Here is a 56,673-nt window from a genome sequence, read left to right as displayed (position 1 = left end):
ATGACAGGCCGGCCGTGAGGCTTTGTTTCTTCCTCTAAGCTCAAATTTTTCGCGACCGCTAAAATCCGATTATCGTTCGTTTTTTCAATAAAAATTTCTTGAAGCTCATGGAAAGAGCGATGATTCAGCTCGATGCGCAGCGTCCCTTTTGACTCTAGCGTAATTTTTTCATGCAGTTTCCCTTTCGATCTCAAACCGTCGATTAAACGTGAGACGCGCCGGGCGTTTTGCCCAACCTCGTCCATATATCTCTTTTTCGAGTCTACTTCTTCTAACACAACGGCCGGAATGACGACTTCGTTGTCTTCAAATGAAAAGATTGAATTCGGATCCTGTAATAACACATTTGTGTCTAATACATAAATTTTACTCAGGTCCTTCGCCTCCTGATCGGGGTTTCATTCATCCTTGTCTTTCCCAAAACGATTGTTAAAATATATGTTTTCATGAATAAAGTTAGAAGGTTAATTCAACAATAAAATAAATCATGCAGTTTGTGAAGGAGGGAATTTAGATGCGACTATTTTTAACATTATTCATGATTCAAACGATCATTCTGTTAGGCGCTTGCCAGCAGCAGGAAAAGCCAGAAGCGCTGGACAAGCAAGATGGACGCCAGCACTTAGTACGGGTGTCAGACTCATCCAAGAAAAAGACAAATCAAGCCCGCCCATCTACAGATGTTGCGCAGCATCTTGTCAATGTGACAGAGCATGTAGCAGATGTCAATGATGCAACGGCAATTGTCATCGGCCGCTATGCTGTTGTTGGTATTGATGTAAAAGATGATTTAGATAGAAGCAAAGTAGAAACCATTAAATATTCAGTTGCAAAAGCGCTGAGAAATGACCCTGAAGGTGCAAATGCTGTTGTGGTTGCTGATCCAGATACAGTCAGCCGTTTAAAAGAAATGGGCAAAGAAATCCAAGCAGGCCGTCCGGTAAGCGGTATTATGGACGAACTGGCTGCCATTGTCGGCCGCGTGATGCCAGAGATGCCGAGAAATGAGATCGAGCGTAACGAAAAAGACCCGACAAATGATCCGAATAATCAGCTCAAAGAACAGGATCAAAAACAGTTAGAAAAAAATCAAAACGACCAATCAAACCATCATATGAATCAGAAGAAATAATGAGAACGGCTTATATCTCCTGTGATATAAGCCTTTTTCTACGCTGATTTTAAGTAGCTGGAAAACATGCTATAATAAATGCAATAAAGTGAGGTGAAAATGATGAGAGTGAAGTGCTCATTATGTGAAAAGCTTGAAACCATTGATGATGATACACTTGTTGCTAAACGGTTAAGAAACCGGCCAATTCATACATATATGTGCGATGACTGCCAAGAACGCATTAAAATAAAGACTGAAGCTCGCATCAAAACTGGCAGATTCTCTCTTTATCAGGATCCTGCGACGAAAGAGAAAAAGAAGAAAAAAGGAAAGAAAGAACAAAAGACATAAAAAAAGACCTGACACATGTTCAGGTCTTTTTTTACGTATTAACTGTTCCTTCTTTTTTCGCACGATGCAGCCGTATTTTATAAATAATCAAAATGGCAGCTGCCACAACCAGTCCTTCCGCTACTGGAAGGAAGATACCTAGAAATGTGAGAAACGTGCAGCCAAAAATCAAAAACAAATAAATCACGAGCGCTTTTAAAATCGGTAAACGTCTTGCAAAGCCGAGCTTAAAAACAATAATCGCTAAAACAAGGATGGTGCCATATAGGAGCCACATCCCTGTTTGCGGATTTTCATCGACACGAAACAGCATCGCGAAAAAGGATAGATTTTCACTTACTTCCTGATCATTCAAAAAGATTCCCTCCCCTTATCTTTCAGGGTTCTATCTTTTTAATTCTTCATGGAACTAAGATAATCCTGCTAGCTTTTTCTTCTTCGCTGCTTTCTCACGTTCGTTTTTGTCTAAAATTTTCTTTCTAAGACGAATTGATTCAGGTGTAACCTCACAGTATTCGTCTTCATTCAAGTACTCAAGAGATTCCTCAAGTGACATAATACGAGGTTTTTTCATGCTAACCGTTTGATCTTTCGTCGCTGAACGTACGTTTGTTTGTTGTTTCATACGGCTTACGTTTACAACAAGGTCATTCTCACGATTATGCTCCCCAACAATCATCCCTTGGTATACTTCAGTACCCGGCTCAACGAAGATCACACCGCGCTCTTCAACACCTTGGATTCCGTAAGCAGTCGCTTTACCTGTTTCCATTGAAACAAGTACACCTTGACGGCGTCCGCCAACTTGACCAGACTGCATTGGCTGGTAGCTGTCAAACGTATGGTTCAAAATACCAAAACCACGAGTTAATGAAAGAAATTCAGTTGTATAACCAATTAAACCACGTGATGGCACTGTAAAGATCAGGCGAACTTGACCGTTACCATTATTGATCATGTCAATCATTTCACCTTTTCTTGCACCCATTGATTCCATAACAGAGCCAGTATGCTCTTCTGGTACATCAATTTGAACGCGCTCTACAGGCTCACATCGAACACCATCAACTTCTTTTACAATAACTTCTGGCTTCGATACTTGTAATTCAAAACCTTCACGTCTCATATTCTCAATGAGAATGGATAAGTGAAGCTCTCCGCGTCCAGAAACAACCCAAGCATCAGGTGAATCAGTTGGATCCACACGAAGACTGACGTCTGTTTGAAGCTGCTGCTCTAAACGCTCTTCAATTTTACGTGATGTCACGTATTTTCCTTCACGGCCTGCAAATGGGCTGTTGTTTACAACAAACGTCATTTGAAGTGTCGGCTCATCAATACGAAGGATTGGAAGTGCTTCTTGGTGTTCTACCGGACAAACCGTTTCACCTACGTTGATGTCTTCCATTCCAGATACAGCGACAAGATCTCCCGCTTTCGCTTCGTTGATTTCCACTCGTTTTAACCCTTGGAAACCAAAGATCTTTGTTACTCGGAATTGTTTCACAGTGCCGTCGACTTTCATCAAGGCTACCTGCTGTCCTACTTGCATTGTTCCTCTGAATACACGGCCGATTCCAATTCTGCCAACATAATCATTGTAATCAAGTAGTGCCACTTGGAATTGAAGCGGCTCTTCATGGTTATCAACTGGGCAAGGAATATGGTTCACAATGGCTTCAAACAAAGATTCCATGTTTTCATCTTGCTTGCTCGCATCGTTACTTGCTGTACCATTGATTGCTGATGCATAGACAACTGGGAATTCAAGCTGTTCTTCTGTTGCATCCAATTCAATGAACAAGTCGATCACTTCATCAACTACTTCAGCCGGACGAGCAAAGTCGCGGTCAATTTTATTGACGACAACGATTGGTGTTAAGTTTTGCTCAAGTGCTTTTTTCAGCACAAAGCGTGTTTGAGGCATACAGCCTTCATAAGCATCCACAACGAGGAGTACACCATCTACCATTTTCATGATACGCTCAACTTCACCACCGAAATCGGCGTGTCCTGGTGTATCTAAAATATTAATGCGTGTATCTTTATAATGGATCGCAGTATTTTTAGCTAAAATCGTAATACCGCGCTCTCGCTCTAAATCATTTGAATCCATGGCTCTCTCAGCGATATTTTCATTCGCACGGAAAGTACCAGCTTGATGGAGCAATTGGTCAACAAGCGTCGTTTTACCATGGTCAACGTGGGCAATAATTGCGATGTTGCGAAGGTCTTTTCGAAGTTTCACATTTTCATCTCCTAAAATAATTAGATAACTTTCATATTATATCACAATCCCCTTTAAATGCCGATCGTTTTTCTGTAAACTTATATTAACTCTAAAAAAAGGGATGGAGACAAATGAAACAAATCAAATGGCTTCTATTATTATGTGCATTACTTGCAGTTGTCAGTATGGCGTTTATTGGGGTATCTCTTGCAGAAAAAAACATACTGGGCATATGTTTTAGTATCGTGTTCGCCATGATTTTCATGGGTACAGGATTTACATTAAAAAGAAAATTAAACGTGCAATCATAAAATTAGTTAAAAGCCTTTTACATTCTATATGTAGAAGGCTTTTTATTTTGAGTAAAAACAAGACAAATCACCTATGAAAGCTTCATTCATCAGACGGAACGTATCTTGAAGAGTTGACAAAAGTAAGCAATCTGAACCCCTCCATTTTTCGACAAGAACTTTTATAGTTCTCCAAAATCAAACAGAAAGTTACATTTTTCCTATTCTTCCACAAAGTTTCTCATGGTATGCTTTTCTTGCAACAAAATTTAACAGAAAAGGGAGAGAAAAGAAGCATGAAGAAGTTTTTGAGCAAATCGCTCAGCTCTGTTGTATTTTTCGCTTTAGCTATCATTCTTACTTTCACAACAGTAGCTCCTGGGCAAGCAAGCGCTGCAACTTTCAAAGGAATTCCTTTTGAACAGCAGCAAATCATTAAAGAATTATTGGAGAAAAACGAGCGTGTCATCAACATTCTCATCAATTCATTTGTTGAGGAAGACAACAGCTACACATTTGATGTGAAAAAAGCTGTTGAGCTCGGACTAACTGAAGAAGAAGCGGCGACTGCTGAGAAATTCTTAGATCGCGCAGCTGTTCTTACAATCGTTTTCAGTGAAAGCATCACTAAAAACGAAAAAGGGAAATTGGTTTTTGATGCAGCAAAAGCTGTTGAACTTGGTCTTACAAAAGAAGAAGCGGCTAAATTTGAAAAGCTTTTCAAATCAGTGATCAGAATTGCTGATCTTGCTGGTGATGCCCTTGTTCTAGACAAAAAAGGAAACGTTGTGATTGATTCAAAAATCGCAAAAGGTCTTGGATTCAGCTCTACTGAATTACTTGTTTTCAACCAAATGCTTAAGAAAATTCCTCAAGAGCAATTGAAAACGTTCTATGATGCAGTTCAAATTGCGAAAGAAAAATTAAGCTAATCTCAGAAAAACTCCCACCTGGTTCATCCAGATGGGGGTTTTTTATTTCAGCCAATAAAGCGTATAGACTTCCGCCTTACAGTTTCAGGAAAAACAAAAAATCACTTCATTCTCATGAAGTGATGTCGTTTATTTTTTATTTCCGCTTTCTTTTATGTAATCATGCAAGATTTTTTCACAAATGGATCGATTTCCAGCCACTATGCTGTTTTTGTCTAGGAACGTAAGACGTTCTCCGTGAATATTTGAGTAAACGGCCCCTACTTCATCAAGCAGCACGCAGCCCGCTGCATAATCCCACGGTGCAAGCCTTAAGGTGACATATGCGTCACTTCTGCCGCTTGCAATATAAGCAAGCTCAAGGGCAGCTGATCCAATCGTTCGTGTCCCTCTCACGTCACGCACTAGACGGGCAAATGGTTTGGCGTCAAAATAAGGACTTTCAATCGCCCATGTCGGATTAATACCCACAATGGCTTTTTCAATCTCCACATCTTTTAATGGAGGGAGCAGGATATCGTTCATATAGGCTCCTTCTCCTTTAATGGCATGGTAGAGCTCGTCATGAATGACGTCATAAATAAGACCGATTTTCCCCACACCATTTTCAAATATCCCGATTGAAATGGCAAAGTTGCGCTTTTGATGGACAAAGTTCATTGTGCCATCAATCGGATCAATGATCCACACAATTCCATCGAGTGAGGTGACCTCTTCCCCTTGTCCCTCTTCTCCTAAAATGTGATGATCTGAAAATGCCGACTGTATTTTTTCAATAAAAAAACGTTCTGTTTCTTTATCGATATTCGTGACTAGATCATTTGGATTTGATTTTGTTTCAATTGATAGACCTTCCTGCATGGACGCTTTAATACGGCTCCCTGCTTCTTTTACCCAGAGCTTTGCAAGACGGTCAATTTCCACCCAGTTTGTCATCAGATTGTAAACCTCTTTTCTATGTAGGACCTATTTGTAATAGCATACTGATATTATGTACGTAAAAGCAAGAAAAAAGCAGCTTCATACAAAAACGAACCGATGAATTGGTTCGTTTTTACCTCACCCTGTTTTACCCTTGAAGCTGCTCCCATTCTTTTCTTAGGCGCTCAAGCTTTCGTTTGCTGCGTTCGATTTGGATGTCATCTTTTTGTTCGATGGCTTCATGAAGCGTAGAAAGCTCATAATCAACCTCTAATCTCCACACAGCGATGCGATTTTTCTTCTCCTGTCTATAGCCCTGCTTCACGATTTGCTTCATTGGTCAACGCCCCTTCCAGAGAATGATTCATTCCTTGTCAGTTTTCATTGATAAAAAATTCAATCGATAAGAGAAATTGTTCTTGCTTATATCGTATGAAGCGATCGCATAACCGCAACGACATTCTGAAAATTGTGTCTTTACCTATTAATGATGTACCACATAATGAAAGGTTTTAAACGCTGCACCACGCCCTTTACAATCTTTTATCTGACGGTGCATCTTTTTTTGAGCTTGACCCAAGCTATGATAAAATATGATCAGCGAAAAGATACAGGAGGCATAACATGAGTGAAATGCGTTTTAGAGATGAAGATTTTGAAACATTCACAGTTGATGGTTTAGATGAACGAATGACTGTATTAAAAGAAAGAGTACGTCCAAAGCTTGAGGCACTTGGCGAACATTTTGCACCACTTCTTTCTTCTATTACAGGAGACGAAATGTTTGTACACGTCGCAAAGCATGCTAGAAGATCTGTCAACCCGCCAAATGATACATGGGTTGCTTTTGCAAACAGTAAGCGCGGATATAAAAAACTCCCTCATTTTCAAATTGGGCTTTGGAAAACACATGTCTTTGTCTGGTTTGCGCTCATTTATGAATCTCCAGTGAAAGGTGAGTACGGCCAGCTGTTTGAAAAAGAGCTAGACACCATCCAGCAGAAAATACCGCAAGATTTTGTTTGGTCTAAAGATCATATGAAACCAGATGTCATGCGGCACAGCGAACTAGATTCCGAACAGCTGAAAACGCTTTTTGAACGTGTTCAAACAGTCAAGAAAGCCGAGCTTCTATGCGGCATCCAGCTGCCTAGAGAGGAAGTCGTTCAAATGAATAATGAAGAATTCCTATCGAAAATCGAAAATGCCTTCCGCACGCTGACGTATCTATACCGCTTCACACAGAAAGAATCTGTATAAAAAAACGAGCCCTTATAGGCTCGTTTTTTACATGCGTATAACGGCTGTCTCTTCTGCCTCTCTTGCGGTTTTCACTGCACGATAAGGGGAATACCCGCTTCCCTTTTCAAAAGCCGCACAATGCGTTTTTTCCTCTGCTTTTGATGGCACAACCTCTTTAAATCGTTTATAAGCATCTAATAACTCCTGCTTCGCAATTCCTTTTTCATAGGCTTTTTCAACAGCCTGAAAAAATGAAATGACCGCAATTTTTTCCTCTGTCGTCCAGTCGACATCCATTGGATATTGATATTCCATTTACTTGTCCCTCACTTTAACACTCATTTCTCATTTGAACTTTTATTATAGCATCTGTTTGATCAGAAACCGATTGATTTTATGCTTTACATTCCGATCAGTTCATAATATAATTCTTTTGTTTTATGCAATGAAATCTGCTGTAATTGGCACAATAATAGCAGGTATTTCGATGAAGGTGGGAAAGCAATTGTCACAACATGATACACCCTTATATACTGGACTAAAAAAACACGCAGCAACGAATCCAGTCCAATTTCACATTCCAGGCCATAAAAAAGGAGCCGGAATGGATCCTGAATTTAGAGCATTCATTGGCGACAATGCATTAAGCATTGACCTCATTAATATAGAACCTCTCGATGATTTACATTCACCTCGAGGGATGATAAAAGAAGCACAGGAGCTTGCTGCTGAAGCCTTCGGTGCTGATCATACGTTTTTCTCCATTCAAGGAACAAGCGGGGCCATCATGACAATGGTGATGACGGTATGCGGACCTGGAGATAAAATTATCGTTCCGCGTAATGTCCATAAATCAATTATGTCCGCGATTGTATTTTCTGGCGCAGTTCCTGTTTTTATTCACCCAGAAATAGACAAAGAGCTTGGCATCTCTCACGGGATTACACCTGAATCAGCCAAAAAGGCGCTCACTGAGCATCCAGATGCGAAAGGTTTGCTTGTCATTAATCCAACGTATTTTGGTATTTCAGCAGACTTAAAATCAATCGTAGACATTGCCCATTCATTTGATGTGCCTGTCCTTGTCGATGAAGCACACGGTGTGCATATACATTTTCATGATGAGCTTCCCCTCTCTGCCATGCAGGCAGGTGCCGACATGGCAGCAACAAGTGTCCATAAACTTGGCGGCTCTCTTACGCAGAGCTCTATTTTAAATATGAAGGAAGGGCTTGTTTCAAAAGACCGCGTGCAATCGATTTTGAGTATGCTGACGACAACGTCCACTTCTTATTTGCTCTTAGCGTCACTTGATGTCGCTCGAAAACGATTAGCCACTGAAGGTAAGGCACTAGCTGATGAAGCCATTCGTTTGGCTGAATCAGCGAGAGACCGTTTGAATCAAATTGACGGCATTACCTGCATTGGCAAGGAAGTACTCGGTTCAGCTTCCACTTACGATTATGACCCAACGAAATTAATTATCTCTATTAAAGACCTTGGGTTAAACGGACATGATGTCGAAAAGTGGCTGAGAGAAAGTTACCGAATTGAAGTAGAGCTCTCTGACCTGTACAACATTTTATGTATCGTCACCCCTGGCGATTCAGATGAGACAATTGATACGCTCGTGACGGCGATGCAGGAAATTGCCGCAGCCTCTACTCGTGAGGGCGGCAAACAAGCGGTAACGGAAGTGCTGCTGCCTGAGATTCCATCGCTTGCTATGACGCCGCGTGACGCCTTTTACGCTACAACGGAAGTCGTTCCGTTTAAGGAAGCAGTCGGCCGCATTATCGCAGAGTTTGTGATGGTGTATCCGCCAGGTATTCCGATTTTTATACCAGGTGAAATTATCACAGAAGAAAATATATCGTATATCTTTAAAAATATTGAAATTGGTCTCCCTGTCCAAGGACCTGAAGATTCAACGCTTGAAATGATCCGTGTGATTAAGGAACAAAAACCAATTTTATAAAAAAGAAACATGCAGCCCCAAATGGAGCTGCATGCTTTTTTATTTATTCAGAGGCTTCATCACAGCAATGACAGTGACCGCACGTTCCGTATAGCGTTGTCACTTTTTCATTTTCAAACTGATCAATGGTTTCATTGCAATCTTGACAAATAATTGTACCCACGTACATTCCCCTTTTCTTCATTCATAGTTTGAAAGCGTTTGATCTATTTCTTATTTCTATAATATGATGTCATATTTAAGTTGTCAACGGTTAATTGTATGACACATTTAATCATTTTTTATAAATATGTGCTTTTTTCTCATCATATTGAGGGAACGTTTCAATTGTATTTTGCTTCATATCAATTCTGTAACAATTGAGTAACAATCGAAAATTGTCAAAAGGGACATGATACACTAGAGTGACTAACAGGGAACAAGCTCCTAAAAATGTTGGGACAACCCCAAATGATTTTGAGGTGAATAGATTGAATTTTATGAGGACACTTCTCATTATATTCCCCATGCTCTTTGTACTTAGTTCATGCTCATTTGCGTATATCATACCGAATCAGACCGACCAAGTCCGTCATATTCAAAAACCGAGAATTCTCTTTTTTACTGATGCAGAAAACCTTGATAAAGAAAGCCCATATTATGATGCAGTCCTCGAATTAAAAAATGAATACCCTAAGGAAATGTCAAAAATGATTGTGAAAGAAGATCGTAAAGGCTGGAAAAATGAAGTGGACGAATTACCGGCTATTTTACTTGTCAATGATGAAAAAGTGATCGTGAAGGTGGAAGGAAATGTCCGCAGTAAACAGGAGATCTTATCGCCTTTATGTCATGCTTTAGACCGCGTCAATACAAACTAATGATATTTACCTTACACTTATATATATCCATATGAAAAAACCCCTCATCTCATGAGGGGTTTTTCATATGGTGTTCAGAGCAGCAAAAAAACCCTCTCCATCAAGGAGAGGGCTTCATAGGTTTCATTATTTTACGATGTGGATTGGGCTTCCGATTGCTACTTCAGCCGTTTCCATTGTAATTTCACCTAATGTTGGGTGAGCGTGAATTGTCATAGCGATATCTTCAGCAGTCACTCCAGCTTCGATTGCAAGGCTAAGCTCTGAAATCATATCAGAAGCGCCAACACCTGCGATTTGAGCACCGATCACTAGACCATCCTCTTTACGAGTGATCATTTTCATGAAGCCATCAGTTGCATCAAGAGAAAGTGCACGTCCGTTCGCTGCGAATGGGAATTTCGCTGCAACGATTTCGATACCTTCTGCTTTTGCTTCTGCTTCAGTGTATCCAACAGTTGCAAGTTCTGGCTCAGAGAATACAACAGCAGGAATACCAAGGTAATCAATTTCAGCTGGCTCTCCAGCGATTGCTTCAGCTGCAATTTTACCTTCGTAAGAAGCTTTGTGAGCAAGTGGTGGTCCATCAACGATGTCACCAATTGCATAGATGTTAGATACGCTTGTACGGCATTGTTTGTCTGTTTTGACAACTCCGCGGTCAGTCAATTCAACACCAACTTGCTCAAGACCAAGCTCATCAGTGTTTGGACGACGACCAACAGTCACAAGTACGTAATCAGCATCAACTGTTTTTTCTTCGCCTTTTACTTCGAACGTAACAGTGACACCATCAGATTTTTCTTCAACGCCTTTTGCAAGAGCGTTTGTATGGATTTCAACGTTTCCTTTTTTCTTCAGGTTGCGTTTAACCAATGAGCTCATTTGCTTCTCGAAACCTGGAAGGATTTCGTCTCCACCTTCAAGGATCACAACTTCTGTTCCAAAGTTTGCATAAGCAGTACCAAGCTCAGTACCGATGTATCCACCACCGATGACAACTAACTTTTTAGGTACTTCTTTAAGCGCTAAAGCACCAGTTGAGTTGATCACGCGGTCTGTGTATTTAAAAGTAGGCAATTCAATTGGACGAGATCCAGTTGCAAGAATTGCATTTTTGAACGTATAAGTCTGTGCTGAATTATCATCCATTACACGTACAGAGTTGCTGTCTACGAAATAAGCTTCACCTTTGACGATGTCTACTTTATTTCCTTTAAGAAGACCTTGAACTCCACCTGTTAACTTATTAACAACAGAAGCTTTCCACTCTTGAACTTTTGTGAAATCAACTGTTACGTTTTCAGCTTTGATACCCATGTCTTCAGAATGCTTAGCATTTTCGAAACGATGGCCAGCATTGATTAATGCTTTTGAAGGGATACAGCCAACGTTTAGACATACACCGCCAAGTGTTCCTTTTTCAACGATTGTTACTTTTTGTCCAAGCTGTGCAGCACGAATAGCAGCTACATATCCACCAGGACCTGCACCGATGACAAGAGTATCTGTTTCGATTGGGAAATCTCCTACTACCATGACATTACGCCTCCATTAAAATTAATTGTGGATCATTCAATAAACGCTTGATGTGGTTAAGGGCATTTTGCGCAGTAGCTCCGTCAATCATACGGTGGTCAAAGCTTAGGGAAAGAGCTAAGACTGGAGCTGCAACGATTTCGCCATCACGAACAACCGCTTTTTCAGCGATACGTCCAATACCAAGGATCGCTACTTCTGGGTGGTTGATGACTGGAGTAAACCATTGTCCACCAGCAGAACCGATGTTTGTGATTGTGCAAGATGCACCTTTCATTTCAGCTGGAGCCAATTTACCATCACGTGCTTTTGTTGCAAGCTCATTGATTTCGTTAGAAACTTCGAAAATCGCTTTGCGATCTGCATTTTTCACAACTGGAACTAGCAAGCCTTTTTCAGTGTCAGCTGCAATTCCGATGTTGTAGTAATGCTTTTGAACAACTTCATCCGTTTTATCATCGATAGAAGTGTTAAGTACTGGGTACTTTTTCAAAGCAGAAGTTAGAGCTTTTACAACGTAAGGCAAGTAAGTTAACTTGATTCCTTGATCAGCTGCAACTTGTTTGAATTGTTTACGATGTGCAACAAGGTTTGTTACATCAACTTCATCCATTAATGTTACGTGAGGAGCTGTATGCTTAGAGTTCACCATTGCTTTTGCGATTGCTTTGCGGATTCCGCTCATTTTCTCGCGAGTTTCTGGGAATTCTCCTTCAAGAACTGGAGCTGCTGCCGCTTTAGGAGCTGCTGCTTCTTTCGCACTTTCAGCTGCTTGAGGTGCTGCTTCTTGAGCTGCAGAACCACCATTAACGAAGCTGTCGATATCTTCTTTTAACACACGGCCGTTTTTACCAGAACCTGCAACTTTGTAAATTTCAACGCCTTTTTCGCGAGCATATTTACGTACAGATGGCATAGCGATCACGCGTTTGTTTGGATCAGCGTCTACTTGCTCTTGTGCGCCTGCACCAGTTGCTGCTGCCGCTTCTTCTTGTGCTACTTCTTTCTTCTCTGGCTCGTTACCAGCTTCAGCAGTACCTTGTACTTGAGCTTCAGTTTTTGCTTCGCCTTCTTCTTCGCTGCCTTTAAATTGAAGATTTTCGTAACCAGGTGCATCAAACGTAATGATTGTTTGTCCTACAGTTGCAACTGTTCCCTCTTCAACTTTTAATTCTAATACTTTTCCTTTAACAGGTGAAGGAATTTCTACAACTGCTTTATCATTTTGTACCTCTGCTAAAACGTCATCTTCATTGATTTCGTCGTTTGGTTTAACAAACCACTTAACGATCTCACCTTCGTGGATACCTTCTCCGATGTCCGGAAGTTTAAATTCAAATGCCACTGTTTTTCGCCTCCTAGATTTTGTTGAACCCTTGTTGTGTATATTTACACGGTCATGTAATTGATAAAGGGGAAGAGAAATAAATTCTTTTCCCCTCTGTCATTTAATTAAAATTCAAGAACTTTCTTCGCTGTTTCAAGTACATCTTTATGGTTTGGAAGCCATACGCTCTCAGCTTGAGAGAAAGCAAATACAGTATCAGGTGCAGCGACACGAAGTACTGGTGCTTCCAAGCTAAGGATCGCTCTGTCATTGATTTCAGCTACTACGTTTGCAGCAATACCAGCTTGTTTTTGTGCTTCTTGAACAACGATCGCACGGCCTGTTTTTTCAACAGAAGCGATGATTGTTTCAATATCAAGCGGGCTTACTGTACGAAGGTCGATAACCTCAGCAGAAACGCCTTCTTTTTCTAGCTCTTCAGCAGCTTTTAGTGATTCGTGAACCATTGCACCGTAAGTGATGATTGAAAGGTCAGAACCTTCACGTTTCACGTCAGCTTTACCGATTTCAATTGTGTACTCTTCTTCAGGAACTTCCTGACGGAAAGAACGATAAAGTTTCATATGCTCAAGGAACACTACAGGATCGTTGTCACGAATTGCAGAAATTAAAAGTCCTTTTGCATCGTAAGGTGTTGAAGGAATAACAACCTTGATACCAGGCTGTTGTGCGATAAGTCCTTCTAAGCTGTCAGCGTGAAGCTCAGGTGTGTGAACTCCCCCGCCGAATGGAGAACGGATTGTCACTGGGGAATGCCAGCGTCCGCCAGAACGGTAACGCATACGAGCCATTTGTCCAGAAACAGAATCTAATACTTCGTAAACGAATCCGAAGAATTGAATTTCCATTACCGGGCGGAATTCTTGTAGTCCAAGGCCAATAGCAAGACCGCCAATACCAGATTCAGCAAGTGGAGTATCGAATACACGATCCTCACCAAACTCTTTTTGCAATCCTTCAGTCGCACGGAATACGCCGCCGTTTTTACCAACGTCTTCTCCGAAAACGAGAACGTTTTCGTCATTTTTCAGTTCTGTGCGTAACGCATCAGTGATCGCTTGAATCATTGTCATTTGCGCCATGGCTTACTTCGACTCCTTCTGTTTGTAAATTTCAAGCTGTTCAACTAAGTTGAATGGTTTTACATCGTACATGTTTTCAATCAAGTCAGTGACTTTTTGCTTAGGCTGTTCGTCAGCTTCTTTGATCGCTTGTTTGATTTGTTCTTTTGCATCTTCGATCACTTTATTCTCTTCTTCTTCAGACCATAGGCCTTTGTTTTCCAAGAATTTGCGGTAGCGTACCAATGGATCTTTTTGCTCCCACTCGTTTTCATCTTCTTTTGTACGATATCTTGTTGGATCGTCACCAGCCATTGTATGTGGGCCGTAACGGAATGTAAGAGTTTCGATTAATGTTGGACCTTCACCATTTACAGCGCGCTCACGAGCTTCAGCAGTTGCTGCATAAACAGCTAATGCATCCATCCCGTCAACTTGTACGCCTACGATACCAGCTGCAGCTGCTTTTTGTGCAATTGTTTGTGCAGCAGACTGCTTTTCAACAGGTGTAGAGATCGCATATCTGTTGTTTTGGACAACAAAAATCGCTGGCGCTTTGTAAGCCCCTGCAAAGTTAATACCTTCGTAGAAATCACCTTGTGAAGCTCCACCGTCACCAGTGTAAGTGATTGCAACAGCTTTTTTACCGCGCTTTTTCAAACCAAGAGCTACACCAGCAGCTTGAATGATTTGAGCACCGATAATGATTTGCGGTGAAAGTGCATTCACATCTTCAGGCATTTGGTTACCAACAAAGTGTCCGCGAGAGAACAAGAATGCTTTTGTTAGCGGAAGACCATGCCAGATTAATTGTGGTACATCACGATATCCTGGAAGAATGAAATCTTCTTTCTCAAGTGCAAAGTGAGTTGCAAGCTGAGAAGCCTCTTGTCCAGCTGTTGGCGCATAGAAGCCAAGACGTCCTTGACGGTTCAATGAAATTGAACGTTGATCTAATACTCGTGTAAACACCATACGGCGCATTAATTCTTTTAATTGGTCATCTGAAAGATCCGGCATTGCCGCTTCGTTTACGACTTCGCCTTTTTCGTTTAAAATTTGAAACGTTTCAAACTGCTTTTTGATGGCATCAAATTGCTTTTTGCTATCAACAATTGCTTTTTTTGTTTTTGCAGCCATTCTAAAGTCACCTCTTCCTTTCTTTTAACAGTCCATTTGTCGTGAATCCATTTATACATACAGATATAGGATAACCCAAAATACTCATATGACTCCTGTATATAATAGCCACTAAGATCGTTGTCGAAACATTGGTTGATCACTCGTTTTTGAGTCCTTATAACTGTATTAACGATAGTTCACAAAAAACTAATACAACTTCTGTTAACAAGGAATAGTTTACAACAAGAAAAATAGTCCGTCAATTGATTTAACGGCTTTATTTAAATAAATGTATTCGCTTTACTTTTTATGGTGAACTGTATCAATCTGTTTAACAAACAACCTAATCTGTACTAGTATAGAGTGTACTGCTGTACTACAATAGAAAATGTTTGTTTTTGTCGAAAAATAAAAAAAGAGCTGTTTTTTCAGCTCTTTTTCGATCCTTGATCTGTTGCTTTATACAAAGCCTTTTTATGATCATTCAATTGATCTGTATATCGATTGAACTTCTTACTTTCTTTTCTGACTTTGCTATATGAACGATTCACGGTCTTCAGCTTTGACTTCAGCTCTTCATATCCTAGATCCTTTTTCTTTAAAGATTGATACAAAAGCTGATCTTGTTTCAGCGCCTTTTGATACTCCTTGTAAAGCTGATCATATGACGCATATCGTTTCTCGATTGATTTGACCGTTTGATCTGCTTTCTCTTTTAACTCCGCATCTTGCAATCGTGCAGCAGATTCCTTTACTGTTTTCAATTCTTTTTTCGATTCATCCATACTGACTTTTTCTGTTTTTAAATGTTCTTCTCTTTGTGCTGCCGATGCTAACGCCTGATCAGAAAGGCTTGCCACTGTTTTTGTATGGTCCTTTGTTGTTTGAATCATTTTTTTATACAGCTTCTGCTCTTTTTCCTCATAGCTTTGCAGTGTACCTTGCTCTTTTTCGAAGGATGCTTCTTTTTCACTCATTTTCTTCATCGCGTCCTGCATATCATTGAACGGACTTTGACCTCCGCACCCTGTCAGCAAAAGGGTACATATCCCCGCTAAAGCAGCACCTGCTTTCATGCTTTTTTTCATCTGTCTCATGACAAGGTCCCCCTTTACGTCTCCACATACCACTATAATTTTTATAGACGTTTGTGACAAGGAAAGAGGTCAGTCAGATGAGGCGGAGAAGATTTTTTTCAAGCAATAGGCGCATGACTATACAAATAGTGCATTCATACATAGTTTATATTACACGCTTCGCCTTCACTTATGAGAGGCCAAGTGTATTTCCAAAGGAGGTCAAAAGTATGTCTAATTATAGTCATGGAAGTATGTATGGTGGATACGGCGGTTACGGGTATGGATTCGGTGGCGGATATGGCGGCGGCTGTTGTTACCCAAGTTATGGCGGTGGATACGGATACGGCGGCGGACGTACATTCGCTTTAATCGTTGTGCTTTTCATCCTATTAATTATCGTTGGCGCAGCATTCTTAGGCGGCGGCGGTGGCTGCTGCTAAGGCTGTTTAAGCCTCTGACCGGTCTCACAGGACCGGTCTTCTTTATTTCATTGCATATGTTGTGTATCATTTTATATACTTTACATACAAAGGAAATAGGAGTGAAGTTTTGTGATTACCATGGATGATATCGTAAGGGACGGACATCCCGTCTTAAGACAAACAGCTGAATCGGTCGAGCTCCCGCCGACAGAAGAGGAAAAACAGCAATTAGCTGACATGATCGAATTCGTCAAAAACAGTCAGGATGCTGACATTGCTGAAAAATACGGACTAAGACCCGGCGTTGGATTGGCAGCTCCGCAAATCAATATTAGTAAACGCATGATCGCTGTTCACTGTGAGGATGAAGACGGAGAAGAATACAGCTATGCTCTGTTCAACCCGCGTATTGTCAGTCATTCAGTCAAAAGAGCTTATTTAGCGACTGGTGAAGGCTGCTTATCAGTTGATGAAGCCATCCCTGGATTTGTTCCTCGATATCAAAAAATCAGGGTCAAGGCCACTACGCTTGAAGGAGAGGACATTGATATCCGTCTAAAAGGGTTCCCTGCCATTGTCTTTCAGCACGAAATTGACCATTTAAATGGCATTATGTTTTATGATCATATTCAAAAGGATCAGCCATTCGCTGAGCCAGAAAACTCTGTTGCGATCGGCAGATCATGACATAAAAAGAAGACCCGTCGTTCTAAGGGTCTTCTTTTTTATTCTTCAATGAGGCCAAGCTGGGTCACTGCATGGAATATGCCGTCCTCATCTACTGGCTTTGTCACAAAATCAGCCAATGCTTTCAGTTCACTCACAGCATTTCCCATCGCCACGCCTGTTCCAGCAAACGAAATCATTTCTCTATCGTTCAGTCCGTCTCCAAAGGCAATGGTATCCTTTTGATCGTAAGGAAGTCTTTCGATGACTCGTTTGATTCCTTCAGCTTTTGATCCGCCTTTTGGCAGAACGTCTGTTGACAGCTCATGCCATCTGACAAGGTCAATTTCTTCGCGGAATGCCTTATACTCCACTTCCTCTTCTGCCTTACAAAATAACAGCATTTGAAAAATGTCGTTTTCTTTAAAGAAAGATACATCGTGCTCAGGATGCTCTGTTTTCAAAGTACCGATTCCTTCATGGATAAACGGATGATTCGGCACAGACGCCTTCATCGTTTCTTCTCCCATAAAAACGAGCGGATGATCATGACGATCCGCTGTCTCATAAATCCGCTCCATCAGCTCCTGCTTCAGCGGATTGCCGTAAATAACGTCTCCCTCATACATGACATACTGACCGTTATAAGCAATGAATGAGTCAAGCCCTAATTCTTCTAAAATGGGCCGGATCAGAAAAGGAGAACGCCCAGATGCAATAAAGAGATGATGACCTTTTTCTTTTAATAAATGAACCGCTCGCTTCGTTGACTCAGGTATATTTTTATCATGGTCATATAAAGTACCGTCGATATCAAAGAAGATGACTTTTTTATTCATATCTCGCCCTCCTGCTCTTCGTTATGTATACACACTCCCTTTCATCATACAGAAAGATTTCAGCTTTCGAAACCAATTCCTTTTGAAAGCGCCTATTTCCCACATATAACCATGTAACATTCAATAGAAACATCATATAATACAAGTATATAGAGAGACCGGAACACACTGGTTAAGCTTACTTCAACCCGAAAGGAGGCGGCATGTGATGCTTCGTCGTCTGCGTAAGAAAATTCGAAGACAATGGAAGGACATGCTTCGCAAAAAATCAATTGCTTAAAAGGATCTTCCGCACATTTGCCGAAGGTCCTTTTTTCTCAGAGACTTTTCTTATGCGCGTTTTTTTAATATAATAGAATAAGCGAGTGTAACATACGGTATTTAAGGAGAGATTTGGATGATATATAAGGTATTTTTTCAGGCAAGTACTACTGAGGTACCTGTAAGAGAACACACAGATTCACTATACGTTGAAGCGGTTTCTGAAAGAGACGTACGCGATAAGTTGAAAAAACATAACTACAACATTGAATTCATTCAGCCTGTAGACGGTGCTTTTTTAGACTATGAACGAGAAAGTGAAAATTTTAAAGTATTGGAGCTATGAGAGGAATGAAATTTGTTAAAAACGATCAGGCGGCAGTTTTTGCGCTCGGCGGTTTAGGCGAGATCGGTAAAAACACGTATGGCGTTCAATTTCAAGATGAAATCATTTTAATTGATGCAGGCATTAAGTTTCCTGAAGACGAGCTTCTTGGAATTGACTACGTCATCCCTGACTATACGTACTTAGTTAAAAACGAAGATAAAATCAAAGGTCTTTTCATCACTCATGGACATGAAGACCACATCGGCGGTATCCCTTACCTTCTCAAGCAAGTGAATATTCCAGTTTACGGCGGCAAACTCGCAATCGGCCTACTTCGTAATAAATTGGAAGAGCACGGTCTCTTGAGACAAACAAAACTTCATATTTTTGAAGAAGAAGATACCATTAAATTTAGAAAAACAGCTGTGTCTTTCTTTAGAACGACACACAGTATTCCAGATTCTTATGGAATTGTCGTCAAGACACCTCCTGGTAACATCGTACATACAGGTGATTTCAAATTTGACTTTACTCCTGTTGGCGAGCCTGCCAATTTAACCAAAATGGCTGAGATCGGAAAAGAAGGCGTTCTTTGTCTTTTATCTGATAGTACAAACAGTGAAATCCCAGAATTTACGATGTCTGAAAGACGCGTAGGTGAAAGCATTGATGACATCTTTAGAAAAGTCGATGGACGTATCATCTTTGCCACGTTTGCTTCAAACATTCACAGACTTCAGCAAGTGATTGAGTCTGCTGTTGCCAACGGCAGAAAAGTCGCTGTATTTGGACGCAGTATGGAGTCTGCTATTGATATTGGACAAGATCTTGGCTATATTAAATGTCCAAAAAACACGTTTATTGAACATAATGAAATCAACCGCCTTCCAGCAAACAAAGTGACCATTCTTTGTACTGGAAGCCAGGGTGAACCGATGGCAGCTCTTTCTCGTATTGCGAACGGTACTCACCGCCAGATTTCCATTAACCCTGGAGACACTGTTGTCTTCTCATCTTCACCGATCCCAGGTAACAATATTAGTGTAAGCCGCACCATTAACCAGCTTTATCGTGCAGGTGCTGAGGTCATTCATGGCTCCCTTAATAATATTCATACATCTGGTCACGGCGGACAAGAAGAACAAAAACTCATGCTCCGTTTAATTAAACCAAAATTCTTTATGCCGATTCACGGTGAATACCGCATGCAAAAAACGCATATCAAACTTGCGAATGATTGCGGCATCCCTGAGGAAAACTGCTTTATCATGGATAACGGTGAAGTTCTTGCACTGAAAGGTGACGAAGCAAGTGTCGCTGGCAAAATCCCATCAGGCAACGTGTATATCGACGGAAGCGGTATTGGCGATATCGGAAACATCGTTTTAAGAGACCGCCGCATTCTTTCTGAAGAGGGCCTTGTTATTGTGGTCGTCAGCATGGACATGAAAGAATTCAAAATCTCTGCTGGTCCTGATTTGATCTCAAGAGGTTTTGTCTACATGAGAGAATCTGGAGACCTGATCAACGATGCACAGGATTTAATTTCGAAGCATCTTGAAAAAGTAATGGAACGTAAGACAACTCAGTGGTCTGAAATTAAGAACGAAATTACTGACACCCTTGCACCTTTCCTTTATGAAAAAACAAGACGCCGTCCAATGATCTTACCGATTATTATGGAAGTGTAATCACAAAAAGAGACACAAGCCGCTTGGCTGTGTCTCTTTTTTTCACCGTTCATTGAAAAAACCGCATATATACATATGCGGTTTCTCTCTTTTTATGATTGAATTGGGAGATGCTGAAAGCTTCTGACATCAAACAAACCTTTTGTCGTCATTTTCACATCAGGAATGACTGGGAGTGCCAAGAAGGACAGCGTCAAAAACGGATTAAAGTCTAAAATAAAACCTGTTTCTTTTAACGCTTCATGGAGTGCATGAAGGCTTTCATTTACAAGATGTGCCGGCTGATCTGAAAGTAAACCAGAGATCGGTAATGGCAGTGTATGAAGAGTCTGGCCCTCTTTGACAACAGTCAAACCGCCGCCTGCTTCTTTTAACGCGTCAATGGCTTTCACGATATCAGCATCATTTGTGCCAACCGCAATTAAATTGTGAGAATCATGTGCAACCGTTGTTGCAATTGCGCCCTTTTCTAATCCAAAGCCGCTGACAATCCCTATCCCCATTTCAGATAAGCCTTGATGGCGTTCGACAAGCACCATTTTTAATAGATCTCTTTCTGTATCACTAGTGAATTGTCCGTTCGTTTCTGAAGGAGAGATTTGTTCTAATTTTGTTTCTAGCTGATTTGGAATAATGCGGATGACATTCATCTTTTGATGAGCTGTGATAGACAGAGCCAGATCTTGCTCTTGAACGTCTATAGCATGAACAGATTGTAATAAGGCTGGACTCGGTGCAATTTTTTCGACACCTGGCTTGTACTCTCCATGCTGCGCCACTAATTCTCCAGCAATAAATACGCTGGTAATGTCTACTTGATGAAGATCAGAGACGAGCATAAAATCAGCATCAAAGCCTGGCGCAATGGCTCCCTTTGTTTTGAGGCCAAAACACTCTGCTGCGTTTAAACTTCCCATTTGATACGCTAAAAATGGGTCTAACCCTTCTTTTATAGACATACGTACTTGTTCATCAATACTTCCTTCAGCCATTAAATCATCTAAATGTTTATCATCGGTACAAAAGAAAAAGCGTCTCGCATTCTTTTCATTCACAGCTGGTAAAACGCTTTTCACGTTTTTGGCAACAGAGCCTTCTCTCAGCATGACATACATGCCTCGTTTTACACGTTCAAGGGCTTCTTCGGCTGTTGTCACCTCGTGATCTGTTTGGACATTCGCTGTGCGGTAAACGTTTATTAATCGGTCTGTTAAGCCTGCTAGATGGCCATCAATCAATTTATTCTCGTTTTGAGCATCAAGCAGCTTTTGAAGCATATCTTCTTCTGCCTGCTCCACACCGACGTAATCCATCACCTCAGCAAGACCAAGAACCTCTTTCTCTTGATACAAAGGCTTTAAATCTTTCGCTTTTAAAACAGCACCTGATCGTTCAAAACTGACTGCCGGTACGCAGGATGGCAGCATGAAATAAATATTTAAGGCAGCTTTTCTCGCTTCTTCCAGCATAAAACGGATGCCTGTGATCCCTGACACATTGGCAATTTCATGCGGGTCTGTTACGACAGTTGTCACACCGCGCGGGACGACAGCTTTGGAGAATTCAGCAGGGGTAACCATAGAGGACTCGATATGAACGTGGCCATCAATAAAACCAGGTACAAGCATTTGACCTGCTGCATCCAGCTCCTGTTCTCCCTCGTACTCTCCAATCCCTACTATTTGTCCATTTTCAACAGCGACATCAGCGTCTATCCATTCCTGGTTAAACACGTCCATAACTTTCGCATGTTTAATCACTAGGGCTGCTTTTTTTCTCTTTGCAGCTACCTCAATTTGATGTCTGAAAAGCTCCTTATCCAACGACACTGCCTCCTCCAAGTAAACAATATAATGTTTCTTATCGTAAACGAATCTGTTTGCCCAGTCAATGACATTTAGAGAAAATCACCCAGATAAAAAGACTGATTTTTATTTCTGAATAGTGATAATTGCATGAAAAATATGATGAATGACTTTAGCTGTTTATGCAGAACAAAACAGCCCTTTTAATGTCTTCTTCCCTCTTCACTGTCCACCTCATGTGTACACAATCATATTAAAAAACACCCCACCTAGGAGTGTTTAATAATCGTTCTGCATTTCTCGTTTTTCAAAACGTCCGATATCGGCAACTGCCCCAATGACAATCAGAATATCTTCTTTTTGAATCATTTCATCTGCGAGCGGTGAAACAATCACTTCTTTTCCACGCTTAATCGCCACAATATTAATGCCATATCTCGCTCTAATATCGAGATCTAAAAGAGAATGCCCTGCAAGCCTGCTGTTGGCAACGATTTCAATGAGGCTGTACTCATCTGACAGCTCAAGATAATCTAATACGTTATTGGAGATGATTTTATGTGCAATTCGTCTGCCCATGTCCCGCTCTGGATGAACGATGCGATCAGCTCCAATTTTATTTAACACCTTTTCGTGGTAATCGTTTTGCGCTTTTACTGTGACCATTTTAACGCCAAGCTCTTTCAGCATAATCGTCGTTAAAATACTGGCCTGAATGTTTTCACCAATCGCAACGATGACATGATCAAAATTGCGAATGCCGAGATTTTTTAAAACAGATTCGTCCGTCGAATCACCAATGACCGCATGTGAGGCAATTTTCGCGTATTCGTTCACTCGATCTTCATTCATATCCATGGCCATGACTTCAAGTCCTTCTTCGCTCAGCGCCTTACAAATACTTCCGCCAAAGCGTCCAAGACCAATGACTGCATATTCCTTTTTCATGTTCAGACTCCTTTTATCTCACTTACCATGCATTTTACTACGGTTTGATTAATGAATCCATATGCGAGCGAATTTTTTTGCGGAATGCTTCACTTAAGTAAAGATCTGCTCCTTTTTCAATTTCACTGCGGTAATGACCTGGCGGAGCAATTTCTTCGCTCTTTTGAAGAACAAGAAAGGTTAAACAGTCTTCATATATTTGATCACCTATTTTGACATCGACAAAAGCTGGACGATATGTGCCCTCATAGACGCCTTCTCGTTTGTACAAATATCGAATGGCATCAAAAGGAACCTCATATAAAACACCCTCTGTTTCTCCGCCGTCTTCTACCATATCGGCTCTTGATCCATCAGGCCTTACCAATGTAAATCTAGTTGTAAAGCCGTTCAGAGCACCGCCGCCGATGATTTGTTTAAAATAATGATCAACTTCCGCCAGTTTAAATCTTGCATCATCCATACAGGAACCATAGGCAAAATAATAGAAGGATGCCGGCTGCTGCTGCCACATTCTATATTCCTTCCAGCAGCCGCTCTCGATCTCCTTCAGCGATGATGCTTTCTGCTTTGGTAAAGTGTATGTAACAGCCGCCACCGGCCCTTTGTCTGTCATGACATCGACCACCTGCTTGTCATACCCTTCCTCAAGCAAATCTATCTTATTCAGCGTGCTTGCGGTTACCTCGTACAATTCTCCATATACTGTGCTTTTCTCTTTTAGAACGCACGCAGGGTATCCTTGACCTGTATCATAGATTCTGCCGCTGATCCAAGCAGATTTAGCTAATGGCCTGCTTTCTTTCATATACGTCTCGTGGTGCTCTTCATGCTGCAGAAGCGTCCCATATACAAATAAAGCTTTCTCCTTCATGAAATCACGTCCTCTCGCCTTGCTGGTGTCTGCTTTTTTGCCACACAGGTAAATAGATATGAAAAGCTGTACCTTTTCCCAGCTCACTGACCACATCCATCCTACCGTGATGATCTTTTAAAATCGCTGCACAGATGGTGAGGCCAAGTCCCGTCCCTTCTGTTTTTGTGGAGAAGAAAGGATCATATATTTTCTGAATATCCTCTTCAGACATCCCTTTTCCTTCATCTTGAATGGTAATTTTCCATTCGTTCATCACTTTTTCTGTTGATATGTATATACTGCCGCCTTCAGGCATTGCCTCAATGGCATTTTTGATTAAATTAATGAACAGCTGCTTCATTTGGTTAGCGTCTGCTAATATAGCGCCGGCATCCTGCTTTTTAAATGGCTGTTTGAGATCAATATTCGAAAGGACTGCATTGGTTTTTAGCAATGTAATCACCTGTTCTAACAGTCCATGAAGCTGAACTTCTTGAAAATGGACCGACTGCGGCTTTGCCAGCACCAGCAGCTCACTTAAAACAAAATCAATCCGTTTAATTTCAGAAAAGATAATGTCAAAATAATCGGTTCTTTCAGGATATTGTGTTTTCATCAGCTGTAAAAAGCCGTTTACTGAGGTCAGCGGATTTCTGACTTCATGGGCGATTCCAGCGGCTATTTGTCCTGCAACGGCCAGCTTTTGCGCCTGCATTTGCACTTGTTGATTTGATTTTTCAAGCTCAAGCTTTGCCAGCTTTTGTTTTGTAATATCTGCAACTGTTCCAATACCTCCAGTAAACTGGTGCTCCTCATCAAAGTAGAGCTTATAATGAACGTCTCCCCATACTTTCTTTCCCTCTTTATGAAGAAGCTGCAGCTCGATCCGCCCTGAATCTTTATGCTCTTTGATGACAGATGACAAATGCTGAATAACTCTTTCTTCTTGATCAAAGTACTGATTGTACATCGTACCTAGACATTCATCTATGTCATAGCCGGTCATTTGTTTCCATGCTTGATTTAAGAAAATGATGTGCCCTTTTTCATCTGTTTCAAAGACAATTTCTTGCAAGTTATCTGTAATTCGATTCAGCCGCTCTGTCAGTTCGTGTGCTTCTTTTTCTCTCTTATTTAGATCTGACACAAGTAAATTCAAGCGGTCTACATATCCTGAGACAACCCAGATCCCTACTAACACAACGACTGTAAAGGCTAGATCGAGCGGCCAATTAATTTGATAGCCGCCTACATAATAAAAGAAATCCCAGCTTATGATTAAGATAAATGTAAGAACAGATAACACGATCCGAACTTGATATGTTTTGTTCAAATGATTCCACCTGCCGCCCTGAGATTCTTTGTCAATTGTACCATTTTCCACTTATTTTTTGAGGGAGATGGGGCATTTTTAAGGAACTTTTTTAAAGAAAAAATAGCCTGTTCTCAGCACAAAGGAAGAGAGCAGGCTATTTTGATTACTTCTGAAGAGCTTCTTGCAGTTCTTTTAACAGCAGTTCTGCGCCTTCAGCGCTTAATGTAATTTGACCATTTCCATATTCATGGTTCTCTGATGTAATCTCACCAGTCATGAGACAAACGCCCTCTGGCTGATATTTTTTCAAGACGATTTTATCTCCATCTATAAAAAATTCCATACTGTCTTTAATAGCGATATCAAGTGCTCTTCTCAATTCGATTGGCATCACAATACGCCCTAGTTCGTCTACTTTTCTTACGACTCCGATAGATTTCAATTTCGTTCCCTCTTTCTTTCATTAGCTCAAGATCAATCTGTTTTTCACCAATTGATATATCGTAGACGTTAGAGATTCTTAAAAGGTTTCTCCTCTATAAAAATTTTTTTCATAAAAGAAAAAACAAAGGGAAAATTTATTGTGATTGTCAAAATGATACTTGAATTTTACAGATTCATTTCAAGGTGATCACAAACCCCCACAAATGACATCAACCCTCTGAACTTTTAAATGTAAAATTGTTTAAAACAGCAAAAATAGAGATTGGGTGAAAACATGTTTCAAAATGCCGAAATTGGAATTGATTTAGGAACAGCTAACATATTGGTTTATAGTAAAAATAAGGGGATTATTTTAAATGAACCGTCCGTCGTAGCAGTCGATACAGAAACAAAGACTGTACTTGCCGTCGGATCAGAAGCAAAAGAAATGATCGGGAAAACACCTGGGAAAATTGTTGCGATCCGTCCGATGAAAGACGGTGTCATCGCTGATTATGATATGACAACAGATTTACTTAAACAAATCATGAAAAAAGCAGGAAAAAATATCGGGTTTACCTTCAGAAAGCCAACTGTCGTTGTATGTACACCTTCTGGTTCAACAGCTGTTGAGCGCCGCGCCATCAGCGATGCTGTGAAAAACTGCGGAGCAAAGCATGTGCATTTAATTGAAGAACCTGTTGCAGCTGCAATCGGTGCTGATCTTCCGGTAGACGAGCCTGTGGCAAACGTCGTAGTCGATATTGGCGGCGGAACAACAGAAGTTGCGATCATTTCATTTGGCGGCGTTGTCTCTTGTCATTCGATCCGAATTGGCGGCGATCAGCTGGATGAAGATATCATTACGTTTGTCAGAAAGAAATATAACCTATTAATCGGCGAACGGACTGCCGAGCAGGTGAAAATGGAAATTGGATATGGTCTTATTGAACATGAGCCTGAATCATTAGAAGTGCGCGGTCGCGACCTTGTGACAGGTCTGCCAAAAACGATCACACTTGTCTCTCATGAAATTCAAGGCGCCATGCGAGAATCACTTCTTCATATTTTAGAAGCGATCCGTGCCACATTAGAGGACAGCCCTCCAGAGCTAAGCGGAGATATTGTAGACCGCGGCGTCATTTTAACTGGCGGAGGCGCTCTTTTAAATGGAATTCAAGAATGGCTTTCTCAAGAGATTGTTGTTCCAGTCCATATTGCAGCCAATCCCCTTGAATCTGTTGCAATTGGAACAGGTCGTTCATTAGAAGTGATCGACAAATTGCAAAAAACTTTAAAATAATCTTCTTGTTCTACTTCTTTTTTTGTCATTTCGATCATATCGTGAGAAATGGATAAACGTGAAGGAGGAAGAACATGTTGCTTGATTTAGGTAAACGGGTCGTTGTCACAGTCATTTTAACGGGTATTATTTTAGGAGGAATGAGCCTGTCGTTTTCACATATGCCGCCTTCTAATGCACAGCCTGTGAAACAACTGAACCGCTAAAAAAGCCGCACGAAAGCGGCTTTTTTATTTTGGCTTTAAACGGGCTCCCCATTTTCCTTTTCGGTCATAAATCTGATATGATGAACATGACTAAAGGAGGGGTTTTTATGAGTTCATTTGAAAAACAACTAGATCAATATGCGAAGACCATCGTTGAAGTCGGTGTGAATGTACAAAAGGGGCAGGAAGTCGTTGTATCCGCATTTACTGAATCTGCACATCTTGTTCGTCTTGTAGCGAAACACGCGTATGAGCGCGGGGCGAAAAACGTACATATCCGCTGGAGTGATGGTGTTCTCACTCGTTTAAAGTATGAACATGCACCGCAAGATGTATTTGAGCAATTCCCTGAATGGGAAGCACAGATGATGGAAACCATCGCAAAACGCGGAGGCGCTTTTATTACCATCCTGTCAGAAAGCCCTGACCTTTTGCGAGGCATTGATTCGAAAAAAATCGCTGCACAGCAAAAAGCTGCTGGTTCAGCACTACATACATATCGTCAATACGTTCAATCTGACAAAGTCGCTTGGACAGTCGTAGGTGCTGCATCAAAAGAATGGGCGAAAAAGATTTTCCCTGATCATACAGATGAAGAAGCTGTCACGTTATTGTGGGATCAAATCTTTAAAGTCGCACGCGCTGATCAAGCAGATCCAGTTGAGGCTTGGAAAAAGCACGATGCGTCATTAAACGAAAAGGTCAAAATACTCAATGAACGCCACTACCACAAGCTTCATTATGAAGCACCGGGCACAGACTTAACGATTGAGCTTCCAGAGCAGCATATTTGGGTAGGTGCTGGCAGCGTAAGTGAACGCGGCGTCTCGTTCATGGCCAACATGCCGACAGAAGAAGTCTTTACCGTACCGAAAAAAGACGGTGTAAACGGGACAGTCTCAAGCACAAAGCCGCTCAGCTATGCTGGAAACATCATTGATGAGTTCTCATTAACCTTTGAAAATGGCCGGATTGTGGATGTGAAAGCAAAAGAAGGCGAAGATATGTTAAAATCTCTCGTTGAAACAGATGAAGGCTCTCATTATCTAGGTGAGGTTGCCCTCGTACCAGATGATTCACCAATTTCTAACTCAAATATTCTTTATTACAATACACTTTACGATGAAAATGCATCAAACCACCTTGCCATCGGCAGCGGATATGCGTTTAATATCGAAGGCGGAAAAGAAATGAAACGAGAAGAATTAGATGCAGCGGGTGTGAACAGCAGTATTACACACGTTGATTTTATGATTGGTTCAAAGGAAATGAATATTGACGGGATCACAAAAGACGGGAAACGCGAACCGATCTTCCGAAATGGAAACTGGGCGATTTAATCAAAAAAAGACATCCTATGGATGTCTTTTTTTATTTATGCGTAAAGCTCTTGAAGTCTTTTTTGGATGTCTTGATCTGATAAGAACTCATCATATGTTGTTTGTTTATCGACGATGCCATTTGGCGTCACTTCGATAATCCGGTTTGCGACTGTTTCAACAAACTGATGGTCATGAGATGAGAAGAGCATAGCTCCTTTAAAGCTCATGAGGCCGTTATTCAGCGCTGTAATGGATTCTAGGTCTAAGTGGTTCGTTGGCTCATCCAGCAGCAGAATATTCGCTCCAGACAGCATCATTTTTGATAACATACAACGAACCTTTTCTCCTCCTGATAAGACACTTGCTTTTTTCTTCACTTCTTCCCCAGAGAAAAGCATACGTCCTAGGAAACCACGCAGGAAGCTTTCGCTTTGATCATTCGGAGAATATTGACGAAGCCAATCAACGAGATCAACATCGTTTCCTTCAAAGTATTCACTATTATCTTTCGGGAAAAAGGCTTGTGACGTTGTGACGCCCCATTTAAATGATCCGCTGTCTGGCTCCATTTCACCAGCAAGGATTTTAAATAAAGTGGACACAGCAAGCTCGTTACGGCTTAAGAACGCAATTTTATCTTCGCGGTTCATAATAAAGCTGACATTATCCAGTACTTTCACACCGTCAATTGTTTTTGATAGACCTTCTACTTGAAGGACATCATTTCCGATTTCGCGCTCTGGCGCAAAATGAACATACGGATATTTACGTGAAGACGGCTTAATGTCATCTAAAGAGATTTTATCAAGCAATTTCTTTCTTGATGTCGCTTGCTTCGATTTAGAAGCGTTCGCACTAAACCGGGCAACGAATTCTTGAAGCTGCTTAATTTGTTCTTCTTTTTTCTTATTTGCTTCTTGGCTTAGTTTCAGCGCTAACTGGCTGGACTCATACCAAAAATCATAGTTACCGACGTATACTTGGATTTTTCCGAAATCAAGGTCCGCAATATGTGTACATACTTTGTTTAAGAAATGACGATCATGCGACACGACGATGACGGTATTTTCAAAGTTAATGAGGAACTCTTCGAGCCACTGGATTGCTTGTAAGTCCAAGTGGTTCGTTGGCTCATCGAGAAGAAGAACGTCAGGCTTGCCGAATAAAGCTTGAGCTAAAAGTACTTTTACCTTTTCAGAACCGCCAAGCTCAGACATTTTCTTCGATTGAAGGCTTTCTGGAATGCCAAGGCCCTTTAATAGGATCGCTGCTTCACTTTCAGCTTCCCAGCCGTTTAATTCAGCAAACTCACCTTCAAGCTCCGCTGCACGAATCCCGTCTTCATCTGAGAAATCAGGTTTCATATAGATCGCATCTTTCTCCTGCATCACGTCATATAGACGTTTGTGACCCATGATGACGACTTTCAGCACTTCAAACTCTTCGTATTCAAAGTGGTTCTGTTTTAAAATCGCTAAACGCTCACCAGGACTCATATGAACATCGCCCGTTTGAGGTTCAATTTCTCCAGAAAGAATTTTTAGGAACGTTGATTTACCAGCTCCATTGGCACCAATTAATCCGTAGCAGTTGCCAGGAGTGAATTTAATATTTACTTCTTCAAATAGTTTACGATCAGCAAAGCGCAAACTAACATTATTTACTGCAATCATTTATTAATCCTCCATCACTCATTCATCAATATGAAGTATAACATGAATAACGTTTGATAGAAACGTCTCTCGCTAAGAACGAAGGCTTTTTATCTATTATGATATAATAAACGGGAATGATTGATTGAAGGAGTTTGGGCGATTTGAGATTACTCACACTGATGGAATACTGTTTATTGATTTTCTTTATGGGCATTTATTTAACTGCAACAGGCTTTAATGCGAGGGACTTTGGCCTTTATATTGGGCTTATCCTCATTTACACACTGGTTCACATCTTTTCCAAACGTTTTTTACAAAAGCGGGGAAAAGAAAACCAAAAGATCGGATTGTTTCGATCCGTTTTAGCCATTACCGGATCTGTATTCGCTTCTGTTCTAGCGATTGTGATCATTGTTACAGTGCTCACACCAAATTAAAAACGACCCTTCTGTAAGGGTCGCTCGTTCAAGTACCTTTCTCTTGCCCATGAGAAGGTGCTTTTATTTTGTCTGTCGAATATCGCCAAATGGGAAGAAAACAAATTCTGATGTCCCGACAACCCGATCCTTTTCAATGAGGCCAAGTCCATTTCTGCTGTCCATGGAATTCAGTCTGTTGTCCCCCATCACAAAGTAATCGTTTTTCGGTACTTTCACTGGACCAAAATCTCCAGTTAAATGCACTTCATACTCTTTCGCATGCGCCTTGTTCTCTTTTAAATAAGGCTCATCTACTTTTTTACCATTAATGTAAAGCGTATCATCCTTCATTTCAATCGTATCACCTGGAAGGCCGATCAATCGTTTGACATAATGAATCTTCTGACCATCTTTTCCATTAATAATCACGATGTCACCGCGTTTTACACCACCGAGATAGTTAATGGTTTTGTTGACAAACAGCTTTTCCCCATCATGAAGTGTTGGTTCCATTGACTCTCCTTCCACCACATACGGTTCAAATATAAACGTACGGATGAGCAAGACGAGTGCAAGTGCGATTAAAATGGCTTTGATCCATTCAAACAGTGAACTTTTCTTCTCTGTTTTGGCTTGCTTCGCATCAGATTGAATTTCATTTTCGTTTTGTTTGTTTTCTTCGTTCAAAATACTGCTTCCTCCTAAGACTTTCTGCTAAAAGACTTGAAACGTGAATTGAATAACTTTACTTTATCATATGTCATTTAAAAATTCACAAGACAACCATCTAATTAGATATTTTTTCCTAATTCACTGATGATTAAACAAAAAGAAGCACCGTTTTTCACGATGCTTCTCTTCTGCATTACGCTTCTTGCCTGACTGGTTTTTTCAAAATACCCAGTAAAATCGCTGTCACAACAGCACCGATTAAGATGCTGATGATATAAAGAACTGGATGATTTGTTACCCAGAAAACAAATAGTCCGCCATGCGGTGCAGGAAGCGTCACTCTAAAGAATTCCGTTAATCCGCCAGCAACTGCTGCACCAATAACAGCTGAAGGAATCACACGAAGAGGATCTGCCGCCGCAAACGGGATCGCCCCTTCAGTGATGAAGGCAGCTCCCATGAAGTAACATGTAATCCCTGCTTCACGGTCACGTTTTGAGAACTTATTTCTAAAGATCGTTGTTGCAAGTGCAATACCTAGTGGTGGTACCATTCCGCCTGCCATAATTGCAGCATGCGGTGCATAGTTGCCAGCAGCAATCATTGCAAGACCAAATGTGTAAGCCGCTTTGTTAATTGGGCCTCCCATATCAATTGCCATCATACCAGCTAAAATAATACCCATTAAGACAAGGTTTCCCGTACCTAATGATTCAAGCCAATGTGTTAATCCGTCCATCACCATTTTCACTGGTGTGTTGACAATATAATGCATGATAATGCCTGTGAAGAAAATACCGAACAATGGATACAGCAGAACCGGTTTAATCCCGTCGAGTGTCTGCGGTACGAATGTGAATACTTTTTTGAGCAGCACAACAATGTAACCTGCTAGGAAACCAGCAATCAGTCCGCCTAAGAATCCTGCACCTGCTGCTGACGCCATAAAACCACCGACCATACCTGGCGCAAAACCTGGACGATCTGCAATACTCATGGCAATAAACCCAGCTAATACAGCAACGATTAAGGCAAGCGCATTATCGCCGCCAATTCCTTTTAAGACAGCTGCAAATGAATTAAATGAAGGGTCCTTAGGATCTGCTGAGTTAATGCCCCAAAAGAATGAAATCGCAACAAGGATACCGCCTCCGACAACAAATGGAAGCATGTTACTTACACCACTCATTAAGTGCTTGTAAAATCCGCTTCTTCCTTTGCCAGATGATTCATTTTCGTCTTTAGAAGAACTGCCGCCTGAACCTTTATAAATCGGCGCATCTTGATTGATTGCTTTTTCAATTAATTCCTGTGGACGGCGAATACCAGCTGTTACAGGGACTTCAATGACATGCTTGCCTTTAAAGCGTTCCATTTCTACTTGCTTGTCCGCTGCCACAATGATGGCTGGTGCTTCTTCAATTTCTTTTGCTGTAAGGGCATGTTTAATACCGCCAGAGCCGTTTGTTTCAACTTTAATGTCAACGCCCATTTCTTTTGCTTTTTCTTTCAAAGCATCTGCTGCCATAAATGTATGGGCAATGCCTGTTGGGCAAGCTGTTACTGCTAAAATTTTAGCGGGTTTTCCTTCTGCTGCCGGCTCCTCTTGAACTTCCTCTTCTTCTTCATCATCTTGATCATGTGTATTGATGATCTCAATGATTTCATCTTCAGTCGCCGCTTCAAGGAGCTGCTTTCGGATTTCTTCACGCATTAGAAGTGTGGATAAACGAGAAAGTGCCTCTAAGTGCGTGTTGTTTGCGCCTTCAGTTGCGGCAATCATAAAGACAAGATGACTCGGCTGCGCGTCTAGTGATTCATAATCAACACCAGCAGTTGAGCGGCCAAATGCAATGGCAGGCTCTTTTACACTTGCTGTTTTAGCGTGCGGGATGGCAATTCCTTCGCCAATACCAGTAGAGCTCTGTTTTTCACGATTGATCACAGCTTCTTTGTAGCCCTCTTTATCATTTAACTTGCCTGCTGTATCTAAAACAGTGACCAGCTCTTCAATGACTGCTTCTTTCTGCTGGCTGTCTAATTGAAGCTTAATGGTATGCTTCGTGAGTAGTTCTGTAATTTTCATGATGACTCCTCCTTTAAATGCGTGTGACTTTTACTTGTGGTAATAGTGTGTCAACAAGCTCTTTTGTGCCAAGCTCCTCAGAAAAGGCTGTAGCGCTTCCTGAAGTAACACCAAGCTTAAATGAATCTTCAATTGAAAGGCCTTTTGAAACGCCGGCTAAAAACCCTGCAACGACTGAATCTCCTGCTCCAACTGAATTAACGAGCGTTCCCTTTGGAACATTGGACTGATAGATTCCTTCTTTACTGAATAAAAGGGCGCCATCTCCAGCCATGGAGACGATGACATGTTCAGCACCTTGTTCTAACAGCTTTTTCCCATAAGGAATTGCTTCTTCTGCTGATGAAATACTCGTCTCAAACATTTCACCCAGTTCATGATGATTTGGCTTCATTAAGAATGGTTTCATGTCAGCTGCTTTTTTTAACGCTTCGCCAGAAATATCAAGAACAACTCTTACACCTTGCTCTTTGCAAACTTCAGCAATACGCTCATATGTGTTATGAGGTAATGAAGAAGGAATGCTGCCAGCTAAAACCACGACATCTCCTTCAGTTAATGAAGAAAATTGAGATAGAAATGACTCAAATTGCGCTTCAGTAATTGATGGGCCGAGGCCGTTGATTTCTGTCTCTTCACCTGTTTTTAGTTTCACATTAATTCTTGTATCTTCTGACACCTCGTGAAAGGCTGTTTGTAATTGTTCGTTCTGTAAAAAATCTTGAATATATTTGCCTGTAAATCCACCAATGAATCCAAGTGCTTTTGATTCAACACCGTGACGTTTTAATAGCCTTGAGACATTAATTCCTTTACCACCTGGATATTTTTGATCATAGGTTGAACGATTTAAACCGCCGACTGCAAAATCCTCCACGTGTACAATGTAATCAACTGATGGGTTTAAAGTAACTGTATAAATCATGTTTTCACTACCTTTATAACCGTTTTTTCATGGTAATTATCGAATGAATCCTCTTTTGCGTCGTTTGTGATAATGGTGGCTTCCTGTAAACTAGCAAAGGTTGAAAACGATATTTCGCCAAACTTCGAGGCATCTGATAAGATATAGGTTTTTTTCGCCTGTTTCATGGCTCTTTTTTTCATGAGTGCTTCCTCTGGATCAGGTGTTGTAAAACCCGCCTCGGGATGAATGCCGTTTGTCCCAACAAAGCTTTTGTCAAAACGATAATTTTCCATCGCTGTCAAAGCTGAGGCTCCCACCATGGCTCCTGTTCGATGTTTCACTGATCCGCCTGTCAAGTAAAAGGTAATGCCTTTTCTCATAAGTGCTTCAATGTGCATCACACCGTTAGTCACCACGACAATATCTTGATCTGGATCGATATATTCAATCATTTGCTGTGTGGTTGTACCTGCATCTAAATAAATACAGTCACCCTGTTTTAAAAGAGATGCCGCTGCCTCTGCTACCAATGACTTTTCTTGAAGGTTTTTGGCAGATTTCTCAAATACATCTGGTTCAAGGCGAATACTCGAAACCTTGGCCGCTCCTCCATGAACCCTTTTCAGAAATCCTTTTTCTTCAAGGGCTGATAAATCTCTTCTAATTGTAGATTCAGACGCATCCGTCATCATCGTTAAGTCCTGTATTTTAATGACATCATTTTCTTCTAAGCTGTCGATAATGAGTTGATGTCTTTCCGGTGTTAACATGAGAACACCCCTTTTGAAAACGTATTCATTTTGCGCGCACCTTTATTGTAATCGCTTTTTTCAACATTATCAATACAAAACAATCAAATACATTCAATAACTATCAAAATCTTTCACCATGGTCATCTTACCTTTATATGTACCATTTGTAAACTGAAAAATATGTGACATTAAGATGAAAGTCATGATATTAGCATTTCTATCATTTTTTATTTCATTCAATGGAACTAAAAAAAGCTTTTATGCGATTTGCATAAAAGCTTTTGATGGGTAATGAAGGCGAATGTAAACCGTTTGTATGCTTTTTTCTTCTCCGAATTATTCATACCTGAGCGATTCAATAGGGTCTAGTCTCGCTGCTTTATTCGCAGGAATTAACCCAAAAACAATACCAATGAGCATACTAAACAGTACGCCTCCACAAACCACTTGCCAAGATACGAGAGACGGCCAGCCGGCAAATAGTGAAACTAGCGAAGCACCGCCTAAACCAAGTGCAATTCCCATCAGCCCGCCGATGAGTGTTAAAACGACAGACTCAATTAAAAACTGAACGAGAATTTGCGCCCTTGTTGCGCCCATCGCCTTTCGAATACCGATTTCTCTTGTCCTCTCTGTCACAGAAACGAGCATAATATTCATCACACCGATGCCGCCGACAAGTAAAGAGATTCCGGCTATTGAGCCAATGATCGTTGTCATAACGGACGTTATTTGACCGATCCCTTCTGCGATTTCTTCCATATTGATCATTTCGTAAGCATCTTCTGTATGATGATTTTCATTTAATATGGCAGCCGCGCTCTTTCCTACTTCCTTCATTTGATCCGCATGTGCGACTTGAATAGACAACTTATCATATTCATTCATACCAAATGTGGAGGTGAGCATCGCAAATGGGACATATAATTCATTCATATCAAATGAAAACATCCCTTTCTGTTTTGCTAACACACCGATGACTTCAACTGGCTGTCCGTTCATCCAAATCAGTTCACCTAATGCCTTTTGTCCATTGAATAGTTCTTTTTGTAAGCCATCCGAGATGAGGGCAGCTCTTCTGCCGCTTCTAAAGTCAATATCTCTTAAATTCTTTCCTTCTGCGATTTGTAATGAATGTACATCCGTATACCCCTCATTTATGCCGTTAACTGTCGCATCAACTGTCGTATCTTGAAATCTCAGCTGCATTCCTTGTGCAGTCGAGGAGGCGACCTGCTTCACCCCATTGATTGTCCTAATGCTTTTTATGTCTTCCTCAGTAAATGAGGCTTCGAATAAAGCATTTGGATTTGCATTTAACTCTTCGTCAGAAGGCGTATATGTCATATCAATGGTATTGTTTGGACCTGAAATCGATCCTTTTAACATTTGCTCACCGCCTTGACCGATCGCCACGACTGCAATGACTGATCCAACACCAATAATAATCCCAAGCATCGTTAAAATAGAACGTAATTTATGAGCTAAAACCGAATTCAGCGCTATTTTGATATTTTCAAAGAGTTTCATTCATAGCGTCCCCTTGCATCCATCTATCTTCAACAAGCCGTCCATCTCTCACAACGACCGTACGGTTTGTATAAGCAGCTATTTCTTCTTCATGGGTGACAAGCACAATCGTTGTCCCTTCCTCATTCAGCTGTGTAAACTGTTCCATAATTGACATGCTTGTTTTTGAGTCGAGAGCACCAGTCGGTTCGTCTGCCAAAATAAGCTGAGGCTTATTGACAATCGCTCGTGCAATTGCCACCCTTTGCTTTTGTCCTCCTGACAACTCACTTGGCATATGTTTCATTCGATCTGCCAAACCAACCTTTTCAAGTGCCAATTCCGCACGTTCTTTTCTTTCCTTTTGGCTGATCCCAGCGTAAATCATCGGAAGTTCAACATTGCGTCTCGCATTTAACCTTGGCAAGAGGTGAAATTGCTGAAAAACAAATCCAATGGATTGATTTCGAATAACCGCGAGCTCTTGATCCTTTGCTGCTGACAGCTCTGTACCTTGAAAATGATATTGTCCCGTCGTCGGACGGTCTAAACAGCCAATAATATTCATTAATGTTGACTTTCCAGAGCCTGACGGGCCCATAATGGACATATACTCACCTTTTTCAATGACAAGATTCATGTCACTTAATACATCAAATGTTTCGTGTGCGACCTCATAGCTTTTTGTTACGTTGGAAAGCTGAATCATTCAGCATTCACTTCCATTCCGTCATACATGTCATCTGTTGGATGAGCAATGATTTGGTCCTCTGCCTTGACACCTTTTGTCACTTCAAGATCATGACCTGACGTTTCCCCTATGACCACTTTTACTTTTTTCAGTACATTTTCTCGAACAACATAAACGTATTGTCCATCAGTCTCTTTTTTTACTGCTGTTTCAGGAATTGTTTGCGCCTGGCGCTTATCTGTTTCAATTTCCATGATCATTTTAAAACCAGGCTTCGCCTCAGGTTTCTTCCCCTTTATTTCAACTTCAACAGGATATTGAACCGTTTGATCGCTCGAAGTTGTTTCGGCCGCAGTCTGGACAGGAACAGCACCTACTTTTTTCACGACTCCTTGCCAGCTCTTCCCGCGAATGACATCAGACGTTACCTTCACTTTTTGTTTCTTTTTGATTTTGATGGCATCATACTCTGAGATCAAACCCCGCACGATCATTTTTTTCTCATTACCAATATGGATGATCGGCTGCCTATCTTCCGGCCCCCCTGCTCCGGCCTCTTGCTCAATGGAAATCACTGTTCCATCAATTTTACTATGTACGGTTAAATCTTCTATTTGCGCCTTTACTTTTTCTTGGCTGATCTTTGCTTGCTTTTGTTCTAATTCAGCCGCTTTCAGTTCTAATTGAAGCTGATCTCGCTCGCTTTTGGCATTAGCGTCAGAACCGCCTGCTTTTTTCTCATCTAATTCACTCAGCCTATTTTGCAATTGTTCCAATTTTAATGTACTTGACTCAGCGGCTAATGCTTGCTGCTGCTCCTCAAGCTCCAGTTCCTTGTTTTCATATGTAAGAAGCGGCGTTCCAGCCTTTACCTTTTCCCCTTCTTTCACAGCAATTCCCTTCAATTTCCCCTTTTCCTCTTCTTCATAGATGAACTGCTCTTCAGAGAATGAAAGTGTCCCGGGTGTCATCACCGTAGATGTGATTTCTTTCGGCGTGAGTTTGACTGTTTTAATCGCTGCTGTAGAAACAGGCTTTGCTTGGTTTTTCGCAATATTAAATCCAATAAATAGTCCAATCACAATAATTAAAATAGATCCGATGATGATTTTCTTTCTCATAAAAACATTCTACCCCCAGCTTACTGATATGTTAATTGCTGTTCCTACATATTGAAAAATTAACGATAAGATATAAAAGACGCCTATAATCACCCAAGAAATTCTCGGTGATATACGCCCAACTTGGATGAATAAAAAGCCTGTTAAAACAAGATTCCAGATCACAAATAGATCGATATTGGCTAACACCGCATGCCATGGACCAGAAATTCGAATGAGTGCGTTTAACGAAGTAACCGTGACATCTTTTGGAACATGAAAAAGGATGACTGCCAAATGAGAAATAATCGTCCCAATGATCGTAACGGGTGTAATGAACAGAACCGCTGAAAACAGCTGCCGAAATGATGCATCACCTTTCGCTAAAAATACGATGAACTTATATATAGCAGCATTGATGACAATCCCAAATACCAGACCAATGAGCGTCACCACATAAACAACAGGTACCGGCAAACTTAAATCTGCCCACATTCCCTTATTTACGAGCTCAGACAAATAAGTCACAACAACTGTTAAAATAAGCACACAAGATAAAGGCCACCAAACAACTGGATTTTCCCATACTCTTTTCAGGTGCTCTGATGGTCTTGTGCTCACTCCAATGATCGTAGGTTTTTGCATGTTTTCTTTCACCAAATGTCATCCTCTCTATGTCAAGCAAATATGCAAACGCACAATGACGCTCTTTTTCTTTCTATTTTATCAAAAGATTGCCAATAAGTGATCGATCATTTGATTTTCTTATTTTCGTTGAGAAAAAATTTTATCTATTATTCTATTTTCACGAATGAAACCCTTCAAATGACCCCATGATCCGACCATATTCATATCAAGAATCGTGCTTTTACTGACTTAAAAACATTTTATTAAGTAAACAATATGTCTTTCGGAATAAATATCCTTTTCTTTTGGATTCGCATGGTCTTAGATAGACACAACAATTTTTTGTTAAAATAATCCTAGTAATTTGGACAAATCCCGGCTTTATAGGACTATGATTGGTTTCTTTTACAGAACAAATAAGTCTTTAGTATCAATACTTTCATATTAAAAAATTAAAAATAAAGGGATTTTACTTGATCAAAAGTTATTTTTTCATATAATGTAAAATAGAGGTAGGTTAAATGATAGTGGAAATGGAGTCAAGTGAATGTTAAGAGAAAAATTGAAAATGCAATTGATTTTACTGTATGAAAAGGAACAAGAAGCATGGCAATACTTTCGAAAGGAAAGAGAATCGATTTATCATGAGCTCAAATTACTTGATATGAAAGAAAGCAGACCTTCTAACGACAAAATATACTACGCTGCAAGATGTGTAGATATTATCAAAGAGAAAAAGGGAAGCATTGTGAGCACAAAAGAATTAAAGGAACAGCTTCAAGCCCAAACAGATTTCAATGTGAGACGAATCAGCGAATTGTATGATCTCATTCAGCAGCTCGATCCTCACATTTCTAAAGCAAGAAGGGGATGTTTTATTTACGAAGATCATACCCAAGTACCTCTACAAACTTTTCACACATAAAAAATTGGTTACAGCCGGGCGGCCATAACCAAATCCTCTAATATCTATTATCCACCACTTACAGGAGGAATGAGTGCAACAGTGTCCCCGCTACGCACTTCAGCATTTTCCCTCGTATATATTTCGTTGACTGCAACCATTACATTTTGTGTAGCATCAACACCATATATCTCCTGTAATTCTATTTTAATCTCATCAACCGTTGTTTGTTCTTTTTGAATGATGATTTGTTGTTTCCCGGCCTTCTCAGCAAGGCCGGCGAACAATAACACATTAATCATGCTGATCACCTTCTTTCTCTGCAAGTTGAAGATGGCTAGGTTTACCTTCTGGATATGAAACCGTTTCAAGCTGATTACCTATCCAGGCCTCTCCATCTTCCCAATATTCTTTTTTCCAAATAGGAACGATTTCCTTGATTCGTTCAATAGCATATTCATTGGCTTCGTAGGCAGCCTTCCTATGAGGAGAAGAAACGGCGATCGCAACAGCAATATCCGTTATCTCAAGTGTTCCAATACGGTGCACAATCGCTGCTTCAGTGTCAGGCCACCGATTCTTCATTTCTTGTCCAATCTGCCTTAGCATGCTTTCCGCCATTGGTATGTATGCTTCGTACGTTAAACGCAATGTTTTCTTGCCGTTTGTCCATTCTCTGACCGTCCCGATAAACGTTGTAATCGCGCCTGCCTTTCGTCTTGTCACATGCTGAATCAATTCGTTTACCTCAATCGGCGTTTTTGTTATTTTAAAAAGTTCGCTCAAAACGTGCCGCCTCCCTTCAATAAGTGAAAAGCAAATGTCATCCCGCGCTTATCAAAAGCTGAAAACACAGGAAACGGGTAATTTTCGGTTAATGGATCCTCTTGAGAAAAATAAATAGCTGCTTGTATATTAGAAAGAGTTGAAAGGTCAATAAGCTCCTCTTCATTCTTTACACAAACGATTTTGCGATAAGGCGCCTGTTTGTACCCTTCTATGAGAACAGCGTCTAACGGAAGAAGCTGACACATGCTGAGCAGTTGCTCTAACGTGATGTGCTGCATCGAAAAGTGAAATTCACCCTCTCCTTCCACACCTGCGGCATATGCCCCTGCTTGTACATATCGATCGGTATCTTTTTCTTTGAAAAGACGATCTGGTGTCCCGCCATGTCCATGGTGTTTAAAGCAGCCTAGCTTCAGCCCTTCACGTTCAGCCAGCTGACAGAGCTTTTCGATCAAGGTAGTCTTGCCGCTATTTTGATAACCGACCACCTGTAATATGCTTAATTTGTCATCCAGCACGAGGAACCACCGCCTTTGTGCTGAAACAGCAGAACAGCAACTTGATCACCTGCTTGAAAACCTCTTGTTCCCCCAGGCAGCACGATGAAACAATTAGCCTCTGCAATAGAGGTCACTGCACTTGATTTATCAAGACCTGTCGGAGTCACACTGATGTGACTGCCAGTGAATTGAAGGGCAGCCCTGACAAAACGAGTAAACGGATTGGCTTTTGGAAAATCATGTGTGAGTTTCGCCTCAGCAAAAGCGGGAAATGGATTTCCTTTCATATACCATTTATAGATGATCGGCTTCACAAATAATTCAAAGCCCACAAAACAGGCAGCAGGATTTCCGGACAGCCCAAACAGCAATTGACCATTTGGCATTGCAGCCACAGTCGTCACACTTCCAGGTCTCATGGCTACTTTATTAAACAGCACCTTGGCTCCCAGTTTTTCATAAATGGCAGGCAGAAAGTCAAAATCGCCCACTGACACACCGCCTGTTGTGATCAGAATGTCTACCTTGCTCATGGCTGCTTTTACTGCATGATAACTTTTGTCAAAGTCATCGGAGACTCCGCCTAAATCAAGCGGCTCAGCTCCGGCCTCAAGTACCTGCGCATAGACCATACTAAGATTACTATTTCTAATCTTGCCGTCCACCATGGCATCACTTACTTGAAGAAGCTCTGTGCCTGTTGAGATAATGCCAATCACCGGTTTTTTGACAACTGGCACTACCGCATATCCGAATGTCGCCAATAGAGCCGTGACGCCAGGAGTGACATCTGTTCCTTTTTTGACCATCACGTTTCCTTTGAGTACCTCTTCTCCTTGACGAGAAATATTGTCTCCCTTTTTCAGCGGTCTTTTCAGTGACATGAATGATTTGCCGCCTTTTTCAAAAGTCTTCGTCAATTCAATCATGATAACGACATTTGCGCCATTTGGAATTTTTGCTCCTGTCATAATACGAATGGCCTGAAAGGGACCGATGGTTTTTGCTGAGACCATTCCTGCACCAATATGATCAATGACTTCGAATTCAACTGGATGCTCGCTTGATGCTTCTTTTGTATCTTCTGCCCGAAGTGCAAAGCCATCATACGGAGAACGATCAAATGCCGGAACATCATGGTCTGCCAAAATATCTTCTGCAATAAACCGTCCAAGGCTGTCCTTTAAAGGGACCCATTCTATTTCTCCATGTTTTTCGTATTGGTGGACTTTCTTTATGGCCTCTTCTACTTGTATTGGCTGCCGTCTTTCCATCACACATCACTCCTATATCCCTAGCAATCTTGCTAGTAATGAATTGGCTTCTTTTTCATCGTTTGTTCCATGGATTAATGCACGTCCCCCTTTGAAACAGACCATTCGGTAGTTTTCGTAGCGTACATGGATTAAGAAGTCGTTTACTTCCACCTCACATATAGATGAGAGCCGCTCTTTTATATGCTGAAATGATAGTTTTGCTAAATCCTTCGATACAATTTGAACGGTGTCACGTCCGCAAAGGACCGTCGATTTTTTACGCTGATCATGTAAATAAGGATAGGTTCTTGCCGTGCCGCAAGTTGGACAGGTCTTCTCTTTAGTGCGAGATAAATCCATTTTAAAGGATGTAGACTGCCAAAGATCAAACGTGACAAATTTCCGCTCGATTTGCTCTTCATGACCTGTTAAATATTTGAGTGCCTCTGTTTGCTGATAAGCAGAAACCATTTGAACGGCAGGTGAAATAATCCCCGCTGTATCGCACGTCAAGCCGCCAACAGGCATTGCCGTGAACACACATGATAAACATGGCGTTTTATCCGGCAATATGGCCATATACATCCCCTGACTGCTCACACAAGCGCCATATATCCACGGCGTCTTCGTTTCTAGTGATAAATCATTCATCACCATTCTTATCTCAAAATTATCTGTTGCATCAATGACGATATCTGCTCTCTGGAATAACGGCCTTAACAGCTCCGCCCCTGCATCTTCAATCAGGGCGTGTATCTTCACTTCATGATTGATCTGCTCGAGACGTTTTTTTGCCGCAGCTGCTTTTGGCACATGTGCGTTTGCATCATGTTCCGTGTACAGCTGCTGCCGCTGTAAATTTGAAAATTCCACATAATCACGATCGACAATCGTAAGCGTACCGATGCCAGACCGAACAAGCCCTTCCGCAGAGGCGGTACCAAGAGCACCGGCTCCAACGATCAGAACATGACTTTCAGCCAGCGCATGCTGTCCTTTTTCCCCAACCGGAGGGAACAAGATTTGTCTTGAATATCGGTCATTCAATGCTGCTCTCTCCTCACCGTTTTTTATGTATCATATCATACCGTTTTCAGGTAAATCGCTTCTTTTATTGATATTACGAAATTCGTTTGATGTCACGTTCAGTTCTTCCTCTGAAACGATGCGCACTTGAAGCTTTTGAAGCAAGTCTTTAATGGCTAATTGATTCTCTTTTAAACACGCGCGAATAAACGGCAGAGAGCGGCGGTGATAAAACGCAAATAAAGGCTGTAATCTGCCCTGATCAAGCGGGATGACGGCGTCTGCGTGCTCGCTGCAATAAGACGATAACACTTCCGCTGTTTCCTTCCGTATGAAAGGCATGTCACATGCCGTCACTAAATACCAATCTGCCTTTTGCTTTTGCATCGCCGTATATATGCCGGCAAGCGGTCCGCATCCGCGCACCTCTTCATCATCTAACCACACACTTTGTTCACCTCTTGCTTTGAAAAAAGGAAGAAGCGACGGATGGCTGATGATGACCGTCTGCCCTTCTAAAAGCTGCTCTTTCACATGCTCATATAATGGTTTCCCTTGATACATATAACTTGCCTTTGGCTCTCCAAAGCGTCTGGAAGCGCCTCCAGCTAAAATGACATTCACTACGTGCATCCTCTAAGTCCTCCTTTGATATGGTTGTTCTAATCGCACTCCTTTCGCATACTTTATTGGTAACATGAATAAGGAGGGTCTATCGATGAACAGGCGTCATGCTTCTCCCCTATTCCATGATTTATCTCAAGAGAATTTATACTTAAAAGCTGAAACTGCCAAATATCAACAAATGATCTCTGATTTACAGTCCTCATATACGTATTCTAAAAATAAGAAGTTAACTCAAGAATATCATGAGATGAAAAAGAATTTCACGCAATTAAAACAACAATTGGATGAAATGACCAATGATCAAAACGATGCTGCCTCAAAAATACAGGATCTCTCCTACAGCAAATCAGAATTATTACATAAAATGGTCCTTCTCCATGAGATGCTGCAAAAGGAAACCTATCATAGAAGAAAAGAAACAGAAGAAAAACACAGGCTGCATTTGAAAGTTGTCAAATATAAAGAAATCTCTCAACAATTAAATGAACGGATAGAGGATCAAGATAAACGACTTGCAAAAGAGGAGAAAAAAGGAAATACTTTATCCGCAGTGATTGAGAAGCTGCAGCAAACATTGGGCAATAAAAACGCAGAGCTCCATGTATTACAGGAAGGCGTCAGACATCTTCAAGAGCGTTTTTATGAAACACAGGAGAAATTACTGCAAATTGAAAAAGCAAAAGAAGCGATTTTTTACGAAACACTCACAAGCTATCAAAAACAGTTAGCAGAAAGCGAAGAATGGATTGCATCTCATTTTGCTGATATTGACCAGTCAGCACAAACAAATGCACAGCCATTCTCACGAGACCACATCCTGCAAACGACAGAAGAAATCGAACCGATCTTGAAGAAACTCAACGAACAAGTTCAAACACTTCAGGAACAAGTCGATGCAGTGCAGCGTAATGGAGAAGTCATGACAGTCAAAATCGACAGCTTCAAAAAACAGCGTGATCACCTGCCCAAGGAACGCACCAAGGAACGCAAAATTGTCTATACAGTTGATCAAAAGAAATAATTCTCAAAATAAAAAACTGCTGGCTTTTATGCCCAGCAGTTTTTTATTTATTCGTCTTCTGTTTGAATGTCGCCTTCTAAAATATACTGTCCGCGATAAGGCTTCTTCACTTCAGGGTACATTTTAATTAAGCTTTGCATAAACGTTGTCATATTTGGGATTTCAAGACCGCTCTCTTTTTCGATCTCTTTTTGAAGCTCTGAGCTTTTAATCGCTGCATTATGACGCTTTAACGTTTTAATCGCAGCTTCACGAAGCTTCGCTGCCTTAGAGCCAGGACGAGCTGTGCCTCTTCTGCGTCTTGTCGATCCTTCAGGAATACCTACAGGCGCACCGTTTAGCTGTCCTGTTCCTAAAGATGATGATTGTGGTTGTGCCGGCTGCTGGTAGCTTCTCATTTCTTGCGCAGCAAGCTCAGCTAATACAGGCAGTGAATCCGTCTTTCTCTCTGTACGTACTTCTTTTTTTGTATCTGACACTAGACCTGTTCCTTGACGGTCTAATTCTCTTAATTTTGCATAAATCGCATCTCGCTCAATTTGGTATTCACGGATGACCTTTACTTCTGCCTCGTTTAATTGTTCCAATCGTAAACGTAACGCTTCCCTCTCATTAAACAATGGATTTCCCCCTCATCATATAAAAAATATTCTATAGTAAATATTAGATTAGAAAACTAATTTTATCAACTATTTTTTTATCATTTTACAGTTTGCTAACAGATAGGTATTTTCAACTAAAATTTTGCCAAAGAGGAAAAATCGGCACCCATTTCATTGCCACTATAGGCTTTTGACAAACCTTAAAATATTGTAAAAAAATTGAATAAACGCTTATACTACTTGATTTATATAGTTATTTACCTAACTGAAATTTCTTTTGTGCAAAAACGTTCTGAATAGTAAAAAGTTAAAATCTTTACATTTTCATTTCAAAACAAAAATGTAAATAGGTCGTTATACCTTTTTGTTTCAGGGATATTTTTTAATAAACTCCCTCATTTTCTCTTTTCTTAGGAATAACACCTACATAAAAACTCATCCGAAGCCATATGCTTCCTAATTTTGTCCATGAAAAAACCCCCATTTATGGGGGAAAAGCTTATTCTGCAGCCTTTTCAGACTCAGAAAGCACTCGATTGACACGTTTTTCAAGCATTTTCATTCCGCTTCCGCCGGCTTGGAAGTGGCGCAAAGCACCTGTTTTATCAAATACATAATATGCCGGTACATATTCGTTTTCAAAGGCTTCTGTTAAGTGATGATCACTGTCCACAAAGATTGGCTGCGTGATTTCATGCTCTTTCGCAACTTCTTTGATTTTTTCTAGATCTAGGTCATCCTCTGAACGAGGCATATGAACTGCCACAACGTTTAGTTGATCCTTGTATTCATCACGGAATTGATTGACTTGAGGCATTGCCTCTTTACAAAGATGACAGCTGACTGACCAGAAATGAATCAATGTTGGTTTGTCACCAATCAAATCTTCTTTTGTTACTTCTCCATTTAACCATTCTTTTGCACCAGTTAGTTCTGGCATTGGTTGACGTAATTTCATTATGAAGCGCCTCCATCCATTGTATGTGTCGAAACAAAAAGGTCTAACATCAGTTAGACCCTCCTGTTTCTTCAGTTATCAATTAAAGTGTTTTTTGACCAGGTTTCCAGTTCGCTGGGCAAAGTCCACCAGTTTGTAATGCTTGAAGAACACGTAATGTCTCATCTACATCACGACCGATATTGTTGTGGAATACTGTTTGGTATTGTAGTTCGCCTTCTGGGTTAATGATGAATAAACCGCGAAGAGCAATTCCTTCTTCTTCGATTAAAACGCCGTATTCTCTAGATACTGTGTGGTTAGTATCAGCAGCTAACGGGTATTTTAATTCACCTAGACCATTATCTTTACGGTCTGTATTGATCCAAGCAAGATGCGTGTGGATTGTATCAGTAGATACACCAATGATTTCTGCATCTAAATCTTCGAACTCGTCATAACGATCGCTCATTGCTGTAATTTCAGTTGGGCAAACAAATGTGAAATCCATTGGATAGAAGAAAAGAACTGTCCATTTGTCATTCTTCATGTTTTCCTCTAAACTTACTTTACCAAATTCCTTGTTAGCAAGTACTGCTTCCATTTCAAAACGTGGAGCTTGTTTTCCTACAAAACGCTCTGCCATATGTAAATCCCTCCAAAAAATAATATCTTTATACAGTCTTCTTAGCTGTATATAAAATGAGAATCAAAACTTAAAATTCTCATTTAGTTAATAACTTCACAATTACAATTATAATACTTATGCGATTTTTAGTCAATATTAATTAATAATAAATTTAATTAACGATTTGTCACAATTCCTGCTCTACTTATCAAAAGTTTAACATGACTTGCATAAGGGAACAAATGATTAGCTTCTCTTTTAGAGCATACATAGAAAGGTTTTGAAGATTATGAGAGCATTTCAACAAGTAGATTGGGTTTCCATTATCCTCAATAGCAGTATGATTTTGCTAAAACTAGTCGCCATCTTTGCCATTTACTTTATCATCAGAGCCATAGGAAACAAGATGATTAAGCGCGCTTATTCAACATTCGCTGAAAAGCATGAGGTCTCTTTATCAAGAGCTCAGACACTGCAAAGTTTGACGTTAAATATTTTCGCCTACTTATTGATTTTTATTCTAGTTGTGATGATCCTCGACTTATTTCATTATAACCCGACCGCTTTACTGGCAGGTGCGGGCGTTGTGGGACTTGCGATCGGCTTTGGCGCTCAAGGGTTAGTGAGTGATATTGTGACTGGATTCTTTATATTATTGGAAAAACAATTTGATGTAGGAGAATATATAACGGTCGCTGGCTTCGATGGGATTGTCGAACAAATTGGCCTAAGAACCACGCAGCTTCGAAGCTTTGACGGCACCCTTCATTTCATTCCAAATCGCAGCATACTGAATGTAAGCAATCATTCAAGAGGGACGATGCAGGCACTCGTTGATATTGAGCTGTCACCGGATGAAAATGTGGATCAGATGATCACAGCCCTCCAAGCTGCCTGTGATGAAGTGCGGGAGGAAACTCCTCAAATTATCGAAGGTCCTCAAGTTGTCGGCGTAGAGGCGTTCGGTTCCTCTTCCCTTGTGCTGCGCATCATAGCGAAAACTGAAACAATGGAGCAATGGCGAGTGGAACGAATCTTGCGCAAAAAAATGAAAGAAGTACTCGATATAGAAAAAGAGCAAAAAGAACCGGGATCATAATCTACCGGTTCTTTTTCTTGTTTTATTGAACACGCTGTTCTACTTCTTGGCAAATTTCATCAGCCGTCATACCTGATGCTGTAATAACAGATGCCTTTGTTGTTGTGTCTGAAATGCCAAGAACATTTGAATCTAGTCCTGTGACGACATAACAGTCACACTGATCCATTTGCTGTTCATTTTGAATACGTACGACATCATATCCTTTTTGCTTCAATAGTTCTTCTACATCGGATAAAGATTGTTCTACACCAATTCTTGTCATAATCAAGAACACCTCCTGTTCATAAGGTGTACAGGAGGCAGCTCGATTATTCATTCCCCAGCTTGCTTTTTAAAATAAGCCGTCATGACATTCACAGCTGTTTCAATCGCGTTTTCATCAGGCTGGAGCTTTGCATGGTGCAGGCCGTATTCTGAATCGACCCCTAACCAAAACATGAAGCCGGGATATTTTTTCAGCATGTAGCCAAAATCTTCTCCTGTCATGGCTTCTCTGCATTCAATCACATTTGCTAGCCCTTCTTCGGCTACATATGACATAAATTCCTCTGTCAAATCCTTTGAATTGTCCACTTCGTAATAAGATGAAGGGTATTGAACGGTTGCCTTGCATTCGTAGCCAATTTCAACGCCTTTTGCCAATGCTTCAATTCGCTTTCTCACCTTGTCCATAGACTCTGGGGATAGTGTGCGAATGGTACCGTCAAGCTTTGCATGCTGCGCAATAATATTTTGAGCCGTTCCACCGGTAATTGTACCGACTGTAATGACCGCACTATCAAGGGGATCGACATTACGCGAAATGACCGATTGCAGCTGACCTACAAGTGCACTTGCGGCAACAACCATATCATTTGCTAAATGAGGATATGCAGCGTGTCCGCCTTTTCCTTCAAGCTCAATCACAAGCTCACTCGTATTGGCAAATAACAAACCAGGCTTCGTAGCAATTGTTCCAACAGGATATTCAGGTGCGATATGCAGCGCTGTAATAAAGTCTGGTGTCCATTTTTTCAATACATCACTTGCAAGCATCGGTTCAGCTCCGCCTGGCCCTTCTTCTGCCGGCTGGAAGATAAATAATACGTCTTCTTTGATCGGTTCATGAACGAAATGATCAATGATACCAAGTGCAATGGTCATATGAAGGTCATGTCCACATGCATGCATCTTTCCTTCATGCACAGATTCAAATGGATACCCTGTTTCCTCAGGAATAGACAGACCGTCCATATCTGCACGATAAGCAAATACGCGCGTTGGGTTTGTTCCCTTCACTTTCACAAAAAGCCCAGTTCGCCACGTTTCAATCTCAACTCGATCTTTTGAATAGGTGCTAAGGTGCTGAATGAGATACGCTTGAGTTTTAAATTCTTGGAAACCAAGCTCAGGGATTTGGTGTAAATCTCTTCGAATGGATATTAATTGCTCACGATTTAACAAGTGAACTCACTTCCTTTCTTCTATACGAATAAGACGTGGATATCTCATCCACGTCTTTGTCTTCAGCTGCGAATTATATAATTAAAGCTGACGCAGTTCTTGTTTGATTTCAGTCTTACCTTTTGTTTTCTCATCAATGTCTTTGATTTTCTTAGCAGGTGTACCTGCTACAACTGTGTAAGGCTCTACATCGTTTACAACGATCGCACCAGCAGCTACTACTGCACCTTTACCAATTGTCACGCCTTCTAGAACAACAGCGTTCGCACCGATGACAACGTCATCTTCTACAACAACTGGTTTAGCAGACGGCGGCTCAATGACACCTGCAAGAACAGATCCAGCACCGATATGACAGTTCTTACCTACTGTCGCACGGCCGCCAAGCACCACGTTCATGTCAATCATCGTACCTTCGCCAATCACAGAACCGATATTAATTGAAGCACCCATCATAATGACTGCATTATCACCGATTTCAACTTGGTCACGAATGATTGCCCCTGGCTCAATACGGGCTTTAATGTTTTTCAAATCTAACATCGGAATTGCAGAGTTGCGGCGGTCATTTTCCACGACAACATCTTCAATTTTATCTTTGTTAGATGCTAGCGCTTCTTGAATTTCGCTCCACTCACCGAAAACAACTCCAGTGTTTCCTGTGATGAATGTTTTTGCATGTTCACCAAACTCAATACCTTCTAAGTCTCCTTTGATATAGACTTTGACAGGTGTTGATTTTGTACTATTTTGAATAAATGAAATAATTTCATTAGCGTCCATTTGTTTCATGTATGTATGTCCTCCTCTTAATTTATACTTCATTACTGTACCAAAGGAGTGTTTTAATGACAAGTGTTAGAGTCATCTCCGCAATGGAAAATAAAACAAGCGGGACCGATTATCCCGCTTCTTGCTGGTGAAGCTGAACAAATTGTCTGCCAAAAGAAATTAATTCGTCTTCTTCCTCCCCTTCTGGATTCAGCTCAATCTTAACTGAAGGCAGGACAATGTCACCGCCAAGCTCCTTCACTTTTTCTTCAATTAGGTCAACAGCTCCGCAAAAATGTTCGTAAGATGTATCGCCAGAACCAAATACTGCAAATGCTTTACCCGTTAAATCAAGGTCATCCATTTCTTCATATAAATCAATAAAATCATCCGGAAGATCGCCATCTCCCCATGTATACGCCCCTAACATAATGTGCGAGTAATCATTGAGCAGCTCGGCATCAATATCCATCGCTTCATGCCGGTCTACGCTGGCTCCTGCTTCCGTTAACCCTTTTTCAATTAAATCTGCCATCGCTTCTGTATTTCCAGACATCGTGGCATATACCAATAAAACCTTTTCTGTCACTTTTTCTTCCTCCTTATCAATGAATCAATGCAGGCTCCTCATATGGCCTGACAAACTTACTTTCATATAAACCCGCACAGAAAAAGTTTTCGTTTTGATTGGCTACACGAAAACCATGTCCTTTGATCGTATCAAACCATTTGAGCTCTTTTTGCTCAATATCAAGCTGATACACTTTAGAAAATCCGTGTTCGTCTTGTGAGGTGGTCACATACACAATGCCATTATCCTCTGACACATCCAAAAATGATTCTTCTCTAGCAAAGGCCTGTGATTGAATATCATGCAGAATATTTGTATGTAAATCTAAAATTTGAACAGATCCTTTTTTGCCTTTTTTTGAACCTAACGCACAAACAAGAAGATGTTCATGACAGAGCAGCATAGAAGCTGTCATGCGGTGCTCCTCTCTGTTTAGAAGAAAAATCTGTTCACTTTGCAAGTCATACACCCATATTCCTCCGTGAACCTCATGAATCTGTGTTCCAATATAAAGATGGTCACCTGCAGCACATAAAGAACGAATGACCGGCGGATGATTCACATGAGCAAATGGCTTCATAATTTCCCAGGAAATTCCGAAATCATTTGACACATAGATACTATGTTTTCCATGCGCACATACAAACCCATCTTTGCGTCCTGTAATAGACCAAACGACTGCATTTGTTGGGAATGAAGATAACGCCCATGTGTTGCCTTCATCTCCTGATCTAATTACTGTGCCATTTTCACCAACACCGAATAAATAAGGGCCAATATAGCTGATCGCATGGATTTTATGCTTGAGCTTAAATAGCTGCTGCCATCCGCTCTCCACACTATAGTGAAAAATGCCTTCACGTTTTACAGCAACAAAGTATCCACCACTTTTAGATGCTGCAACGGCTGTTGCTCCTTTATGAAACATGATTTTCAACTCGTTTCTCAGACAAAGCAGCCCACGTTAAAAAGCTCGCTGCAAATTCCTGACAGCACGCCACATCTTCATCTGTATCCGGTGCAAGCTCCATTTTTAATGTTTCAGGAAAAACGGATGCACCCGTTGATTTCAACATGTCATGGAATGTATGGACAGCCTCGCAAAACTTCGGATAGCTGTAATCACCCGATCCAAAGACAGCTGCTTTAATGTGGCTAAGTTCAAGAGTAGAGACCTCTTCATAAAAATCCTCTGCTTCATAAGGCAAATCTCCATCACCCCATGTATAAGAACCAATGAATACGTAATCGTATGAGGAAAGGTCTTCTGCATTCGTATCATCAAATTCCATCATTTCTGTATCGATCCCTTTTCCTTCAAGTGTTTGCTTTAAGATCGCTGCCATATCTTCCGTATTTCCAGACATACTCGCAAATGTAATTAGTGCTTTCATCTATCGGTCACCTCATCTAAATGATAATCATTTTCAATTATTATATGTACACTTTAAATGATAATGATTTTCATTGTCAAATGATTTCATAAAAAAAAGTACCTCCCTATTCCAAGAAGGTACTTACACCGCATCATTTTCAAGCATTTCTTTAACCACACCGACAAAAGCTTGCACCTGTTTTAGCTGAAAAGACGCTTCATAGCCTAGCAGCCATGTGTCACGGCCGATTTGCTCTCCGTTCACATCAACAAGCGGTGTTTTATAAACACTTTTTTCGTGGTCATATAATGTAACAGAAGGCAAAATGGCGTAGCCGATGCCGTGGTAGGCCATTTGTTTACATGTTTCAATTTGGTCCACGAGAATCGTCTGCTTTGGAGACACTTTAAATTTTTGGTGCCACCAGTGCTGGATTTCCTGATAATACGTGCTGTCGCTTTTAAATTGGATAAATGGCCGCTCTGTCTTGATTAATTCATCTACGTCCTTGATCACGGAATCGACTAAATATAAATGATCTGTCATCAAGTATTCCTTTGTCCCCTTCCAATCAGGGTTACCGCGAATGATTCCTATGTGCACGTGATCTTCATACAAGCTTTTGAGCATTTCACTGCTCCAGCCAGTAACGAGTGATACTTTGGCATTTGGAAATTTTTCAACATACCGTTTTAACACCTTTGGTAGCCAGTGCTGTCCAATAATCGACGCCACCGCAAGCTTGAGTGTACCGTGAATATCACCCTCAAGTTCATCAATTCGCTCTCTCACTCGATCCTGTTCAACCGTCACCTCTTTTGCAAATTGAATAATCTGTTCACCTGCCGAAGTCACAGTCAGCCCCTTTTGTGAACGAAAAAAGATTTTGGTTCCCCATTCCTTTTCGATCGTCTGCAATCTTTGAGATAATGCAGGCTGAGAGACAAAGAGCCGCTCTGAAGCCTTTCTCATATTCAATTCTTCACTTAGCACAACAAGCATATGTAACTCCTGAAGCTGCATGGGCGTCCCCTTTCTCTCTATAAGTTTTTCTTATTTTATATAGCCATTATATAAATTTTAACTTATGAAGGCAAAAAAAATAAGCTGGGCTGCAGCTCATTTTTTCGCGGAATGAATGACCTCATTTAAGCGCTTTAATACAACTCGTCGAGTAAAAATGCCCTCAAAGACCTGCTCCTCATTTTCTACACAAACAAATCCATTATTCGTCACAGCGTGAACGCCTTTTAGTACAGGATCTGTTGTTTTAAGTCTCGGAATATCCGTCAGCATGACCTCTTCAACCTTCAACTGGTCCAGCTTCTCGAATTCGATACGTTCTAAACCGAAGATTTTATCCATAATCATATTCGTTCCAATTAACCCGTGTAAATGATAAGAAGCGTCTAATACCGGTATGGCTGTATATCCTGTTTTTGTTAGAACCAATAGGGCATGCTCAAGATTATTTCCAATTTGAACATGTGCCACCTTATCTGCATCAATCATATGCTCGGCTACTGTTGACTCAAGCAATTGAGTCGGTTCTATCTCTATCATGTTTCTTCGACCCCTTTTCTCTCAATCATCAATCATACATTCCCCTTTACCATTAAGCATAAACTAAAACGAAATTTGTCGAAAGATTTTTTCTGCATAAAAAAGATACTCAGCCCCCGAGTATCTAATAGAATGTTAAATCAATATTAATTCTCAAACCTTACTCTGTCATACAATGTGATCAATTGCTTATACGTATTGTCGTCGACATTTTTTGTTCCACATTCTATATCATTGATCTCACTGCTTAGTAATTCGACAGCATATTCCTGATTCAGCAATACGTTTAATAATAGCTTTTTCTCTTCTTCATTAAAACGATTTTCGATGACGCTCATTCAACATCAGGCCCCCTGTTTCATATATGCTTTTATATTGATTAGCAGGCTTTTGAATGTCTGCTTCCTCTCTATACAGCTAGAATAAGGAACTAGAATCGAATCGTCAACCGCACGTTTCGACAAGGTTTGGAGAAAAATGACGGAATTTATTTTGTGTATCGATTGGCATAGCAAAATGCTGCATATGAGTCGGGTTTTATTTTTGCTTCAATTCCCATAGCTGTGATCATTCCGGTCATTTCCTGAATCAGCTCTTTCGTACTTCCTTTTTTGCCAATATCCAGATGGGCTTCAAAACGAAGGTCTGCCCCTTCCTCAGCAAACGGAAGAAGCAAATCCATCAGTTCTGTTAAAGGCCCCTCAAGGATGTCTGCACATACCTTTTGGCTAAACGCTGTCTCTAATGAAATTTTTTCTCTAAGACTTTGCACGGCTCTCTCGATCACTTGTTGTGTGAGACAACCCCAAGCTCCTTTGCCAATCCGGTGGAGATGAATTGCAGTCATAAATGTTGTGACATTTTGATTGACCTGAGAGTCCGTACCAATTGATAACACATAGGCGGATCTAGGGTCTTTTCGAATAAAGTCTTTCATTCTCATGACGACATCAGAAAACGCTAAATGATCTTCAGAAAGATTGTAGAAAAAAGAATCACTCACAGAAAGGAACTCCTTTTTAATGGTCTCTTATCCGAAAAATGCGCTGATTGATCATCTTCCATTTGTACATCTCATCTATGATGATCCATGTATGCTGCCGCAATAAACGAAGGAATCCTCAGAAAAAACATTTCATACGATTCAGCTTAGGATTGTAGAAGCTCAAAAATCTCAATCGAAATCATATCAATGTTGTCAAATGGGAAAGTATTTGGCTTATCCCCTTGTTGAAAAACAGTCAATTCAAACGTTTGATTCTTTTCGAAATACTTAACACTACAGATTTTCTCACCGTTCACTTCGAAATAACGCTGTGCCGGCTCGTTTGCAGCTTCTGCTGTCTCTTGAAGACTTTGCAGCCTTGTAATGATACCCATTAATTGTGACATTCTAAAAAAAGACTCCTTTCAAAAAAACAACTCAAGATGAACCCGTATTGATTATACACAAGTCCTACAAAGCATCATACCATAAAGTGTTCTCAGATGATATTTTTCCTCTTGAATTCAAAAAAGAAAAAGAATCTGTTTTTTTAGTTTGAGTCTTTTTTCTCATCTCATGCACCATGATTTTTATAAACCGGCAGATCTCATCAGCCGTTTCGCAATTTCATCAAAATCTTCTTTAGAAATCCCCGGAGCAAACTCTTCTGGCAATTCTCTATAATCTGGCACAGGTGCTCCTTGCGGGGTGCCCTCAATGACTGTCAGCGGCTTTCCATCAATCGGGTGGCTGCCTTTCCAAATTTTATTGATATCCTTGTAATCCGTATCACTAAATGTGTACAGCTTTGTATGAACATTCTGGTCTTCAAATTTCCTCGCTGAATCAAAGTATTTGTTGTCGAGATTTGGGATTGGCAGCATTTTCCCTAAATCTACTCCTGTAGCGACTTCAAGTGCCTTTGCATATGCCACAATATGCACGCCGCCCCTGACAAGTAAATAACCGATCATCTCTCTTGCTGTAGGATGGTCCGTCATTTCATATACACGCATTTTGTGCGTACGAGCTCCGCATTCAAGAAAGAAATTATGGAGGAGATCAAGAATGAGGTTGCCACTTGAGAACACATTCTCTCCGGTCCAAGGTTTTGCCATTGAATCAAACGGATAGCCTGTTTGGGCTGTTTGAATAAAATGCTGTGTATTTCGTTTATCGACAGCTGCCTTCATCGGCGTCGTATCTGGATCCCCGCCATGGGTGGTTCCTGTAATCATGAGATTGATGGCTGTGGTTACGAGCTCGACATGACCGAATTCTTCAGCCGTAATACTGGATACGAGGTCATAAAACGGTTTGAGTTTTCGTTTTCCTCTAAAGTTAAAGGATTGAAACATGTAATTATTTAATGTGGACATTTCACCGAATTTCCCGCCGAGTAATTCTTGCACAGCAGCGGCACCATTTGCATCTGGGTGATCTGGTCTTGGCAAATCAATGAGCAGCCGCATGTCACGTTTGATCATGATGTTTCCCTCCTACCGTCTAACTATCATCACTTAAGATGTATGGAGAGTTTGGGCTGTCCTATGCATGAAGGGAAAGATTGAAGCACAAAAAAAACTTGGCGGGGGTAGCGCCAAGTTTTTTGGATCTTGATCTGATAGAGGGGTTGGGGAACAGAGAGTAGCTTCTCTCTATAACTAAATGATAATGATTATCAGTTTCATTGTCAACCATT

Annotated in this window: 66 protein-coding genes (1 of these 66 running past the window's edge); 18 read left to right on the top strand and 48 right to left on the bottom strand. The window is 40.8% G+C overall.

Annotated elements, in window-relative coordinates:
* Positions 1 to 374, bottom strand: the 5' end (the start) of a protein-coding gene (locus NST65_RS07000) for a PhoH family protein (RefSeq protein WP_034281649.1). It extends 949 nt beyond the left edge of the window; the window shows 374 of its 1,323 coding nt (coding positions 1-374); its start codon is at positions 372 to 374; the stop codon falls past the left edge of the window.
* Positions 375 to 514: 140 nt separating this feature from the next.
* Here NST65_RS07000 and NST65_RS06995 point away from each other — a divergent pair, with 140 nt between their 5' ends.
* Together NST65_RS06995 and NST65_RS06990 are read left to right on the top strand one after the other, a co-directional pair.
* Entirely contained in the window at positions 515 to 1,132 is a 618-nt protein-coding gene (locus NST65_RS06995) for a YhcN/YlaJ family sporulation lipoprotein (RefSeq protein ID WP_034281647.1), read from the top strand.
* 99 nt (positions 1,133 to 1,231) lie between these two features.
* Positions 1,232 to 1,465 (top strand): YlaI family protein, encoded by a 234-nt coding sequence (locus NST65_RS06990; protein WP_223250959.1) that lies wholly within the window; start codon positions 1,232 to 1,234, stop codon positions 1,463 to 1,465.
* A gap of 31 nt (positions 1,466 to 1,496) precedes the next feature.
* Here NST65_RS06990 and NST65_RS06985 read toward each other — a convergent pair whose 3' ends face one another.
* Both NST65_RS06985 and typA read right to left on the bottom strand, forming a co-directional pair.
* On the bottom strand, positions 1,497 to 1,820 hold the full coding sequence (locus tag NST65_RS06985) for a YlaH-like family protein (RefSeq protein WP_003210819.1): 324 nt from the start codon (positions 1,818 to 1,820) through the stop codon (positions 1,497 to 1,499).
* A gap of 54 nt (positions 1,821 to 1,874) precedes the next feature.
* Positions 1,875 to 3,713 (bottom strand): translational GTPase TypA, encoded by a 1,839-nt coding sequence (gene typA, locus NST65_RS06980; protein WP_041084955.1) that lies wholly within the window; start codon positions 3,711 to 3,713, stop codon positions 1,875 to 1,877.
* Between the two features lie 113 nt (positions 3,714 to 3,826).
* Here typA and NST65_RS06975 point away from each other — a divergent pair, with 113 nt between their 5' ends.
* Positions 3,827 to 4,006 carry a DUF5325 family protein gene (locus NST65_RS06975; protein WP_034281645.1) on the top strand — a complete coding sequence of 60 codons (180 nt, stop codon included), beginning with the start codon at positions 3,827 to 3,829 and terminating at the stop codon, positions 4,004 to 4,006.
* Between the two features lie 275 nt (positions 4,007 to 4,281).
* The gene (locus NST65_RS06970) at positions 4,282 to 4,917 is read left to right on the top strand and encodes a hypothetical protein (protein ID WP_034281643.1); all 636 of its coding nucleotides are present in this window, start codon (positions 4,282 to 4,284) and stop codon (positions 4,915 to 4,917) included.
* A gap of 129 nt (positions 4,918 to 5,046) precedes the next feature.
* Here NST65_RS06970 and NST65_RS06965 read toward each other — a convergent pair whose 3' ends face one another.
* Both NST65_RS06965 and NST65_RS06960 read right to left on the bottom strand, forming a co-directional pair.
* Positions 5,047 to 5,853, bottom strand: a complete 807-nt coding sequence (locus NST65_RS06965; RefSeq protein ID WP_046310839.1) for an inositol monophosphatase family protein — start codon at positions 5,851 to 5,853, stop codon at positions 5,047 to 5,049.
* 133 nt (positions 5,854 to 5,986) lie between these two features.
* Complete coding sequence (locus tag NST65_RS06960) at positions 5,987 to 6,175, bottom strand: hypothetical protein (RefSeq protein ID WP_024424761.1); 189 nt, start codon at positions 6,173 to 6,175, stop codon at positions 5,987 to 5,989.
* A 287-nt stretch (positions 6,176 to 6,462) separates the two neighbouring features.
* Here NST65_RS06960 and NST65_RS06955 point away from each other — a divergent pair, with 287 nt between their 5' ends.
* Entirely contained in the window at positions 6,463 to 7,098 is a 636-nt protein-coding gene (locus tag NST65_RS06955) for a DUF1054 domain-containing protein (RefSeq protein ID WP_024426894.1), read from the top strand.
* A gap of 27 nt (positions 7,099 to 7,125) precedes the next feature.
* Here NST65_RS06955 and NST65_RS06950 read toward each other — a convergent pair whose 3' ends face one another.
* Positions 7,126 to 7,395 (bottom strand): UPF0223 family protein, encoded by a 270-nt coding sequence (locus tag NST65_RS06950; RefSeq protein WP_034281639.1) that lies wholly within the window; start codon positions 7,393 to 7,395, stop codon positions 7,126 to 7,128.
* Between the two features lie 190 nt (positions 7,396 to 7,585).
* Between NST65_RS06950 and NST65_RS06945 the strand changes: the two genes are divergently transcribed.
* Positions 7,586 to 9,058, top strand: a complete 1,473-nt coding sequence (locus tag NST65_RS06945; protein ID WP_108909025.1) for an aminotransferase class I/II-fold pyridoxal phosphate-dependent enzyme — start codon at positions 7,586 to 7,588, stop codon at positions 9,056 to 9,058.
* 43 nt (positions 9,059 to 9,101) lie between these two features.
* Here NST65_RS06945 and NST65_RS06940 read toward each other — a convergent pair whose 3' ends face one another.
* Positions 9,102 to 9,221, bottom strand: coding sequence for a GapA-binding peptide SR1P (locus NST65_RS06940; RefSeq protein WP_003212464.1), 120 nt, complete (start codon positions 9,219 to 9,221; stop codon positions 9,102 to 9,104).
* A gap of 316 nt (positions 9,222 to 9,537) precedes the next feature.
* Between NST65_RS06940 and NST65_RS06935 the strand changes: the two genes are divergently transcribed.
* The gene (locus tag NST65_RS06935; RefSeq protein ID WP_227001729.1) at positions 9,538 to 9,918 is read left to right on the top strand and encodes a hypothetical protein; all 381 of its coding nucleotides are present in this window, start codon (positions 9,538 to 9,540) and stop codon (positions 9,916 to 9,918) included.
* Between the two features lie 126 nt (positions 9,919 to 10,044).
* Here the strand turns inward: NST65_RS06935 and lpdA are convergent, their stop codons facing one another.
* From lpdA to NST65_RS06910, 5 genes are all read right to left on the bottom strand, one after another.
* Entirely contained in the window at positions 10,045 to 11,457 is a 1,413-nt protein-coding gene (lpdA, locus tag NST65_RS06930) for a dihydrolipoyl dehydrogenase (RefSeq protein WP_024426892.1), read from the bottom strand.
* 4 nt (positions 11,458 to 11,461) lie between these two features.
* The gene (locus NST65_RS06925; protein ID WP_034281632.1) at positions 11,462 to 12,802 is read right to left on the bottom strand and encodes a dihydrolipoamide acetyltransferase family protein; all 1,341 of its coding nucleotides are present in this window, start codon (positions 12,800 to 12,802) and stop codon (positions 11,462 to 11,464) included.
* A gap of 107 nt (positions 12,803 to 12,909) precedes the next feature.
* Positions 12,910 to 13,887, bottom strand: a complete 978-nt coding sequence (gene pdhB / locus NST65_RS06920) for a pyruvate dehydrogenase complex E1 component subunit beta (protein ID WP_012009824.1) — start codon at positions 13,885 to 13,887, stop codon at positions 12,910 to 12,912.
* Between the two features lie 3 nt (positions 13,888 to 13,890).
* The gene (pdhA, locus tag NST65_RS06915; protein ID WP_024424754.1) at positions 13,891 to 15,006 is read right to left on the bottom strand and encodes a pyruvate dehydrogenase (acetyl-transferring) E1 component subunit alpha; all 1,116 of its coding nucleotides are present in this window, start codon (positions 15,004 to 15,006) and stop codon (positions 13,891 to 13,893) included.
* A gap of 410 nt (positions 15,007 to 15,416) precedes the next feature.
* A complete protein-coding gene (locus NST65_RS06910; protein ID WP_034281630.1) occupies positions 15,417 to 16,085 on the bottom strand; it encodes a YkyA family protein in 669 nt (222 codons plus the stop codon).
* A gap of 233 nt (positions 16,086 to 16,318) precedes the next feature.
* Here NST65_RS06910 and NST65_RS06905 point away from each other — a divergent pair, with 233 nt between their 5' ends.
* Together NST65_RS06905 and def are read left to right on the top strand one after the other, a co-directional pair.
* On the top strand, positions 16,319 to 16,507 hold the full coding sequence (locus NST65_RS06905; RefSeq protein ID WP_034281949.1) for a YjcZ family sporulation protein: 189 nt from the start codon (positions 16,319 to 16,321) through the stop codon (positions 16,505 to 16,507).
* 111 nt (positions 16,508 to 16,618) lie between these two features.
* Positions 16,619 to 17,176 carry a peptide deformylase gene (def, locus tag NST65_RS06900; protein ID WP_034281628.1) on the top strand — a complete coding sequence of 186 codons (558 nt, stop codon included), beginning with the start codon at positions 16,619 to 16,621 and terminating at the stop codon, positions 17,174 to 17,176.
* 38 nt (positions 17,177 to 17,214) lie between these two features.
* Here def and NST65_RS06895 read toward each other — a convergent pair whose 3' ends face one another.
* A complete protein-coding gene (locus tag NST65_RS06895; RefSeq protein ID WP_024426890.1) occupies positions 17,215 to 17,994 on the bottom strand; it encodes a Cof-type HAD-IIB family hydrolase in 780 nt (259 codons plus the stop codon).
* A 397-nt stretch (positions 17,995 to 18,391) separates the two neighbouring features.
* Between NST65_RS06895 and NST65_RS06890 the strand changes: the two genes are divergently transcribed.
* On the top strand, positions 18,392 to 18,601 hold the full coding sequence (locus tag NST65_RS06890) for a DNA-directed RNA polymerase subunit epsilon (RefSeq protein WP_008345114.1): 210 nt from the start codon (positions 18,392 to 18,394) through the stop codon (positions 18,599 to 18,601).
* Positions 18,602 to 18,606: 5 nt separating this feature from the next.
* Positions 18,607 to 20,274: a ribonuclease J1 gene (rnjA, locus tag NST65_RS06885; protein WP_012009818.1), complete on the top strand. Its 1,668-nt coding sequence runs from the start codon at positions 18,607 to 18,609 to the stop codon at positions 20,272 to 20,274.
* Positions 20,275 to 20,366: 92 nt separating this feature from the next.
* Here rnjA and ade read toward each other — a convergent pair whose 3' ends face one another.
* The 5 genes from ade to NST65_RS06860 form a co-directional block, all read right to left on the bottom strand.
* Positions 20,367 to 22,097 carry an adenine deaminase gene (gene ade, locus NST65_RS06880; protein ID WP_111927329.1) on the bottom strand — a complete coding sequence of 577 codons (1,731 nt, stop codon included), beginning with the start codon at positions 22,095 to 22,097 and terminating at the stop codon, positions 20,367 to 20,369.
* 261 nt (positions 22,098 to 22,358) lie between these two features.
* On the bottom strand, positions 22,359 to 23,027 hold the full coding sequence (locus NST65_RS06875) for a TrkA family potassium uptake protein (protein ID WP_008345123.1): 669 nt from the start codon (positions 23,025 to 23,027) through the stop codon (positions 22,359 to 22,361).
* 37 nt (positions 23,028 to 23,064) lie between these two features.
* Positions 23,065 to 23,901: a gamma-glutamylcyclotransferase family protein gene (locus tag NST65_RS06870; protein ID WP_070325777.1), complete on the bottom strand. Its 837-nt coding sequence runs from the start codon at positions 23,899 to 23,901 to the stop codon at positions 23,065 to 23,067.
* A 4-nt stretch (positions 23,902 to 23,905) separates the two neighbouring features.
* The gene (locus NST65_RS06865; protein WP_111927327.1) at positions 23,906 to 25,216 is read right to left on the bottom strand and encodes an ATP-binding protein; all 1,311 of its coding nucleotides are present in this window, start codon (positions 25,214 to 25,216) and stop codon (positions 23,906 to 23,908) included.
* Between the two features lie 145 nt (positions 25,217 to 25,361).
* Positions 25,362 to 25,640 (bottom strand): AbrB/MazE/SpoVT family DNA-binding domain-containing protein, encoded by a 279-nt coding sequence (locus NST65_RS06860; RefSeq protein WP_024424746.1) that lies wholly within the window; start codon positions 25,638 to 25,640, stop codon positions 25,362 to 25,364.
* Between the two features lie 276 nt (positions 25,641 to 25,916).
* On the opposite strand from NST65_RS06860, the gene mreBH reads away from it, so the two are divergent.
* From mreBH to NST65_RS06845, 3 genes are all read left to right on the top strand, one after another.
* Positions 25,917 to 26,924 (top strand): rod-share determining protein MreBH, encoded by a 1,008-nt coding sequence (gene mreBH / locus NST65_RS06855; protein WP_024424745.1) that lies wholly within the window; start codon positions 25,917 to 25,919, stop codon positions 26,922 to 26,924.
* A 74-nt stretch (positions 26,925 to 26,998) separates the two neighbouring features.
* Positions 26,999 to 27,130 carry a protein YkpC gene (locus NST65_RS06850; protein ID WP_003210922.1) on the top strand — a complete coding sequence of 44 codons (132 nt, stop codon included), beginning with the start codon at positions 26,999 to 27,001 and terminating at the stop codon, positions 27,128 to 27,130.
* Between the two features lie 107 nt (positions 27,131 to 27,237).
* Positions 27,238 to 28,470: an aminopeptidase gene (locus NST65_RS06845; protein ID WP_034281621.1), complete on the top strand. Its 1,233-nt coding sequence runs from the start codon at positions 27,238 to 27,240 to the stop codon at positions 28,468 to 28,470.
* 35 nt (positions 28,471 to 28,505) lie between these two features.
* Here NST65_RS06845 and NST65_RS06840 read toward each other — a convergent pair whose 3' ends face one another.
* Positions 28,506 to 30,125, bottom strand: coding sequence for an ATP-binding cassette domain-containing protein (locus tag NST65_RS06840; protein WP_111927325.1), 1,620 nt, complete (start codon positions 30,123 to 30,125; stop codon positions 28,506 to 28,508).
* A gap of 143 nt (positions 30,126 to 30,268) precedes the next feature.
* On the opposite strand from NST65_RS06840, the gene NST65_RS06835 reads away from it, so the two are divergent.
* Positions 30,269 to 30,544, top strand: a complete 276-nt coding sequence (locus NST65_RS06835) for a hypothetical protein (RefSeq protein WP_111927323.1) — start codon at positions 30,269 to 30,271, stop codon at positions 30,542 to 30,544.
* Positions 30,545 to 30,607: 63 nt separating this feature from the next.
* On the opposite strand, the gene lepB is transcribed toward NST65_RS06835, so the two are convergent.
* From lepB to NST65_RS06795, 8 genes are all read right to left on the bottom strand, one after another.
* Entirely contained in the window at positions 30,608 to 31,180 is a 573-nt protein-coding gene (gene lepB, locus NST65_RS06830; RefSeq protein ID WP_029706712.1) for a signal peptidase I, read from the bottom strand.
* A gap of 211 nt (positions 31,181 to 31,391) precedes the next feature.
* Positions 31,392 to 33,284 carry a PTS fructose transporter subunit IIABC gene (locus NST65_RS06825; RefSeq protein WP_041084976.1) on the bottom strand — a complete coding sequence of 631 codons (1,893 nt, stop codon included), beginning with the start codon at positions 33,282 to 33,284 and terminating at the stop codon, positions 31,392 to 31,394.
* A gap of 13 nt (positions 33,285 to 33,297) precedes the next feature.
* A complete protein-coding gene (gene pfkB / locus NST65_RS06820; protein WP_034281616.1) occupies positions 33,298 to 34,209 on the bottom strand; it encodes a 1-phosphofructokinase in 912 nt (303 codons plus the stop codon).
* Positions 34,206 to 34,961 carry a DeoR/GlpR family DNA-binding transcription regulator gene (locus NST65_RS06815; RefSeq protein ID WP_034281614.1) on the bottom strand — a complete coding sequence of 252 codons (756 nt, stop codon included), beginning with the start codon at positions 34,959 to 34,961 and terminating at the stop codon, positions 34,206 to 34,208. The genes pfkB and NST65_RS06815 overlap by 4 nt, the downstream gene beginning before the upstream one ends.
* 318 nt (positions 34,962 to 35,279) lie before the next feature.
* Complete coding sequence (locus NST65_RS06810) at positions 35,280 to 36,473, bottom strand: ABC transporter permease (protein WP_034281613.1); 1,194 nt, start codon at positions 36,471 to 36,473, stop codon at positions 35,280 to 35,282.
* Positions 36,460 to 37,161, bottom strand: a complete 702-nt coding sequence (locus NST65_RS06805) for an ABC transporter ATP-binding protein (RefSeq protein WP_034281612.1) — start codon at positions 37,159 to 37,161, stop codon at positions 36,460 to 36,462. The genes NST65_RS06810 and NST65_RS06805 overlap by 14 nt, the downstream gene beginning before the upstream one ends.
* Positions 37,158 to 38,264: an efflux RND transporter periplasmic adaptor subunit gene (locus tag NST65_RS06800; RefSeq protein ID WP_034281611.1), complete on the bottom strand. Its 1,107-nt coding sequence runs from the start codon at positions 38,262 to 38,264 to the stop codon at positions 37,158 to 37,160. Before NST65_RS06800 ends, NST65_RS06805 begins: the two co-directional genes overlap by 4 nt.
* Positions 38,265 to 38,273: 9 nt before the next feature.
* Positions 38,274 to 38,900, bottom strand: a complete 627-nt coding sequence (locus NST65_RS06795) for a YIP1 family protein (RefSeq protein ID WP_101677442.1) — start codon at positions 38,898 to 38,900, stop codon at positions 38,274 to 38,276.
* A 517-nt stretch (positions 38,901 to 39,417) separates the two neighbouring features.
* Between NST65_RS06795 and NST65_RS06790 the strand changes: the two genes are divergently transcribed.
* Entirely contained in the window at positions 39,418 to 39,795 is a 378-nt protein-coding gene (locus tag NST65_RS06790) for a hypothetical protein (protein ID WP_034281609.1), read from the top strand.
* A gap of 47 nt (positions 39,796 to 39,842) precedes the next feature.
* On the opposite strand, the gene moaD is transcribed toward NST65_RS06790, so the two are convergent.
* The 6 genes from moaD to NST65_RS06760 are packed head-to-tail and all read right to left on the bottom strand — an operon-like array spanning position 39,843 to position 43,978.
* Positions 39,843 to 40,076, bottom strand: coding sequence for a molybdopterin converting factor subunit 1 (gene moaD / locus NST65_RS06785; RefSeq protein WP_111927321.1), 234 nt, complete (start codon positions 40,074 to 40,076; stop codon positions 39,843 to 39,845).
* On the bottom strand, positions 40,069 to 40,560 hold the full coding sequence (locus NST65_RS06780; RefSeq protein WP_034281605.1) for a molybdenum cofactor biosynthesis protein MoaE: 492 nt from the start codon (positions 40,558 to 40,560) through the stop codon (positions 40,069 to 40,071). The genes moaD and NST65_RS06780 overlap by 8 nt, the downstream gene beginning before the upstream one ends.
* Entirely contained in the window at positions 40,557 to 41,081 is a 525-nt protein-coding gene (gene mobB / locus NST65_RS06775; RefSeq protein ID WP_101677244.1) for a molybdopterin-guanine dinucleotide biosynthesis protein B, read from the bottom strand. The genes NST65_RS06780 and mobB overlap by 4 nt, the downstream gene beginning before the upstream one ends.
* Positions 41,063 to 42,340 carry a gephyrin-like molybdotransferase Glp gene (gene glp, locus NST65_RS06770; protein WP_181566869.1) on the bottom strand — a complete coding sequence of 426 codons (1,278 nt, stop codon included), beginning with the start codon at positions 42,338 to 42,340 and terminating at the stop codon, positions 41,063 to 41,065. Before glp ends, mobB begins: the two co-directional genes overlap by 19 nt.
* A 9-nt stretch (positions 42,341 to 42,349) precedes the next feature.
* Positions 42,350 to 43,366 carry a ThiF family adenylyltransferase gene (locus NST65_RS06765; RefSeq protein WP_111927317.1) on the bottom strand — a complete coding sequence of 339 codons (1,017 nt, stop codon included), beginning with the start codon at positions 43,364 to 43,366 and terminating at the stop codon, positions 42,350 to 42,352.
* A gap of 30 nt (positions 43,367 to 43,396) precedes the next feature.
* Positions 43,397 to 43,978 carry a molybdenum cofactor guanylyltransferase gene (locus tag NST65_RS06760; RefSeq protein ID WP_111927315.1) on the bottom strand — a complete coding sequence of 194 codons (582 nt, stop codon included), beginning with the start codon at positions 43,976 to 43,978 and terminating at the stop codon, positions 43,397 to 43,399.
* 85 nt (positions 43,979 to 44,063) lie between these two features.
* Between NST65_RS06760 and NST65_RS06755 the strand changes: the two genes are divergently transcribed.
* Entirely contained in the window at positions 44,064 to 44,993 is a 930-nt protein-coding gene (locus tag NST65_RS06755) for a sigmaE regulated sporulation protein (RefSeq protein ID WP_111927313.1), read from the top strand.
* Positions 44,994 to 45,040: 47 nt separating this feature from the next.
* Here NST65_RS06755 and rok read toward each other — a convergent pair whose 3' ends face one another.
* The 3 genes from rok to ahpA form a co-directional block, all read right to left on the bottom strand.
* A complete protein-coding gene (rok, locus tag NST65_RS06750; protein ID WP_024426871.1) occupies positions 45,041 to 45,613 on the bottom strand; it encodes a transcriptional regulator Rok in 573 nt (190 codons plus the stop codon).
* A gap of 481 nt (positions 45,614 to 46,094) precedes the next feature.
* Positions 46,095 to 46,553 carry a TlpA disulfide reductase family protein gene (locus NST65_RS06745; RefSeq protein WP_024424727.1) on the bottom strand — a complete coding sequence of 153 codons (459 nt, stop codon included), beginning with the start codon at positions 46,551 to 46,553 and terminating at the stop codon, positions 46,095 to 46,097.
* An 82-nt stretch (positions 46,554 to 46,635) separates the two neighbouring features.
* Positions 46,636 to 47,178, bottom strand: a complete 543-nt coding sequence (gene ahpA / locus NST65_RS06740; protein ID WP_003211758.1) for a biofilm-specific peroxidase AhpA — start codon at positions 47,176 to 47,178, stop codon at positions 46,636 to 46,638.
* Between the two features lie 271 nt (positions 47,179 to 47,449).
* Here ahpA and NST65_RS06735 point away from each other — a divergent pair, with 271 nt between their 5' ends.
* Positions 47,450 to 48,259 (top strand): mechanosensitive ion channel family protein, encoded by an 810-nt coding sequence (locus NST65_RS06735; protein WP_024424726.1) that lies wholly within the window; start codon positions 47,450 to 47,452, stop codon positions 48,257 to 48,259.
* A 22-nt stretch (positions 48,260 to 48,281) separates the two neighbouring features.
* Here the strand turns inward: NST65_RS06735 and NST65_RS06730 are convergent, their stop codons facing one another.
* The 12 genes from NST65_RS06730 to NST65_RS06675 form a co-directional block, all read right to left on the bottom strand.
* On the bottom strand, positions 48,282 to 48,524 hold the full coding sequence (locus NST65_RS06730) for a YkuS family protein (protein WP_024424725.1): 243 nt from the start codon (positions 48,522 to 48,524) through the stop codon (positions 48,282 to 48,284).
* A gap of 50 nt (positions 48,525 to 48,574) precedes the next feature.
* Positions 48,575 to 49,705 (bottom strand): N-acetyldiaminopimelate deacetylase, encoded by a 1,131-nt coding sequence (locus tag NST65_RS06725; RefSeq protein ID WP_034281599.1) that lies wholly within the window; start codon positions 49,703 to 49,705, stop codon positions 48,575 to 48,577.
* Between the two features lie 81 nt (positions 49,706 to 49,786).
* Positions 49,787 to 50,497: a 2,3,4,5-tetrahydropyridine-2,6-dicarboxylate N-acetyltransferase gene (gene dapD, locus NST65_RS06720; protein ID WP_008347987.1), complete on the bottom strand. Its 711-nt coding sequence runs from the start codon at positions 50,495 to 50,497 to the stop codon at positions 49,787 to 49,789.
* Between the two features lie 109 nt (positions 50,498 to 50,606).
* On the bottom strand, positions 50,607 to 51,065 hold the full coding sequence (locus NST65_RS06715) for a flavodoxin (protein ID WP_080701188.1): 459 nt from the start codon (positions 51,063 to 51,065) through the stop codon (positions 50,607 to 50,609).
* A 16-nt stretch (positions 51,066 to 51,081) separates the two neighbouring features.
* Complete coding sequence (locus NST65_RS06710) at positions 51,082 to 51,975, bottom strand: hypothetical protein (protein ID WP_034281596.1); 894 nt, start codon at positions 51,973 to 51,975, stop codon at positions 51,082 to 51,084.
* On the bottom strand, positions 51,965 to 52,441 hold the full coding sequence (locus NST65_RS06705) for a flavodoxin (protein WP_070325767.1): 477 nt from the start codon (positions 52,439 to 52,441) through the stop codon (positions 51,965 to 51,967). Before NST65_RS06705 ends, NST65_RS06710 begins: the two co-directional genes overlap by 11 nt.
* Before the next feature lie 123 nt (positions 52,442 to 52,564).
* Positions 52,565 to 53,446, bottom strand: a complete 882-nt coding sequence (locus tag NST65_RS06700; protein ID WP_111927311.1) for a LysR family transcriptional regulator — start codon at positions 53,444 to 53,446, stop codon at positions 52,565 to 52,567.
* A 96-nt stretch (positions 53,447 to 53,542) separates the two neighbouring features.
* Entirely contained in the window at positions 53,543 to 53,986 is a 444-nt protein-coding gene (cbpB, locus tag NST65_RS06695) for a cyclic-di-AMP-binding protein CbpB (RefSeq protein WP_034281593.1), read from the bottom strand.
* Between the two features lie 146 nt (positions 53,987 to 54,132).
* A complete protein-coding gene (abbA, locus tag NST65_RS06690) occupies positions 54,133 to 54,324 on the bottom strand; it encodes an antirepressor AbbA (RefSeq protein WP_003210802.1) in 192 nt (63 codons plus the stop codon).
* 149 nt (positions 54,325 to 54,473) lie between these two features.
* Positions 54,474 to 54,989, bottom strand: a complete 516-nt coding sequence (locus tag NST65_RS06685; RefSeq protein WP_034281591.1) for a ribonuclease H-like YkuK family protein — start codon at positions 54,987 to 54,989, stop codon at positions 54,474 to 54,476.
* 146 nt (positions 54,990 to 55,135) lie between these two features.
* Positions 55,136 to 55,378 carry a DUF1797 family protein gene (locus NST65_RS06680; protein WP_003212254.1) on the bottom strand — a complete coding sequence of 81 codons (243 nt, stop codon included), beginning with the start codon at positions 55,376 to 55,378 and terminating at the stop codon, positions 55,136 to 55,138.
* Between the two features lie 183 nt (positions 55,379 to 55,561).
* Positions 55,562 to 56,458 carry a manganese catalase family protein gene (locus NST65_RS06675; protein ID WP_034281589.1) on the bottom strand — a complete coding sequence of 299 codons (897 nt, stop codon included), beginning with the start codon at positions 56,456 to 56,458 and terminating at the stop codon, positions 55,562 to 55,564.
* Between the last annotated feature and the right edge of the window lie 215 nt (positions 56,459 to 56,673).

Origin of the sequence: Bacillus sp. FSL P4-0248, from assembly GCF_038593305.1 — a bacterium.
Lineage (GTDB): Bacteria > Bacillota > Bacilli > Bacillales > Bacillaceae > Bacillus > Bacillus safensis.
Note: the sequence above shows the minus strand (reverse complement) of the source record. Positions and strands in the feature narration are given on the sequence as shown.

Excerpts from the sequence above, each read along its gene's own strand:
- NST65_RS06995 (WP_034281647.1), top strand. The coding sequence starts at position 515 with ATGCGACTATTTTTAACATTATTCATGATTCAAACGATCATTCTGTTA.
- NST65_RS06990 (WP_223250959.1), top strand. The coding sequence starts at position 1,232 with ATGATGAGAGTGAAGTGCTCATTATGTGAAAAGCTTGAAACCATTGAT.
- NST65_RS06975 (WP_034281645.1), top strand. The coding sequence starts at position 3,827 with ATGAAACAAATCAAATGGCTTCTATTATTATGTGCATTACTTGCAGTT.
- NST65_RS06970 (WP_034281643.1), top strand. The coding sequence starts at position 4,282 with ATGAAGAAGTTTTTGAGCAAATCGCTCAGCTCTGTTGTATTTTTCGCT.
- NST65_RS06965 (WP_046310839.1), bottom strand. The coding sequence starts at position 5,853 with ATGACAAACTGGGTGGAAATTGACCGTCTTGCAAAGCTCTGGGTAAAA.
- NST65_RS06960 (WP_024424761.1), bottom strand. The coding sequence starts at position 6,175 with ATGAAGCAAATCGTGAAGCAGGGCTATAGACAGGAGAAGAAAAATCGC.
- NST65_RS06955 (WP_024426894.1), top strand. The coding sequence starts at position 6,463 with ATGAGTGAAATGCGTTTTAGAGATGAAGATTTTGAAACATTCACAGTT.
- NST65_RS06950 (WP_034281639.1), bottom strand. The coding sequence starts at position 7,395 with ATGGAATATCAATATCCAATGGATGTCGACTGGACGACAGAGGAAAAA.
- NST65_RS06935 (WP_227001729.1), top strand. The coding sequence starts at position 9,538 with ATGAGGACACTTCTCATTATATTCCCCATGCTCTTTGTACTTAGTTCA.
- lpdA (WP_024426892.1), bottom strand. The coding sequence starts at position 11,457 with ATGGTAGTAGGAGATTTCCCAATCGAAACAGATACTCTTGTCATCGGT.
- pdhB (WP_012009824.1), bottom strand. The coding sequence starts at position 13,887 with ATGGCGCAAATGACAATGATTCAAGCGATCACTGATGCGTTACGCACA.
- pdhA (WP_024424754.1), bottom strand. The coding sequence starts at position 15,006 with ATGGCTGCAAAAACAAAAAAAGCAATTGTTGATAGCAAAAAGCAATTT.
- NST65_RS06910 (WP_034281630.1), bottom strand. The coding sequence starts at position 16,085 with ATGAGACAGATGAAAAAAAGCATGAAAGCAGGTGCTGCTTTAGCGGGG.
- NST65_RS06905 (WP_034281949.1), top strand. The coding sequence starts at position 16,319 with ATGTATGGTGGATACGGCGGTTACGGGTATGGATTCGGTGGCGGATAT.
- NST65_RS06895 (WP_024426890.1), bottom strand. The coding sequence starts at position 17,994 with ATGAATAAAAAAGTCATCTTCTTTGATATCGACGGTACTTTATATGAC.
- NST65_RS06890 (WP_008345114.1), top strand. The coding sequence starts at position 18,392 with ATGATATATAAGGTATTTTTTCAGGCAAGTACTACTGAGGTACCTGTA.
- rnjA (WP_012009818.1), top strand. The coding sequence starts at position 18,607 with ATGAAATTTGTTAAAAACGATCAGGCGGCAGTTTTTGCGCTCGGCGGT.
- NST65_RS06875 (WP_008345123.1), bottom strand. The coding sequence starts at position 23,027 with ATGAAAAAGGAATATGCAGTCATTGGTCTTGGACGCTTTGGCGGAAGT.
- NST65_RS06870 (WP_070325777.1), bottom strand. The coding sequence starts at position 23,901 with ATGAAGGAGAAAGCTTTATTTGTATATGGGACGCTTCTGCAGCATGAA.
- mreBH (WP_024424745.1), top strand. The coding sequence starts at position 25,917 with ATGTTTCAAAATGCCGAAATTGGAATTGATTTAGGAACAGCTAACATA.
- NST65_RS06850 (WP_003210922.1), top strand. The coding sequence starts at position 26,999 with ATGTTGCTTGATTTAGGTAAACGGGTCGTTGTCACAGTCATTTTAACG.
- NST65_RS06845 (WP_034281621.1), top strand. The coding sequence starts at position 27,238 with ATGAGTTCATTTGAAAAACAACTAGATCAATATGCGAAGACCATCGTT.
- NST65_RS06840 (WP_111927325.1), bottom strand. The coding sequence starts at position 30,125 with ATGATTGCAGTAAATAATGTTAGTTTGCGCTTTGCTGATCGTAAACTA.
- NST65_RS06825 (WP_041084976.1), bottom strand. The coding sequence starts at position 33,284 with ATGAAAATTACAGAACTACTCACGAAGCATACCATTAAGCTTCAATTA.
- pfkB (WP_034281616.1), bottom strand. The coding sequence starts at position 34,209 with ATGATTTATACAGTTACTTTAAACCCATCAGTTGATTACATTGTACAC.
- NST65_RS06815 (WP_034281614.1), bottom strand. The coding sequence starts at position 34,961 with ATGTTAACACCGGAAAGACATCAACTCATTATCGACAGCTTAGAAGAA.
- NST65_RS06810 (WP_034281613.1), bottom strand. The coding sequence starts at position 36,473 with ATGAAACTCTTTGAAAATATCAAAATAGCGCTGAATTCGGTTTTAGCT.
- NST65_RS06805 (WP_034281612.1), bottom strand. The coding sequence starts at position 37,161 with ATGATTCAGCTTTCCAACGTAACAAAAAGCTATGAGGTCGCACACGAA.
- NST65_RS06800 (WP_034281611.1), bottom strand. The coding sequence starts at position 38,264 with ATGAGAAAGAAAATCATCATCGGATCTATTTTAATTATTGTGATTGGA.
- NST65_RS06790 (WP_034281609.1), top strand. The coding sequence starts at position 39,418 with ATGTTAAGAGAAAAATTGAAAATGCAATTGATTTTACTGTATGAAAAG.
- moaD (WP_111927321.1), bottom strand. The coding sequence starts at position 40,076 with ATGATTAATGTGTTATTGTTCGCCGGCCTTGCTGAGAAGGCCGGGAAA.
- NST65_RS06760 (WP_111927315.1), bottom strand. The coding sequence starts at position 43,978 with ATGCACGTAGTGAATGTCATTTTAGCTGGAGGCGCTTCCAGACGCTTT.
- NST65_RS06755 (WP_111927313.1), top strand. The coding sequence starts at position 44,064 with ATGAACAGGCGTCATGCTTCTCCCCTATTCCATGATTTATCTCAAGAG.
- NST65_RS06745 (WP_024424727.1), bottom strand. The coding sequence starts at position 46,553 with ATGAAATTACGTCAACCAATGCCAGAACTAACTGGTGCAAAAGAATGG.
- ahpA (WP_003211758.1), bottom strand. The coding sequence starts at position 47,178 with ATGGCAGAGCGTTTTGTAGGAAAACAAGCTCCACGTTTTGAAATGGAA.
- NST65_RS06735 (WP_024424726.1), top strand. The coding sequence starts at position 47,450 with ATGAGAGCATTTCAACAAGTAGATTGGGTTTCCATTATCCTCAATAGC.
- NST65_RS06730 (WP_024424725.1), bottom strand. The coding sequence starts at position 48,524 with ATGACAAGAATTGGTGTAGAACAATCTTTATCCGATGTAGAAGAACTA.
- dapD (WP_008347987.1), bottom strand. The coding sequence starts at position 50,497 with ATGAAACAAATGGACGCTAATGAAATTATTTCATTTATTCAAAATAGT.
- NST65_RS06710 (WP_034281596.1), bottom strand. The coding sequence starts at position 51,975 with ATGTTTCATAAAGGAGCAACAGCCGTTGCAGCATCTAAAAGTGGTGGA.
- NST65_RS06705 (WP_070325767.1), bottom strand. The coding sequence starts at position 52,441 with ATGAAAGCACTAATTACATTTGCGAGTATGTCTGGAAATACGGAAGAT.
- NST65_RS06700 (WP_111927311.1), bottom strand. The coding sequence starts at position 53,446 with ATGCAGCTTCAGGAGTTACATATGCTTGTTGTGCTAAGTGAAGAATTG.
- cbpB (WP_034281593.1), bottom strand. The coding sequence starts at position 53,986 with ATGATAGAGATAGAACCGACTCAATTGCTTGAGTCAACAGTAGCCGAG.
- abbA (WP_003210802.1), bottom strand. The coding sequence starts at position 54,324 with ATGAGCGTCATCGAAAATCGTTTTAATGAAGAAGAGAAAAAGCTATTA.
- NST65_RS06680 (WP_003212254.1), bottom strand. The coding sequence starts at position 55,378 with ATGTCACAATTAATGGGTATCATTACAAGGCTGCAAAGTCTTCAAGAG.
- NST65_RS06675 (WP_034281589.1), bottom strand. The coding sequence starts at position 56,458 with ATGATCAAACGTGACATGCGGCTGCTCATTGATTTGCCAAGACCAGAT.